This is a genomic window from Glaciecola petra (assembly GCF_031846345.1).
In the GTDB taxonomy this organism is placed as follows: Bacteria; Pseudomonadota; Gammaproteobacteria; order Enterobacterales; family Alteromonadaceae; genus Glaciecola; species Glaciecola petra.
Genome location: NZ_JAVRHX010000003.1, coordinates 57,672 through 115,342, shown reverse-complemented (window position 1 = coordinate 115,342; position 57,671 = coordinate 57,672). Strand labels below are relative to the sequence as shown.

Sequence of the window (57,671 nt, the reverse complement as noted above, 5' to 3'; positions counted from 1 at the left end):
CGATGATTCATCATTTGCCCGTAAGGCGATAGCTAGGTCGTTGCCGGACGAGTGGGACGTAGAAATCTGTTTTGCGGAGCACGGCAAGCAGGCCATTGAAAAAATAGAACAAGGTTTGGCACACGTTTTATTTTTGGACCTTAACATGCCGGTCATGGACGGATACGAAACCATGAAAGTTATTCGTCAACGCGATTTACCTACTATGGTCATCGTCGTCTCTGGTGATGTACAAGAAGAAGCCCGCAAGCGTGTTATAGAGATGGGTGCTTTAGACTTTATCGAAAAGCCAATAGACAACGCCAAACTCTTCGCAATATTGCATAAATTTGGCATCTACGATGGCCAAAGTTCAAGTGATCAACGTCAATGCTCAATAAAAACGGGTAATAGCCTTGAAGATAAATTAGATGTTTTCAGAGAAATGTCGAACGTTGCGATGGGACAAGCCGGCAACAGTCTCGCTAAACTTTTGAATATATTTGTTGAGCTTCCAGTCCCCAATGTCAGTATTATCCACAGCAACGAAATTGCCATGGCTATTGCCGAGATAGATAAAAATGATGCTGTTTCTGGGGTTTCTAAAGGCTTTACCAGCAAGAACCTACGTGGTGAAGCGGTTATTTTATTTAACGATACTCATGCCAAAAGTTTGAGCGCACTTTTACATCCAGATGAGTCATCTTCTCAGGTACAAAATACAAACGATATAAAACAAGATCATTTAGAACTAGAAGCACTGATGGATGTATCTAACATCATTGTAGGTGCATGTTTACGTGGCATAGCCAAACAACTAGATGTTGATGTTACCCACACTACCCCTAGCATATTAGGGTTGCATTGCGAACTCTCAGAGCTAGTCGAAGAAAACGTGTCGCGATGGGAAGAATTAATTTTGGTAGAGATTGCTTACTCAATGCCATCAGTCAATATCAATTTTGAACTATTGCTGCTATTGCCGGTTGACAGCTTAGATCTAGCTTTTGAGCGCTTCTTAAGCGTTAGGGAGCAATAAGATGCCAATGTCGAATAAAATAAGCGAATCGACAGAATGGGTTAATGCATTATTAGCTTCTCTTGAAATGGGAATAGTGATTGTGAACAACAACTATGAAGTTGAAGTTTGGAATCAGTTTATGGAAAACCACAGTAAGATAGATGCTCAAGAAATATCAGGACAATGCTTGTTCAAGGTTTTTCCCGACATTGAAGAAAATTGGTTAAAAAATAAATGTAAACCTGTTTTTGCCCTTGCGACTCCGGTATTTATGATATGGGAACAACGCAAGTATCTATTTCAGTTTGAAGCAAGTCGTCCTGTAACTTCTGACGCCGACTTTATGTACCAAAATATTACGATTACCCCATTATTAAACGAAAGTGGTGAAGTCGATAAATTGTGCTTTTTGGTCTACGACGCAACCGATCAGGCGCTCAATAAATTACGTGTTGACAGGTTAAACAAGCAACTAAAAACCATTAGCAGAGTTGATGGTCTGACGGGCTTATATAATCGACGATATTGGCAAGAACGTTTTGATCTCGAGTATAAATTAAGTGTCAGAAGTAAGTCTTGTAATACTTTGATGATGCTTGATATTGATCACTTTAAAAAAGTTAACGACACTTATGGGCATCAAGCAGGTGATGCGGTGATCAGGCATATCGCAGATACAATTAAAGCGGCTACTCGAGAAACCGATGTTTGTGGTCGCTATGGTGGAGAAGAATTCGCTATTCTATTGCCTGATACTGAGGCAAAAAATGCAGTCACTGTGGCTGAGCGTATTCGTAAATTGGTGCAAGCTACTGAAGTAGACTATGAAGGGCAAATCATAAAATATACGTGTAGTTTAGGGATAGCACAAAACACCAACGAATATACTAAACCAAGCCAATGGATCGAAATAGCTGATCAAGCTTTATACAAAGCGAAAGAGACGGGTCGAAACAAAGTAGTAGTATTGTAGGTGTTTGAGTATCGAACTATGGCCGCATGCCTACAACATCAAATGGACAAGCTCGGTTAGTTTTTAAATAGTGTAAACATAAATCAATTTCATCTTTTAAAATATCATCTTCTTTTAATGATTTAGCACTTACGTATTGTGTTTGATGCAACAAGTGCCAAAATATCCTTTCTTTATGGGTATAGAGTTGATTTTGTTTGTGTTCAAGTTCAGCCCATTCTTCAAAAGTATCCCACATAAAATTCTCTAATTCAGTGTAAGGCAGTTCATCATGCCAAAAAGCCTGAATATAATAGGTGAGCTGCGAACACTTCTTATCAATGAAAGATTGAACAAGCAAAGTTTAATGGCCAAAATTAATAGGTACCCTGAGTATAGTAGTATTTAAAAATTAAATAGCCGCAAAGCTAGTGTTTACAGTAACTGCATGAATTCAATGAAAAAAAACTTAACAAAAAAGTTAAAAAAAACCTACCATCCCATGAAAGTGGTCCAACCTACGATTTCTTTGGCGACATACTGCTCTGGTAGGCTTTGCAAGCCAGCGCCCAATAAGGTGCGTTGTCGATACATTTTTACCAAGTTTACTCGTGCGGAGTTTTGTCGTTGTTGAGCGTATTTTCTGGCAAGCGCGCTGTCGGACGGACTTAATAAATCAAGCATTGGCATTTGTAATTTAGGAATAAACATGGGAACTTGTTTATGCACTTCATAATCTAACCAATAAGGATTAATTGTTACTAAGCCATCGATTTGAAAAGTATTTTCTTGCTCCATTATAGTCGACATCCCTACAACAGCACTTTGCCCTTCAAGCAACATCAATCGAAACCCCATTTGACTTGCGGGAGCTTTAAGTGCTTCTGCAACGATAGTGTTTAGAAAAACGCCATAACTTTGCAGGTCATATGCCAGCTCTTGCGTTTGCCAAATTGAAGCATGAATGCCGGTTTGTGGAGCAGGAATATTTTCTTCTGCGGTAGTGGAGGTTTCATTATTATCATTATCGGAATCAGATGATTCACTTGCGTTTGTTTCATTGTTAGAAATCGACACTAAATACTCGCTTGTGGGCGTTATCAAAATCGCATTCCACCCCCAATTGGCAAGTTCTTTAGCTAACTTGGCCATATTGGCAACACTGCCCGTTTGAGTCTGATTGTCGCTGACCAAAACAATCGTGCCCTTAGTTGCGACTTGCAATGACTCGAAAGTTAGAAGTGGCACTTCCAAGGTTTTTTCACCCACGGTAATATTTAGCGTTTGAAGTTTTGCATCTTTTAAGAAATGACTCATCTCTTCAGTAAGTTGGGGCGAGTCAGTATTTGCTCTAACCGAATTGGTCAAGCTTATTGCAGTTATGCAGAACAAAAGTAGTGTAAAAGCCTTTTTAAAATAGGAAGTTATCGCGATATTTGGCTTAACGCTTTTATGTACCAAACGAGTAATTTGTAAAGTTGAACAAATCCTCTGTAGAAAAATTCTCGCAAACTTTATGAGACGCTGAAAATCCGTAAACAAACTATAAGACCTAAGCTTAAATGGTGTTACTCCTTATCGGCTATTTTGCCTCAAACTTATCATGATTTAGCATACATTTTTGTCCCATTAATAAAAGTACATGCTCTTCTTTTTTAAAGTCTACCTAACAGTCTAAAACGTAAATGGACTTGAAAACTCCATGGCCGAATGCTTCGTTGGATGCTCAAAGGCAATATGCGCTGCATGCAAGCATAGGCGCTCACTAGCGGCAAGAGCGGCCGGATGCGCATATAAGCGGTCTCCTAAAATAGGATGGCCAATGGCATGCATATGCACCCTTAACTGATGTGAGCGCCCGGTTACTGGTGTGAGTTTCATTAAACTTGAGTCTTGTTTGCTGGATACGCATTGCCAGTGCGTTAATGCGCGTTTACCGTTTACAAGATCTACCATTTGTTTCGGTCTGTTGGGCCAGTCACAAATCAAAGGAAGTTTGACCGAACCTTCAGAAGAAACTGGCTTTCCATACACTCGGGCATAATAAGTTTTGCTAATTTGCCTTAGTTCAAACTGCTTCGAAATATGACGGTGGCTTTCTTTGTTGAGGGCCATTAGCATTAGACCTGAGGTAGCCATGTCCAGTCTATGTACAATAGTGGCGCTCGGCCACACCCGTTGAACGCGTCGTTCGAGCGAATCTTTATGCTCTATAGCCTTACCGGGCACACTCAATAAGCCAGCTGCTTTGTTAAACACCAACACATCATCGTCACCATAAAGCAGTTCAAATGCTGGGTTAATCTCAGGCGCATAGTTCAATAAAACCATTTTTCACCCAACCTACTTAGGATTGTTAATAACGACTCTGACGCTATCAAGTTGTGGTTCAGCGGCTTTAATTATCTCGAATAATTGGGCTTTTTGCTCATTTAAATAATCTATTTCTTCTTGGCGAATAGATGGATTAAGTTGTTTTAAAGTACTTAGCCTATCAATTTCTTCGTCAAGCTCATATTGCATATTGATTAATGAAGCGTCTTTCACTCGGTTTAAATCTTCTTGAGCCAATGCTAAGGCCGCTTCTATGGTTTTCGATATAGGCTCAGCCAATGCGCTTACTAACTGTTTCGCTACTTTTGGTTTGACTTTAAATATTGGTGCAAACTCGGTTTCCTCGGCAGCAAATTTGGCATTTAAACAGACTTTAACAGGAGTTGCTGGCAGGTACCTAAATAGCTGCAGCGCCGGAGGCGCAATTGGGTTTAAAACGGCGATTATTTCAATCCAATACGCTCCAACGGGAGCATCATCACGATTAACAAAACATAAACTACTTTTGCCAATAACATCGAGTAATACGACGTCTAAACACTGGGTTACTAAATGGCTATCGGGATTAAGAAAAGTCAAATGCTCTAACTGTGTAGCAGCTTCTCTTTTATAGGTAACTTCAAGACCATCATCGCCAATTGAGTTAATTGGGAACAAGGTGTTTTCAGATTGTTTAAGGATAAAACTATGAGCGTCTTTTTCTTCTTGGGTAATACCTAATGAGTCGAATAATCGCGTCATAAAGCGCATCATTTCAACTGGATTTTCAGCAATTACAACCTGCTCAAGCGCCGTTTCGCTCTCTTCATCACCTTTTGCATTTAGCTCTAGAAGTTTGTCGCGACCCTGCTCAACTTGGTCTTTTAGTGAAAGGGTCAATGCATGTGCTTGAGCAATAAGATCTTGCCAGTTTTCTTTGTCTAAAGGACTGGCCAATGCATGCTTAAGGTCATCACCCAAACGTTTAAAAACATCTGATCCAACTGCACATGTAGACGCAAAAGCGTCTAATCCATCGTTATACCATGCAAACAGTACTTCTTGTGCAGTGTCTTCAAAGTATGGCAAATGAATATTAATATTATGTTTTTGGCCAATTCTATCAAGACGCCCAATACGCTGTTCGAGCAAATCAGGGTTCAACGGCAAATCAAATAGCACAAGGTGCCGCGAGAACTGAAAATTACGGCCTTCGCTGCCTATTTCGCTGCACAACATGACTTGAGCGCCGAGTTCATGATCAGCGAAAAAATGCGCCGCTTTGTCGCGTTCAACAATGCTCATGCCTTCATGAAACACGGTATGCCGAATACTCGTTTTGGTACGCATAAATTCAGCAAGTTGCAAAGCCGTGCTAGCAAACGCACATATCACTAACACTTTTTCGGTTTTATTGGCTTCTAAAAACTCAATCAAAAAGTTAACGCGCGGATCATAGGCAGGCCAATTATCGTCACTTATTAAATTACGTTCAGGATGCAAAGCGTGGCCAATATCATCCTGCTCTAGCAAGCTAAGGGCAAATTCTTTTGGTATACGCAGTGGCACAGGATGAGCAATCCGCTCAGGGAACCCTTGAATAGCTGACCGTCTGTTTCTGAATAAAAGTCGTCCCGTTCCATGTTGATCAACTAACTGTTTTAGTAAGCGTTTACGATCGCTTTCAAGATTTAAATCAAAATCTTCCAGACTGATATTTGGTATCACTTGCCGCAGTAATTCACGCTCAACACTGCTTAAGTCTTTATTTTCGATAAGTGGATTGACTGCGTTGGCTAGTTCGCTGTAATGCTGTTCTTGTTCCACAAAATCTTGATAATCGTAAAATCGTGCGGGGTCGAGTAGGCGCAAACGCGCAAAGTGGCCGTGATGACCTAATTGGTCAGGGGTAGCAGTTAATAAAAGCACTGATTTTGCAATATTAGCAAGTTGTTCAATTGCGCTATAGGCTTCAGAAACATCTTCTTCTGACCACTCTAGATGATGTGCTTCATCAACGACTAAAATATCCCATGGCGTTTCAATGGCATCGGCAAGTACTTTGTGCTGACTGATGAAACTTTGACTGCATAGAATCAGTTGCTCTTGGTCAAAAGGGTTTTCACCGCTTTCCTTTACCGCTTCGATGCGTTCATCGTCAAATACCGAAAACGCAAGATTGACGCGTCGCAACATCTCAACTAACCATTGATGTACTAAAGAGTCTGGGACGACTATGAGTACACGGTGTGCCCGGCCAGTGATTAATTGCATGTGAATGATAAGCGCAGCTTCAATTGTTTTACCCAAGCCCACTTCGTCGGCCAATAAAACGCGCGGTGCGTAGCGGTGGCCTACTTGGTTAGCAATATGCATTTGGTGAGGAATTAGGTCAACTCTGGCGCCGACTAAACCTACAACGCCTGAGCTAGAAAACTCATTTTGTTTTTGCCAGCACGCAAAGCGAGTATCAAACCAGTTGGGATCGTCAAACTGACCATGTAACAAACGTTTTTCAGGCTGATTTAATTTGACATGAGGGTCAAGCGCGACTTCTACAACCGAAGCTTCCTTGTTGTTATCAGTGCGCACACCAATGTAGGTTAATAAATCGTCTTGCTCTACGATTTTATTGATTGTGATTTCAAAACCGTCAATGTGTTTGACTTTCTCTCCCTCACTCAACACCAAACGAGTCACGTGTGCATTATTTTTTGCGTATGTTCTTTCCTCACCCACCGCAGGGAAAAGAATTTTCACGCTGCGGGCATCAGAAGCCATCACTACACCTAGCCCAAGGCTAGACTCACTATTACTTATAAAACGTTGTCCAACAGAAAAAGAAGTTGCTTCGCTCATTAATTAAATATGTCTTATGTGTTGTGTGGGCGCAATTGTAAACTGTGCATCGGTCGATGTCAGCTTTTTATCAAATACTCATAAAAAAGCGTGAACTCTTTGAGATTCTGGATTAAGGTATCATTTAACCCTTATCCAAATGGAGCTTTTGATGCCAAAAGAGCAGGTTGATACCAACACACCAGCTAACACCAAAGTTTTTGTCCTCGATACAAATATTCTCCTTCACGAACCGCTTGCGTTTACCTCTTTTAAAGAGCATGACGTAGTCGTCCCAATGACTGTTTTAGAAGAACTTGATTATATAAAAGATAGTAAAAAAGATGTCGCTAGGGATGCTCGCGTCAGTATACGAGCTATGGAAGATTTACTGCGGGATGCATCGCCTGAGCAAATGCTCAAAGGCGTTAGCATGAAGGGAATAGGTTCTGGAGATACAGCGCCTTCTGGGCGCTTATCAATTTTTGCTGATTTGTCGATGGACCAACAAGCACAAGTGTTTACTAGCAACGAAAACGACAATCGTATTATTAATGCCGCACTATATTTACAACAAGATTTGTCGCCGATTCAAGTTGTTTTGGTCACCAAAGATATCAATATGCGCTTAAAGGCAAAAGGTGCAGGTATGGCGTTAGTAGAGGATTACTTTACTGACCAGCTTATTACTGATGTGAAGTACTTAACTAAAGGCTACTATGTTTTTGGTGGGAGCTTTTGGCAACAAGTAGAAGCAGTTAACAGCATAACTGAAGGCAGAGACACTGTTCATACCATTGATAAATCCTTAGTGCCCGACCCATATATTAACGAGTTTATAGTCGATGAAAATAAAGAGTTCGCTGGCTTAATAGAAGCTTTTGATGAGAAAACTTTGGACGTACTTGATTTAGGTTACGAACGTTTAATGTCTCGCAGAGCGTGGGGTATTACGCCTAAAAATATTGGTCAAGCAATGGCTTTGCATACCTTACTCGACCCTCACATTGATTTGTGTATTTTGACCGGCCCCGCTGGTAGTGGAAAGACCCTCTTAGCTATGGCTGCAGCCCTTGAGATGGTTATTGAAAAAAACATGTACGATAAAATTATTGTTACACGTAGTACGCCTGAAATAGCCGAATCTATTGGTTTTTTACCTGGCACTGAAGAAGAAAAAATGGCGCCATGGTTAGCGGCAATTACCGATTCGCTTGAGGTACTGCATAAGCATGATGAAAACGTGAAAGGCTCAATGAATTATATTATGGAGAAAGCCAATATACAGTTTAAATCGGTTAATTTTATGCGCGGACGTAGCTTACAAAATGCCATAGTCATTCTCGACGAATCGCAAAATTTAACGGCTTCACAGCTAAAAACCATTATTACTCGATGCGGTGAAGGCACTAAACTCATTTGTGCTGGTAATTTATCGCAAATTGATAGCAATTATTTAAATGCATTAACGTCGGGGCTAACTTATTTAGTTGAGAAATTTAAAAACTTTTCGGGTAGTGCAACTTTGAGTTTAGATGGCGTGGTACGCAGCAGATTAGCGGAGTTTGCAGAGAAAGAATTATAAAGCCTTAGTGTTTTGAGCATATTAGCCAATCCATGTGTTTGGGCTACTTTTTGGCTATAGACAATAGCCGTAGGGAGCTTGCGGCGTCTAATTCTGGGATTGGTTAATTTCCTACAAGCACAATACTCATCAATATAGTTGCCGCTTTTATCTGCGGTATCGAAATTCATGTCCCTTTTTTTCTCTACCTCTTGATCTATATTTCAGATGTTATACTATAACAAAAAATATGTAATAACATAACGTATTCACGTACCACTTTTATCGCAAAATTCATTATAAGAGAATAGAATAAACTACCATGAAATTATCAAACCTTGCCCTTTGTATATCCATAGCCTGTGCAAGCAGCGCGACTTTTGATGTTGATGCCAATACAATTAAAGGTAAAGTCACGGACGAAAACGGAAAGTTACTGACCACTGGTTCGGTACAAATAATGGGCACTAACAAACGCAGTCAAATAAACAGCAAGGGTGAATTCGAATTTTTGGATGTAAAGCCGGGTAGTGTCGAGTTACACGTTTCTTCCAGTAACCATATTCATTCAAGTGAACAAGTAGATGTTGTCGAAGATGGTTTGGTTAATTTAAATATCTCTGTCGATTCTTCGAGTATAGAGGTATTTGATGTGACGGCGAGTGCTTTTCATGCAAGCAATATAGAATCGGCTGCGCCTGTTAGTATTCTAGCTGGTGAAAAACTCAGACAACAGCAAGCTTCAACCTTGGGCGAAACCTTAAAAAATCAAGTTGGTGTGCATTCATCTTTTTATGGTGGCGTAGTGAGCTCTCCCATTATTCGCGGTCTTGATGGCCCACGAGTATTAATTACCCAAAACGGCATGGACGGCGGGGACGCATCTCGCATTGGACCTGATCATTTAGTTACTAACGAAACATCAAGCGCAGAACAAATTGAAGTATTAAGAGGCCCTGCAACTTTATTTTACGGCAGTGGGGCAATCGGAGGTGTGGTTAACGTGGTTGACACTCGTATTCCTGATAATACGGATCAAGAAGGTGAATTTAGTGTATCGCACAATACTAACAACAGCGAAGATGGTTTTAATGGTCGCTTTAAAACAGGTACTGACAATATAGCTTTGCAAGTACAGGCATTTTATCGCGACGCCGACGATTATCAAATCCCGGGGTTTGCAGAAAGTCCTGATGCACATTCAGACGAAGGGCATGATGACGAACACGAAGATGAGCATGACGATGAGCATGAAGAAGGTAGCTTTGGTGTTGTAGAAAATACCGCCGCTCGCACGCAAGGCGCAGCAGTAGGGGCAAGTTACTTATTTGATGCCGGCCATATTGGTTTCTCTATGGAGCATATGTCGAGCTTATATGGTATTCCTGGTCATGGCCACGGAGAAGAACATGAAGAAGAGCATGACGAAGAGCACGATGATGAGCATGAAGGAGAGGAAGAAGAAATTGTAATGGCTGACCTGCGCCAAAACAGGTATCAGTTGGCAGGCGCGTTTCAATTAAACACTGCCGCTATTTCGGCTATTAATTTTGGTTTATCGTATACCGACTATGAGCATACAGAGCTTGAAAATAATGAACCAGGGACAAATTTTTCAAGTGAATCATTTGAAACACGAATGGAAATATTACACCAGCCCATTGCAGGTTGGCGCGGTGGTGTGAGTTTGCATACTAAAATGACAGATTTTGCTGCGGTAGGCGAAGAAGCCTTTACACCGCCTTCAGATACAAAATCATTTGGGCTTGGTATCATTGAAGAAAAACATTTTGGCGATGTATTGGTGCAACTTGGCGCGCGCATAGAGCGGGTGCAAATAGACGTGCCGCGAATATTTGAGCCTGAAATCGAATTTTTACTTGATGAACATCATGATGATGATCACGAAGACGAGCACGATGATGAGCATGGTGACGAGCACGATGACGATCACGGCGAACATTCAGGTGAGCATTTTGAAGATGCTGTTGGTTTTGATTTTACGCCCGTTTCATTGTCGGCCGGCCTTGTGTGGGATATCGCCAAAGGCTACAACTTAGCGGCGTCATTTGTGCATGCTAAACGGGCTCCATCAAGTGCTGAGTTGTTTTCTTTTGGTCCTCACATTGGCACACAGACATATGAAATAGGCTCACTTTATCATATTGAACAGGTGGCAATGTCTGAAGAAGCGCCTATCGTCGAATTTGAACCAAATCGACCAGAACTTGAAACATCGAATAACCTAGACATTTCATGGCGAAAATTTGGTGGTGATTTCGGTGCTGTCATCAACGTGTTCTATAATCAAGTCGACAATTATTACTATTTAGCAGATACAGGTCTCTACGCAGAATTTTCACATGAACACGAAGATGAACATGATGATGATCATGACGAAATTCATGAAGATGAGCATGATGAGCATGAGGACGAACATGGCGAAGAAGGCCTTCCTGTCTTCGCTTATGTAGCAGCGGACACAGATTTGTACGGTGCTGAAGTTCAATTTACATGGCAGGCAATGGAAGGCTTGACCTTTACTGCTCAAGGTGATTATATTCGCGCTAAGGTGAGTAACGGAAATGAAAATTTACCTAGGATTCCACCCATCAAAGCTATTATTGGTGCTGATTACAAGACTCACAATTTTACCGTTTCAGGCCAAATAACGCGAATGTTTGAACAAGACAGGGTGGCTGCGTTTGAAACCACAACCGACGCTTACACATTAGTCGATATCAATGCTTCATACTTCACTAAAGTAAAAGGTATCGAAACAGAGCTGTTTTTGAAAGGTCGAAACTTAAGCGATGAAGAAGCACGAGTGCACACTTCATTCCTCAAAAATTTAGCACCTTTACCAGGTAGGGCTGTTGAAATTGGCGTAAGAATGTCATTTTAAGGAAGGCATGAGAAACACTATTACTGAAACCGTGACCGATGTGCATCATTGGAACAACACTTTATTTAGTTTTAAAACCACACGCGGTCAAAGTTTCACGTTCGAGAATGGTCAATTTGTAATGATCGGCCTAGAGGTTGAAGGTCGACCTCTGCTCAGAGCATATAGTGTGGCAAGTGCTAACTATGCTGAAGAACTAGAGTTTTTTAGCATCAAAGTACCCGACGGTGCTTTGACATCGCGTTTACAGAAAATTGTACCTGGCGACAGTATTATAATGACCACTAGGCCAACTGGAACGCTTGTGCCAGGCTATCTGAACCCCGGTAAACATTTGTATTTACTATCGACTGGTACCGGCCTCGCTCCTTTTATGAGTATCATTAAAGACCCTGACATATACGAAGCTTTTGAGAAAGTAGTATTGGTCCACTGTGTTAGAGAAGTGTCTGAGTTGGCATACCGAAAAGAAATTCAACAAGAACTGCCAAACAATCTTTATTTTGGCGATTTAGTCAAAGACAAACTTGTTTATTTCCCTAGCGTAACCCGAGAAGACTTTGATTTTGAGCAAGCTCATGACTGCAGTGTCAAAGAAGACCATCAACAAAGAATAACTGATTTAATGACTAGTGGCCGCTTAACAAAGTCAATTGGCATGCCTTCAATCAACCCACAAGATGACCGTTTTATGCTGTGTGGCAATAACGATATGCTGCAAGATACTATGGACATATTAAATGCTGTAGGCTTCAGTAAAGCTAATTCGCGCAACCGAGGCGACTACGTTATTGAACAAGCATTTATAGAAAAGTAAAAAGCATCTGTACTTTTACCTTCATTCATTTATAAGCGATAGCGATGATTGATTTATACGGAGCAAGCACAAGCTTGATTACACTGGGTGACGTTAATTGTTGTGAATTCTTTTTTCCATGATATTTGACATTAAATGACTTTTTTCCTGTTACTGTGTGAACGTTATTCGTGTACACTCCATAGTCAGTTTTTTTGCTAAGGACTGCGAGTGTTATCGCAAGTCAATTTTTGATTAAACGCATTTGCAAGCAACCGATATTAGTATTAACTCTTATAATAATTCCGCTTATTTAAAAGGATTAAAAGTGCATCAACAACTTACTCAAATCATCATATTCATTTTATCCATTGTCGTCTTGTCTGCTTGCACTAAGCCCGAAACTACGACAAACGATACCGTTAACACTGCAAATGCTGCCGATGTCATTTATGTAAATGCCAATGTCATTACGTTAGACGATAAAAATACTCAGGCAGAAGCCATGGCAATAAAAGACGGTGAAATTGTTTTTATTGGGACAAATGAAGACATGGCCAGTTTAAAAGGACCAGATACACAAATTAACGATTTGAATGGCAGTACTTTGTTACCAGGCTTTATAGATGCTCACGGGCATTTTTTGCAAACGGGTGTACTGGCAATGTCTGCAAATTTATTACCGCCACCCGATAACGGTGTTGATTCTATTGATAAACTAATTGATGCATTAAAAGCCGAAGAAAACAGCGATATTACTAAATCAGTAGGCTGGATATTAGGAATGGGTTATGACGACGCTCAACTTAGTGAGCAAAGGCATCCTACTAAAGAAGATCTTGATCGCGTTTCTACTGAAATACCGGTCCTTGCTATCCATCAGTCTTCTCATTTAGGCGCTATAAACTCAAAAGCGATTGAAGTATTAGGCATAACCAATGCACAAGAAGATCCCGATGGTGGCAAATTTAGAAGGGATGCAGATGGCAATATAAATGGCGTAGTTGAAGAAACAGCTTTTTTCTATGTCGGTACGCTTGCTCTTAGTAAAATTTCTGAAGAATTAAATTTACAAGCTCTACAGGCGTCTGAAAAAGCGTTTTTTAAATCAGGCTTCACAACTTCTCAAGAGGGACGAGCTAGCATAAACGAAGTTGCTTTGCTAAACATTGCGAGTGAACAAAACTTGCTAGATATAGATGTATCAATATTCCCTGACCCAACCTTTTTTGAAGATGAAAATGTGTTTATAGACGATGTAATGTCTCAGCATGGTCAAGATTATAAAAACGGTATAAAAGTTGGCGGCATAAAGCTATCGCTTGACGGTTCTCCGCAGGTGAAAACTGCATGGTTAACCAAGCCTTATCATGTGCCACTAGAGGGCCAAGATGAAGACTACAAGGGATATCCACAAGTACCTGATGAAGTACTACAAAAATGGGTTGATATGAGCCATGAGAACAATTGGCAAGTGCTAGCTCATGTAAATGGCGACGCAGCTATTGATAAGTATATTGAGATAATTGCGAATGCAAAACAAAAATTCCCCCAAGTTGATGTTCGCCCAGTAGCAATACACGCTCAAACAGCGCGAGAAGATCAACTCGATAAAATGGCAGAACTCGATATTATCGCGTCATTGATGTCGGTACACACCTTTTATTGGGGCGACTGGCATTTTGAATCGGTATTGGGTCCTGAGCGGGCAAGTCGTATTTCGCCTGCGAAGTCAGCCTTAGAGAAAGGGGTAGTGGTGACGTCTCACAACGATGCGCCAGTGACCTTACCAAACTCTCAAATGATTTTGTATTCTATGGTGAATAGATTAAGCCGGTCAAAACGCTTATTAGGTGGGGATGAACGCGTAAGTGTTGAACAAGCCCTCCGCGCGATCACCTCAAGTGCCGCTTATCAAATCTATGAGCAAGATACTAAAGGTACCTTAGAAGTGGGTAAAAAAGCCGACATGGTGATTCTTGATAGTAATCCCTTTGAAATTGAGCCTGAGGCTCTATTAGATCTCAAGGTGTTAGAGACTATAAAAGGCGGTAAGGTAGTCTATTCAGCGACTAAATAAGGTCAAATTGCGCTTGCAAACCATATCCTGCGTGTTTACTTTTACATGTAAGTGCTTGCAGCGCATTTAAATGCACTCCACTCGGTTTCTATTTTCTGAATGATGGCGTTTATTTCTGTTTGTAAGTCTTGCGGTAAATGCGCATCGTGTTGCACGGGTTCGAGGAGTTTTTCAAGACGCGAGGCTTCAATCGATACCAGGTTTGCGCCTACATTCACTGCACTGCCCTTTAAAGTATGAGCGGTTCTACAAGCATCAACTATATCAGCTGCTTCTATTTGCTCTCGTAACTCTCTAAGCAAATCAGGTCGCTGACGTTCAAAAATAGTTAATGCTCGGCTAAACAATTGCGTATTGCGCCCCAAACGCTCAAATGCATCGGCTAAAAAGTCATTTATATTCTTGCTGCTTGGCTGTTCTTGGTCAATGTTAGATTGGGAAACTTTATTTTCTGCACACGGCACAAAATCATTGGAAGCTATGTTTTTTTGCGCGATATATTTGCTGACAGTAGAAAATAGAACTTTAGGTTCAATGGGTTTGGTAATATGCGCATTCATGCCTGCCTTAAGACTTTGGTCATAGTCATCTTTAAAACTGTGAGCTGTCATCGCAATGATGGGAACATGAGTATATGGTGTTTTAGAATTGCGAATTTGTTTTGATGCGGTTAAACCGTCCATGACTGGCATTTGAATATCCATCAACACTAACTTGTATTCATCTGGGGCAGCAGTTTCTAATATATCAATCGCTTCTTTTCCGTTGTTAGCAATTGTCACTTGTAAATTTACCAGTGATAAAAGTTCTCGCGCTACTTCTTGATTGGTAAGATTATCTTCTACTAGTAAAATTTTCTCACCATCAAATTGATAGGCTTTAAACATATTTTCAGTTTGTGCGTGTTGTGTATTGCAATAGACAACATCGGAAAATGCGCTTGTTAATTCAGCCTTTTTGACAGGGCTACTGATCAAAACCAAATTATTGTATTTGGAATATTCTTTGTCCCCTGCGCTTAACAAGACAAAGCGTATTTTTGGGTATTTCTCAACAAGCGAAATAAGTAAGTGTTCGTCTTCTAGGGTTTTTTCATTGATAATTACAACATCAGTCTTAAAACTCTCGAGGTATAATGTCAACATCGATACATCGTTAAAGGTCTCAATCTCGCTGGCTTGCCAATATGTTAAACAATTACTAAGATATTCAAGCAGCATCGCATGACTTTCTATTACAATAAAACGCTTATCACTAAGTCGTAATTGTGGAAATTGCTCAGTGCTCGATGCAACTTGCGGTGATTCTATTGCTTCAATATCAACAGTAAAAGTAGAGCCTTTGCCTATTTCCGACAGTAAGCTAATATTGCCATTCATCAATTTCGCAAGCTGTTGACTAATTGCTAAACCTAAACCAGTACCCCCATATTTTCTTGTGGTACTTTCATCCTCTTGAGAGAATGGTGAAAAAATATTCTCCTGCATCTCTTTTGCAATGCCTATGCCTGTATCTTTTATTGCAATTGTTAGTCGGCCGTTGTGATGCTGAGCAGATACTACGATTTCTCCTGATTGAGTGAACTTAATAGAATTTGATAGCAGGTTCGTCACTATTTGTTTAAGTCGTGTGGGGTCACCTATTAAGGCAGTGTCTAAAGCTGGCGGGAAAAGAGATACCAAGGACAGATTTTTGTTATCACATTGATACTCAAATGTGTTGAGTGTTGTTTCCAGTATTTCGAGCGGATTATATTCGATGGACTCTAGTTCAACGTTGTCGGTCTCTAACTTGGAAATGTCCAGAATACTATTGATTATTTTAAGCAATAAAGTGCCCGATTGTGAGGCCGTATTCAGGCGCTTTTTGTCACGGTCGCTTAAGTTACTTTGGGATAAAATACTTAACATCCCCAACACGCCATTAATGGGTGTCCGTAACTCATGGCTCATGTTTGCTAAAAAAGCACTTTTTGTACGCGAAAGCCGTTCAGCTTCTTCTTTTGCCAGTGTTAAATCTTTTGTTCTTTCAGTTACTTGTTGTTCGAGCGAAGTCGCCAATGTTTTTAGCTCTTCATTCATTAAATAGAGTTCTCTACTTTTTTCTTCCAGTAGATCCTCAGCTTCTTTTCGAGCAGTCTTAGCGCGATTGTAGCGAGTTTTAAGTCTTTCTATTTGATCGCTCATATCGTGATTTTCTTATTTTTTGAGTCTAAAAATAACTTTATGCATGAGCTCAGTTGATTGATCTTCCTTATCTATCGTTACATTTTCTTTGTAATATTTTGCGGTGCCTTCAATCAATCCTTCAGCTAAATCTGCAAAGCCGCGCTTTGATTCGTAGATCAGATTAAGAGTTTGTGCATCAGGTTCTTCAAATGAAAATTTCGGAAGTTCTGCGTCTGGATATAGTTTATATACTTCTACATGAATATGATTATCGATGCGTTTCAGAAACGAAAACGTGTCTGTACACTCATCAAAGAAACTACTGAATTTAGTCGAAAACACCTGTGCTAAATGCAAACCAAATGTTTTTACTAAATCTGGGATGGCGATATTGGTCGCGTTGCTCAATGATGAAACCAACATCACAAGCTCTTCGTGGTCATAAGTACCAACCGATGTATAAGCACCACCTGTCGCTAGGTTTGAAGCATTTTCATCGATGATGTCATCAAGCATATCTTCACCAAATGCCTCTTCAACCATATTATTAAATTCGTCAAATACTATGCCTTTCATGTTTGCTCCAAATTTTTGCTTTGTACGGCTGTTTATAAATATTTTTTTAGTTTATCGCTTAATTTTGATTCAGAAATCGGTTTTACCAAGTAATTAGTCACACCCGTCTTTATCGCTTTGACGATGTGTGCTTTATTGCGATTTGACGAAATCAAAAAAAATGGTATGTGTTTAAGCGTTGGATCTTTGCGAATGATTTCCAATAATTGCAATCCACTCATATTAGGCATGTTCCAATCGCACAGTACCAATATAATCTTATTGTCTTGCGCAATTTGCTCTTTGATGACTGTTAACGCTCGCATTCCATCAATCGCCTGCACGACATTCTTAAATCCTATTTCGGTAAGGAGGCGCGAGTGTATTTCTCGGCTGATCAGATCATCTTCAACCACCAAAACAACATCTCCTTTTTTTTTAGGGTCTGTCATTTAGTGTTCCATCGGTTTTTGTGAAATGATTCATATTTGGATTTATTGCTTAATTTAGGTTAATAATACCAGCGCTTATTAGTACTTATATGTCGGCATAGCACTGATGAACTTTATTATAATAATGAATACCTCTCGCTTGACAGTTAAGCATTGGCTTCTTTAGTATGAGGGCATGACGGCATGTTTATTTTCTCCTCCTTGTCAGTCATACTGAATAATCGTGGTTTTTTGAGCACAATTAATTATTACGTGTTGCACAAAATGCTATCTTTGCGCTTGTTGTCCGTAATTACTGCTTGAGTGTTAAAAAGAAAGTAAGTAAAAGAAAAGGAATGTGAAGGTTAAACAACGGCCTTACATTTTTCGGCAGACATTAAGGAGACAGCACATGGCCTCAACGGAACTCATTTTATTTGCAATTAATACCGCGGTTAAACTAAATGGAGCTGCTCGTAAGCATTTTATCGCAAGTACACAAGCACGCAGTATTACCTTTCCTATCCCTAAAATGGACCCAAATCCAAATATTACGTCTGCACTTAATTTTTTCAAAGATGCTGAAATGGGGCGGGTATATTTAGACAATGCTGAGTTTTTAAAACGAGCAATTAAACCTCACATTGATCAATCACATGCGGCGCTCAGACGCGCGTTAAACGAGGAAGAACGCCAAAGATGTATTGATTATTACCGTAATTATATGGCTTTGTATTTGGCTAGAGAAGAAAACTCATTAGCATTAGGAAGTGATGTTTTATCTGAGTCAGAACTTCAGTCTATGCTGACAATTTCGCAATGGCAAGACGGCGATTCGCCTCACCCTAGTTTATTAATGCGTATTGCTGGTAATTTGGTTGATGTGGCGGTTGATTATTTTCTGCAAATGCCCGAAGCTTTTAATCGCGAAGGCAAGAATGGCAAAATTATTCAGGCTGTTTTAACGGGGCTAGATACTATTGACTTTACCGATGGCATAGAGCCTGAAAATATTGGTGACTTGCCTCAGCGACTCTTGCTGGTGAGTTTAGAAGGGGTGTCTGAAAACGCATCTTTATTTAATACTGAGCCTCGATTTCAAGAATTAGTATCGATAACAACAGCCGCTTTAGCGAAAGATATTGATGCTAAAATAAAGGCTGTTAGAGCTGCCCCAGGGCAAAGTGCCACCGAAACCCTTGCCGCAAAAGAAAAACTTATTCAGTGGGGAGAGTTTGTCTTCAAAAGTGTGTTGGCAAGTGCCGGCTCTGCTATGATTATGCAGCCACAAAAATTTTTAAAACAGTCTAATCAAGCTCATCAAGATTTAACCACCACTGTGGCAGGTGCTTTGTTACAAACTATTTTAGAAGATAACGAAAAAGGTTTAATACAGGCGGCTTTTAACGAACATACCTTAGAAGAACTCATGTTGGCAAGTTTGCAAGTATTTGGACGGCATCCGGCTTTAGTTGTATCAGAGAATACTAAACATAAAGAAGCGATAATCGGATTGGTGCAGTCTATTGCTACCGATTTGGGCGAAAAAGCTGCCTTGTTTGGAGAAGATACACTAGCTGAGATTGTACGATTGGTGTTAGAAAATAGCCGCACCCATATTGAGTTATTTTGGCCAGATATTGCCAATGACCCCAAAAAGCATAAGCTAATTAATATTGCTAAAGATGTTGTAGGTCATTTAGCACAAGTGGCCGTAGGCAATGCAAAATGGACCCCCCAGTTTACTCGAGACGATCTCGACGAGCTCTTGGGTTTTGTGTTTACAGAAGTGGTTGATTACCCTAATTGGGTGATGGATAAAGCGGGTGAGATTAATCCAAACTTATCCACTGCACTACAAGCAATGATCGGCAGTTTACGGCAATCTGATCAAGGTTTTACTAGCTCAGCAGATGCAATTGCACTGCTTAAAGTAGGTCTTAGAGCCGTTATCGATGATCAAGATTTTGTAAAAGAAATACAAGCAGGCAAATACCCAATTGCGGAAATATTTGACCTATTAAGCACAGACATGGGTGGCCTCGCCAATGGTCTCGAAGAAAAACTAAAAGGCCAATGGCAAAATTTACGCATTGAAGCAAAAGAAAGGATATTGTCTGCTTTGCTCGAAGCGGCTGCCGCAAAAGGCTTAACCTTAGAGAATATAAATAATTTAAAAACTACCTTTAAATCTCTAATTGCAGAAAACCAAACTCTTAATGTAGATGTCTTACTTGATCTACTATTACAAAGAGTATTGAACGCTGAGAATGCTTAATAAGCATGCATTTTGACCAATAAAAAAGGAAATATTATGTTTATGCCACAGCTTGGTAACCAACACACATTGCGTTTAAAGCGCATATCGTGGTTTTTAGTGGCGATTTGCGCCAGTATAGTGCTGAGTGCATGTTCAGTTACACAGACTGTTTCTCAAGTAAGCGATACGCGAGCGATTCAAGATGATTTTGATGCTGCATCACGTTTACAAACCAACATGTTTGCCATAGATAGAGCGAATGAAGCAATAAGCTCTCAAACAAATACAGCGCAAATAATGCAGGCTAATCGCGGTTTAATGCTTTATCAGCGAGTTATAAATGGTGTAAACAGCTTAGAGTCACAAAAAGCTGAACTGATACAAAACGGATTGTGGGCAAATTTACAAACTTTAAAGGCGATGTCTCAATGGCAAATAGGTAATAAAGAAGATGCACTTATTACAGCTAATTTAGCTATTAAGGAAGCACAAGACCTACAAGGTCGCGATATGGTTTTACTAAACGCCATACCAAGCTTGGTAGCAAATGATGAAGCGTTCGAAATGCTCGAAGACTTAAAAATCTCTGGTAACAAAGACGAAAATGCTTTTAAGATTTGGCAAAGAGCGACTGCGTTGTACGAAAAAGCCGAAAATGAATTATCGGTTATTATTGATAACGTTGCGCATCCTCAGCTTCAATTTTACTTGCAATTATCACGCTTAATGGTGGTCAAAAATTGGGAAGAAAGCTTTGATTTGGATCTTTGTATAACAGACAGCTGCGAAGATATCAGAATGGCAAAAAATGAACAAAGCAAAGTCTATTTTGAAGACTTATTGCTTAGTCGATACAAAGCGACAGGCAGTTGTGATGCGGTTATGAATAGTTCTTTTTATCAGTTTTGGAGCCTAAAAATTGGAACATTTAATTCTTCCAAAGGAACATTTAAAAAAGTATGCCCCTAAAGGGAATGTGGCATAAACTTATATAAAAATCATGTGCTTAACTTGTTGCTTGTGATGCCCAGGCCAAATCTTATGGCGGTGTTTTAACAACAAGTAATTTATCGGCGTCTTTAGGTTACACCTTTTGCTACCATCTTCATGTAGTTTTTAACTTCATCGCATTTACCTTCTTATTTTTGTCATAAAAATATTTTAAGGTTAGTAAAACGATTAGAGTTCTTAATACTATGTCATTAAAAATCACTTTCTTTTCAAGTAAGATAAAAAAGCTCGTGTTCCTGCTAGCTTGCGTCACCACTCTACTAAGTTGTGCTAATACAACAAATCCAGTTCCTACAAAAACAACAACACTACAACAGCCTTATTTTGCAGATATTCAAGTGATTCGAGAAGAAACTGCTAATTCTAGCCAGCTTGTTAAGGGGAGGGTGTTCCATGATGAAAACGGGAATGGCGTTTTCGACATTGGTGAACCCGGGATTGCAGATGTCGCGGTATCAAATGGCATACATGTCGCGTTGAGCGATAAAGATGGTCGCTACAGCTTAGCGGAACGAGAAGACATGAGTGTATTTGTGGTGCAACCTACTGGTTGGAGAGTGCCCACCAATCAAGATTATGTGCCTCAGTTTGCTTATCAGCATAAACCCAAAGGCTCTCCAAAAGCCTTGCGTTTCGGTGGTTTAGCGCCCACAGGCTCACTTCCGTCAGAGATTAACTTTCCGCTTAAACCCGTGCATTCGAATGATTTTAATTGCGCAATTTTGGGCGACACACAGACTTATGCGAATCAAGATATCAGTTTTTTTAGAGATTCGACGGTCGACGACCTTTTGGATCGCGGACATCAACTCGATTGTATTATCGCAGTGGGAGATGTTATGGGTGACGACTTAGGTTTGATCCCACGGATGGCTGATATTTTAGGTACGCTAAAGGCACCTCAATGGTGGACACATGGTAATCACGATTTTGATTTTGATGCTGACTTCGACAAAGACAGTGCTGACAGTTGGCGAAATCTATGGGGACCAGCTTATTACGCCTTTGAACAAGGCAATGTGCTGTTTATTGTATTGGATAATGTAATTTATCCTTGTGGGCCAGATGACGCTCGACTGCCTGGTAGAGAGTATTGTGTTGACGATGAAAATAAACGCTACAATGGGCGTATTAGCGATGAACAAATGCAGTTTGTTGAAGCTTTAATTAAGGTCGCAGATGAGCAAAAAACCATTGTATTTGCTCACCATATTCCGTTTGTTACTTTTTATGACCAACAATTTGCTGCACATCAAACCGATAATGTTAACGATCTATACGCTTTAGTTGAAGGGAGACAAGTATTGTCCCTAGCCGGTCACACGCATACGATTGAAAATCTCTCGCCCGGTGATTCGTTTAAAGGTTGGAAAGAGGTAGTGGGCGTTAATGCCTTACCGTTTAGACATATCATTGCTGGTGCTGGTTCGGGAGCATGGTATCAGGGAGATTTTGATATACATGGCACACCAATGTCATTACAGCGATTAGGTGCACCTAAGGGTTGGTTAGAATTAACATTTGATGCAAAGGGCAACTATAAAGAGCGTTATTACGGTGCAAATCAGGGGCGTGAAAGAGCCGCATGGTTGTCAATTTCTACCCCAGGTTTTCGAACTTGGTTTGAACAAATACAACAGTGGCGCCATAGTGAACGAAGTACTCGCGAAGAGGTTCCACCATTATCTATTAATGATCTGCCTGATGTTAAGATTTTAACCAGCGAAGATTTGAAGAATGGCAGTTTTATTACGGCTAATATTTGGGCAGGTTCAAGTGATACGCAAGTGAGTATTAGCATAAATGGTGCTACCTCACATAAAATGACGCGAACGCAAGAAGCAAAAGGCGAAGAGGCAAGAGTTGGCGCTATGTATGCTGATCCTTTTGCGGCACAACGCCAGTTGTCTGTATCAAGATGGGCGCTTGAAAGTCGTTCTGGTCAAGATGCAAATCAAGGATTTCAATTGTTTAAGGGCTATCAATATGGTCCAGATGTACCACAGCCACAGGGCGCTGTGGCTGACCGCAATATGCATTTATGGAAATATGAATTGCCAAAACAGCTCCCCTTCGGTGCACATGTTGCTGAAGTCAACTTTGTTGATCGACATGGCCGGATGTATACAGACCGAATTGCTTTTGAAGTGCGGCAAGAACGTCCTCAAATGCGTTTTAGACGCGAGGTTTGGCAAGCCTTTGAAAATGGTGCACCTGTTAGGTAGGACAAATTGTAGCGCTTATTTTATTGATGTGCCCATTTCAAAACACTCTTGAGTGCTGTATAACTGCGGCATGAAAATTCCTAAGCGTTTAATCCCTTTAGTTGAAGACGGCCTGGTTGATGAAGTACTTTACCAATTAATGAGTGGTAAAGAGGCGACTGTGTATGCAGTAAAAAGCCAAGGTGAAATACGTTGTGCAAAAGTATACAAAGAAGCAATGAAACGTAGCTTTAAAAAAGCCGTGCAATATCAAGAAGGTAGAAAAGTTAGAAATAGTCGACGCGCCAGAGCAATGGAAAAAGGCTCGAGCTTTGGTCGCAAACAGCAAGAAGATGCATGGCAGAATGCTGAGGTTGATGCGCTTTTTAAGTTGTCCGCCGCAGGTGTGCGCGTACCACAGCCATTTGGGTGTTACGATGGCGTATTACTTATGGAACTTGTGACCGACACCGAGGGCAATGTTGCTCCGCGATTAAATGACGTATCGATGAGCGAAGAACAAGCGCTAGAAGATCATGCTCAAGTAATGATGTATGTAATGCTAATGCTGTGTGCCGGTATTGTGCATGGTGATTTATCAGAGTTTAATGTATTGGTAGATGACTACGGCCCGGTGATCATAGACTTACCTCAAGCCGTTGACGCGGCGGCAAACAACAATGCGTTTAGCATGCTACAACGCGACGTGCGCAATATGACCGATTATTATTCGGAGTTTGCCCCCGCACTACAACAAACTCATTATGCTGAAGAAATGTGGGCACTATATCAAGTGGGCGAATTAACGCCAGATTCAGAATTAAGCGGTTATTTTGAATTCGATAATAGCGAGGCCGATGTCGATACCGTGTTAGAAGAAATCAAAGCCGCTTTTGCTGAAGAACAAGAACGCTTACAGCGCATTAGTGATGCAAACAGTGACCCAAATAGTGACTCAATTAGCGAGTCAGACAACAGCCCAAACCGCTAGCCAGACAGAGTATCAAATAGCGGCTAGCGACATTGCCTCTTTTACCAGCCTGATATCGACGGCAAGGTTTTAATAACCTTATCACCATCAACTAAATAAAAATGGTTGTACTGCGCTGCAGTCGCGCATGCGTGATTAGGCAAAATTCGAATAAGGTCGCCAATACTAAAAAGTGCGAAAGGAAAGTCAGTAGATTTGCCCCGTTGTGTATTGGCTTTACGCATACTAATAATACCGTGCTCTTGATTCGCGCTTGTCATTAACATATTAGCAATGAGAGCTCCGTTTTTGTCGCAAATAAGCCCATAACCTTGATCTATTTTGTGTCCCGCAGTGCCTCTGTCTCTTGACATTGCCATCCATCCTGCGTCACAAAGTGCCATCTGCTTTTCTTTCTGAAAGCCAATAATACTTCCCATCACACTTATTGCGATGTCGTCAATCTTACATACACCTAAACCCGACATCACTAAGTCAAAGAGTACGTATACACCGGCTCGGACTTCAGTAATGCCGCTCAGATCGTCAATCGCAAAAGCAGTAGGTGTAGAGCCGATAGAAACCGTTTTACAGGCTATTCCTTCAGCTCTAATACGCTCTGCCGCAAGTAAAGATAAATCACGTTCTTGGCGAGCTAACGCTAATTGAGATGATTTTTCAAAACACTCATAAGAGCCGCCTGCATGTGTCATCACACCTTGCAGTTGAGTATAGCTTTGATGATGTAAAGCATAGGCTATATCTAATAAAGTTTGGCTATGCGGGTTTACTCCGGCCCGATGTTTGTCGACATCTAGCTCAATTAAGACATTAAAAACTACTTGCTGGGTATCTGCATATTCACCCAATAATTTTGCTAGTTCTAAACTATCTAATATAACTGTAATTTTGCAGCCTTGTTCCATCAAGCTTTGCACCGCAGCAAACTTATTTGGCACAATTCCAACCGCATATAAAATATCCGTGTAACCGGCAGCAAAAAAATGCTTCGCCTCTTTTAAGGTTGATACAGTGATTCCCTGGGTGTTGCCAGCATCCACAATTAGTTGAGTAATGTCGACCGACTTATGTGTTTTTACGTGAGGCCTAATAACGCATCCAAGCGCACCAATATGTTCAGATAAATAGCTAATATTTTGTTTAAGTTTACTTTGTTCAATTAGCAAACAAGGGGTATGTAGGTCCTTCAGCTTAGTTGCTTGCATGTTGCATTTTTCTCCATTTAAAAACAGCCGCCGCCTTATTTAGTTTATCAACTTGGGACAATAAACGTAACACCCCTCCAAAAGCGTTAATAAAGCGTTAATAATAAAGCGCAGGGATTGTTATTTATTTTAATAAACGTAAGTTTACTGAGTAGCGTCCTATTTGGCTTCAATTCAACGTTTAGCCTGAAGATTAAAACATAAAAAACGAAAGGAATATTGATGAATAAAATAATTGGAATTTTGTTGACCGCAATGATTATTGTGAGCAACCATGTTAACGCCAGCGTAATTACAACCTTGAACGGTGATGATTCGGTACTGGTATCCATTACTGGTTTTAATGCGGGTTCTTTAGGTTTGGTAGATATTGATTTTGGTGGCAGCTCTTTTAATAGTGCTTTTGGCACCGATGCGGCCCCCGCGGGTTATCTGTTTACCAACAGTAGCACCGAGGCACGTGCAATTATGGATAGTCTATCTGCCTTGCTTAATGATTATAACTCGTTAGCGGCTACCCCTATTTCACAGATTTTTGATTCAGTAGTAAGCACGGCATCTACTACTATACTCCGATCGCGATTCAATGTAGGTTTTAATGTGAATTCGTTCGCAATGGGTCACCAGCGTTCTTTTTTTAATGGCGGTTGGAATTTTAACGCCAGCACTTCTTCTTTGGGAAGAAACGTCGGTGAACCTAGTTTTGCGCGAATGTCTGCAGCAAATACGGTTTCTACTCCCACTATATTATTCCTACTAACGATTGGATTTTCGCTTATTTGTTGGCGCGGTAGAAGGTCAAAATAAGTATTACTGTGTTTGCGAATTAATCTGTCTGCATAGTTCTTTTATTAAATGGCTCTTTGCTGAATAACACTGTGGTACTTTGTCTCACTACCACAGTGCTCATTGCGCGCACTTACAAAGTAAACCCCTCTGATTTACTTAAACGATCGGTAGTACTTAAAACAATAGAGCGGTATAGTAAAAGTTAAGTACGATTTTTATCGTTGCTGCCAAAGCAAACTATAGCAGCAGCTAAACTGATCGAACTAAAAACAATAAATATAAAAAGGCATATCCATGATTGGTCTCAAAAACAGTCTGCTCTGCGCAAGTCTATTAATGACGCTTTTGCTTTCGCTTAAGGCTCACGCACAGTGGACTAATCATTATCAAAAGCTTGATGACTTTGGGCATCATGTTTATTTAGAGCAACACGAACTGCCTATATTGGCGCAAGGCATCACTGACCCGGCACCTGCACCAAATGGTAAACATATCGCATTCTCCTCTAAAGGTTGGTTATGGCTTTTAGATATAGAAAGTGGAGTCGCGACGCAACTCACCAATGCCAATGGTACTGATGCGCGTCCACGATGGTCTCCTGATGCTAAGCATATTGCCTTTGTACGTGATTTTGGTAACGATACCGCTGTTGTAATTAAAGATTTAAAGAGCGGGCAAGAAACACTAATCAATACCAGTGCAATAGAGCTTGATCCTGAGTTTTCAGCAGATGGCTCAAGTATTTACTACAGCAGTGGTGTGTCTGGCTCGATGGATTTGTATCAACAAAAAATTGCGAATTTAAGCAGTGAACACAAAGATGATAAGGCCGGGCTCAAATTAACTGACTTGCGCCAAGTTGAGCGCAATATTAGGCGAGTTGCTAACAAAAATGCCATTGTATACTTGCACGGTGCAGGGGCTCATAGAGTACTTAGGCAGCACGATTTTACCGACGGAACGGATACCGTTGTCCAAGCACAAACACTTACCTACCATTTAACTAGCGACACTCACCCAAAGCAAGGTTTACTCGTATATAGCGCGCCTATCGATAACGACTATCACTTATTTACCATGGATTTAAACGATACTCGTGTATCTCAACGATTGACAGATAATGGTAGCTTTGCGCTCACACCGGCTTTTAGTGCCGATGGGAATTCGATCTATTTTGTAGAATTAGACGATAATCGCCAATTTCATCTTATGAAAATAAATACGCATGGCGGCAAAGCGTCAAAAGTTGAAGTGAAACAATGGAAATACAAAAAAGCGCTCGGCACCCTTAGTGTTTCTATTGAAAATGAACAAGGACAAACGGTAGCGGCTAGGGTTTCTATCATATCTGAGGATGGTCATCCCGTTTCTACCGCAAATAGCGCGACATTTGATGACCCGCAAACAGGCCGTAGTTATTTTTATATCGACGGGAAAGAAACATTCACATTGCCGGTGGGCAAGTATTCAATTGAGGCAGTGCGCGGCCCAATGACTATGCTTGTTTCAGCTAATGTGGAACTCACAAACGCTAAAACCACTAGTGCCAAGCTTGTCTTAAACACTTTATGGGATAGTATGGCAGCAGGATATACATCTGCTGATTTTCATGTGCATTTAAATGGCGACGGTCATCATAGAGCGACACATAAAGACGCCTTGTTATTGATGAAAGGTGAAGACTTAAACTATTTAGCGCCTATGTCTTGGAACCGTTGGGAACGTAAAATTGATAAAGCTATGGTTGGTAAACGCAGTATTAGTGGGAATCAAACGCTTGTCCAAGGGCAGGAAGTACGTTCACATTTTCATGGTCATGTAGGTTTATTAAACGTGAAAGAACCCTATTCACCTTGGTTTTTTGGTCCGTCTAATCCGGCTTTGGGCGACACTAATTTAAGCAATGCTAATGTGTTTGCTTATGCTAATAGTGTGGGCGCTTTTGGTACCTATGTGCACCCCATTGCAAGCGACGGCGACCCATTTACTGAAGAGGGTGTTAACAGTATTCCCCTTGAGTTACTTGCCGATGGCATATTGCAAAAGAGCATGGGCTTAGAAATAGTTTGCGCGTGGACAAGCTCTTTAGGTACTGCTGAAGTTTGGTATCGCTTGTTAAATATTGGCAGGCCGGTTGCCGGAATTTCGGGTACCGATGGTTGGGTTGATTTTCATCGGACACCAGCAATGGGTACTGCACGTGCTTATGTCAGAGCGTTAGAAGGTAGCGCGGCTGAAGACCCTGTTGTGGAGGGTGCTATCGCTGGTCGAAGCTTTTTATCTACTGGCCCAGCATTAATGTTTGCTTTAGACAATGGCGCAAAGCCCGGTGATGTAACAACAAGCGGAAAACAAAGCTATACGCTAAGCTTGGCGAGCACCAATAAACTAGAAGTGGTCGAGATTATTGTTAATGGCCAAGTTGTGCAAACCCTCGAGGCAATCGGCGCTGGAGAAACAAAGTCTTACACAGGTGAACTCAGCTTACCTTCAGGCGGCTGGGTAGCGGCTCGTGCTTATGCGGCTGAAAAACGTGACGATAGTTGGCCAACTATGCACGCAAGACCTTTTGCACATTCTTCGCCTATTTGGATAGGGCATATTGGCAGCACCGAAAGTTTAGCTAGCAAAGCGGCCGCAAAAGATCTTTTGCTTGGACTTAACGGAGCGATTGCAAGAGCAAAAGAAGCATATGGTGAGCGACCTATGCCTAAGCTTTATAAGCGTTTTGATGACGCCAAAAAAGCGCTTGAAACTTTATAGTTGTCAGGATAAATAGCACTGGTTGGAAAAGAGTTGACGATCGCCTCATGTGACGAGGTTTCCAGACACAGCCTTTTGCATTCTGTTGAACAAATTTTGCGGAGATAGCTGATTTTCTCAACAGGCATGTTAACGCCCTTTCCGGACATTCAGCCAGTCGCAAGCTAGGCTTTTTTTGCCACACTTGTCGGTGCACAATTCAGGGATGAAGGAATGTGTTGGCAAAGCAACAAAGTGAAACATACAAGCGCCATCGACCAGAAACAACGCTACTCTATCAATTGGTTGAACGTTACTACCCAGATTTTACCGCAAACTTAGCCGACCAAGGTAAGTATTTACCCAAGTATGTTGAACGTGAGTTTGAAGAGTTCTTGCGTTGTGGACGACTAGAGCACGGTTTTTTACGCGTGATGTGCGGTGACTATAAACATGAGAAGTTGGTTGCATTTAGCTGTAAGCGACGTGGATTTTGCCCTAACTGCGGTGCAAGAAGCATGGCAGAAAGTGCAGCGCTGCTTGTAGATGACGTATTACTTGGTTATCCAATTCGTCAGTGGGTCTTAAGCTTACCCATTCCATTCCGGCTGCTGCTAGCAAGGTACCCAAGTGAACTGAGCAATACCCAGAGAGCGGGCACGTGAGCACCAAGTAACAATGATATGGAAGCGCTCGTTCATACCATTAGCCATCGTATTGCGGCCTATTTGGAGAAGCGAGGATTAATTAAACGTGATATGGATAACACGTTTCTCGATTTACCCATGTTTTCTTTTTCCCGCTTGATTTCATTGGCAAACTAGCCGATATTGTTCCACCTTATACCCTTCAGGCTCACTAATTATTATTGAGTTTGACTGTTTAGAAGATGCGCAAGCATGGGCAAATGCTGGCCCGTACTGCATACAAGGTGTTTGGCAAAGGCCTGAAGTTAGAGCATTTAAACGTGTAATATTTTAGTTTTATTAGGAAAAAAGAAAATTGCTCAATAAAAGCTTCTGAAGCAAATGTTCAATTTTATCGTCAAAGAATTTAACACTTTATTAATAAAAAAATAAAAAGACAACTTAACTTTATGATAATAAGCACTATTTTCAGTTGGCGCGCTATTTGCTTATGAGCTATTGAGAGTCTATTTTAATGCAATATGAGGTTTTATAATGAAAGCGAAGATACTAATTTTATTAATGAGTTTTGTTGTGATGAGTTCTGCCGCAAACGCAGCTATTATCTTTGGCAATAATGGGACAAACACAACCGTAACCTTAACTAACGACATAACTTTTTTGGCGACAGGTTCATCTGACAATTTTACGCGATTTATTTTTGAAGATGCTTTTTCAACAGAACAAACCGTGCAAATTGGTGGTACTATCAGCAACACAATTGGTGTCAGTATTAATGGTGTAGCATTCACAAATCCATCTACCGGCAGTGTATGGGGTGGTCTTAGCTTTGATTTAAACGAGTGGGATACTAACGACTTTGGGATGTCATTTTCCGAAAGCTTTAATTTTAATGCTGGCGACACTGTTGTATTGACCTCTGGCACAGCTGTTTTAAACGCATCAGCGAGTTTTATGCCTGACCTAATGCCATTGAGCGTGGTACTTGTTAGTAACAGTGCATTTGCATTGTCTGAACGTGTAATACTTACTCCCGTTGAAGCAAGCGCACCGGCAACACTTGCAACGTTTATGTTAGGTGCATTTGTACTGTTCAAGCGTCGCGCAAAGTAAACTAAGGTTGTAATTGACTTTAAAAGAAAACGCTCAAATGAGCGTTTTTTTTAGTCCGTCGATTTTACTAAGCCGAATCACCATGTCATACACCCCAGAAGCTTAAGATGGATGTTTTAAAATCAGTGCGTTGAAATGGGTGATTTCTGCCCCCTAAGGAGCCCATCAGCAACGATGAACTCAATACCTTCTTGATGCTATAAGTGATCATTCATGATGCCACTAATGGTCAGCTAAGCGTTGCATAACTAAGATACTGAATCTTGCCTTCGCATCAGAAGTAAAAGCAGTGAAACTTGGAAAAAGTGCAACTTAAGAAATACTAATAAAATCAATTACTCTCCCAATTGTTACATGAAACATGGGGGTCATTAGAATACAAACAGCCAAAATAAAAGTTAATTATTTTATTTATTATTCAATGATTTAGAGTTGCATGTCATGTTGAAGTCGTGTAAATAATTGTTATGTCGTGTTGATGACGTTCAGATCAACAATCATTTTTTGTAGATTTAATGCTCAATAAACACAGGAGTAATATTATTATGAATACTAATCAAAATAATACAGTTGAATCATCGTTGAACTCAAATTTAATAGACTATAGGGAATTGTCTATTGATGGTAACTGGGTTCATTTAGTTGATAGTGATAAACAAATTGACGTGTATGTATCTAACTTTTTTTGGCGACAGGGTGTGTTTGTTAACGGTATAAAAATATCTCAAAAGACTGCATATGGCACTCATAAATTTAACCATTCTGGTGCATCTTATGTGCTGAGGTTTAAATATACTAGTTGGTCTGATGGCGAATGTCGCCTTTTGAAAGATGGAGAGCTAGTGGATTCTAATGCTTATGCACTATATGACGATGAATCTAAACGTGACTTTATCAAACTTGTTGCAGTACATTCAATATTTTCATTAGGCCTTGGCCTATCCATATTCATTGGACTCAGTAGTCTCTCAAAAGTATTTTTTAGCTAGCTGCATTAGATTATGAACATTAACAAAACGTTGGTTAAAGAAACTCGGGTTAAGAAGGGCTGGACTCAGGAACAGTTGGCCGAAATTATTGGTGTTAGCTCGCGCACGGTGCAGCGAATTGAGAGTAAAGGTATGACATCAATGGACACCATTTCAGCATTGAGTGCAGTATTTGAAGTTGCTCGTGAAAATCTAATTGTTGACGACCCAGAGATATCGAAAAAATCAATGAATGGCTCATTGCTTATGCTACTGCTCTTTGTCTCTGGGATAGCCGTTGGTGCTGGGGCTTCTTTTCTAATATTTAATGCATAGGGCTCAGATCAAGCACTCGGGATGGAGGGGTCAGAGCATCAAGCACTCTGACCCCTCTATCTTATTGATCCCTTACATCGTTACAAACTCTTCACCAGAAGTTGGGTGTATTGCCACGCAAGCATCGAAGTCTGCTTTAGTTGCACCCATCTTCATAGCAACGCCAAAGCCTTGCAGAATTTCGTCCATACCAAATCCAATGCCGTGTAAACCAACCACTTTTTGTTCTGGGCCGGCGCAAATGAGTTTCATTTTTGTCATTTGTCGGTGTTGAGTAACCGCGGTGTACATCGCTGCGAAGCTAGAGTTATAAATGGTTAATTCGTCGCCGTACTTTTCTTTGGCTTCGTTTTCAGTGAGGCCAATGGTGCCTATAGTCGGGTGGCTAAACACAACGGTCGGTATTAAATCATAATCCATGTGTGCTTCTGTTTGACCATTGAATAGACGTTCCGACAATAGACGACCTGCTTTTACCGCAACAGGTGTTAAATCGACTTTGCCAATGTTGTCGCCAACTGCATAGATATTTGCGGCAGTTGTATTTTGGAATTTATCGACTTTTATGTAGCCGCGCTGGTCGAGTTCAACGTCTGTATTTTCAATATTGATTTTGTCGTTGGCAGGCTCTCGGCCTATTGCCCAAATTAAGCAGTCGGCTTCAATTGTACGATCGCCATTTACATGCACTAATAAACTGCCGTCAGCTTGTTTTTCTATCTTTTCGACAGTGGTATGCGCGTGCAAATTAATCCCTTCTTCTTGCATGATTTCGGTTAGGGTGTCTGACAAGACATCATCAAAATTACGCAAAGGTTTTTCTCTGCGCACTAGTAAATGTGTTTCACTTCCCAAGGAATGTAAGACGCCTGCTAGTTCAACCGCTATATAGCCTGCACCCACTACCACAACACGTTTAGGTTGTTCATTTAGCGCAAAAAAACCGTCTGAATCAATGCCTAACTCAGCGCCTGGTAAGGGTGGTTTGATAGGTCGCCCGCCGGTAGCAATAGTAATATGATCAGCAGTATATTTTGTGCCGTTTACTTCCACGGTGTTGTTATCTACAAAAGTCGCAAAGCCTTCAATGAGCGTCACGCCATTGTTGCCTAGTACACGATCGTAAGAGTCATGAATGCGGCTAATATATGCTTCACGGCTTTCCACGAGCTTTTTCCATGAAAAGTCATTTACACTCACATCAAAGCCATAATCGGCTGAATATTTATGAATAGCTTCCGCTACCTGAGCACCAAACCACATCGCCTTTTTAGGTACACAACCTACATTAACACAAGTACCACCAATGGCTTTAGCTTCAATAATGGCCGCTTTTTTACCATGCCTGGATGCTCTGTTAGCCGAGGCAATGCCGCCACTTCCGCCGCCTATACAAATGTAGTCAAAGTGTGTGTTTGTCATGAGATTATACTTTCCATTTTTTGGTTATGTATTAACTATGACGACTAGACCGATTAATTCAAGTTTTCATTGCAAAACTTTCTTGATTAAATATTGAGGCGAAGTATAAATTTCTATTGTTTTTTAGCAAAATTACCCCACTCTTATATCATTAATATAGCTTATACGAATTTGTCGTAACAACTTGAGTAGCCGTCCATTATGAATATCAAACAAATTTCTCCCACCCAAGCCCTAAGCGATTTATCAAATAATCCTGTTTTCAGTGCAATCGACACCAGTGAAATTGTCTCACAAGTTGAGCAAGCGATAGGGGCATGCAAACAAGCCATTGAGGACGCTGTTGCAAACGCAGAGCTTAGTTATGAAAATGTTGTGTTGCGATTAGAAGAGGCAGATGATCAATTAGGTAAGTTGTTTTCACCGATTAGCCATATGAATTCTGTAGTTAGTAGTGATGACCTACGGGAAGCGCACGATGCTTGTTTGCCACTCTTGTCGGAGTATTCAACTTTTGTAGGGCAGCATGAAGGCTTATATAAACTTTATCAAACATTACAAGATTCAGAGGCCTTTACTGTTTTAAGTGAAGCGCAGCAAAAAGTAATCACCAATGGTGTGCGAGACTTTACTTTATCGGGTGTCGCGTTAGATGAAGATAAGAAAGAAACATACGCCAAGCTCAAATCACGACTGTCAGATTTATCATCACAGTTTTCAAATAACTTGATGGATGCAACCTTAGCCTTTACTAAACACGTGAGTGACAAAGAGAGTTTAAGTGGTTTACCCGAAAGTGCGTTAGAAGCAGCGGCGCAAGCAGCTCATCAAAAAGACTTACAAGGTTACCTGTTCACTCTCGATATACCGAGTTATTTGCCAGTGATGATGTACGCTGACAACCGCCATTTACGTGAAGAAATGTACCGCGCTTATGTGACAAGGGCGTCTGATGAAGACATAACTGAGGGCAAATTCGACAACGCAGGCATTATTGATGAAACCCTTGCCTTACGAACTGAACTTGCGCAACTGCTGGGTTTCGAGAATTATGCGGATTATTCTTTGGCGACAAAAATGGCTGAAAATCAAGGCCAAGTAACCGCCTTTCTAAATGATTTAGCGAAGCGCTCAAAGCCACAGGCGCAAAAAGAGAAAGACGAAATAATCGCGTTCGCTGAAAGCGAATATGGCGTGCCGGCGCTAGAAGCATGGGATTATCCTTATTATGGCGAAAAATTGAAGCAGCGCACTTATGCTGTGTCAGACGAAGAGTTACGACCTTACTTCCCTGAAGACAAAGTACTATCGGGTTTGTTCGAAGTGGTATCACGCTTATATGGCTTGCAAGTTGTGCAAGTTACCGATGTGGATACTTGGCATAAAGACGCCCGCTATTTTGAAATACACGACGCTGCTGGTGAGTTGCGAGGTGCTTTCTACCTAGACTTATATGCAAGAGTGAAAAAACGCGGTGGCGCTTGGATGGATGAGTGTCGAGTGCGTCGCACTAAAGCAGACGGTACTTTGCAATCGCCAGTGGCCTATTTAACTTGCAACTTCTCAGGGCCAGTGGGTGACAAACCAGCGCTATTTACACACGACGAAGTCATTACCTTATTCCATGAGTTTGGTCATGGTATTCATCATATGCTCACCAAAATAGATGTAGCTGGTGTATCGGGAATAAATGGTGTGGCGTGGGATGCAGTAGAGTTACCTAGCCAGTTTTTAGAAAACTGGTGTTGGCAACCAGAAGCCTTAGCTTTCATTTCAGGGCACTATGAAACTGGCGAGTCGCTACCCCAAGACTTGCTCGATAAAATGTTAGCCGCGCGCAACTTCCAATCGGCCATGCAAATGGTACGTCAACTAGAATTTTCTTTATTCGACTTTACTTTGCATCAGCAAACTACTGCAGAAAAATCGGTACAAGCGGTCTTAGATAATGTACGCGAAAAAGTATCTGTGACTATTCCGCCTTCGTTTAACAAATTCCAAAATAGCTTTGGCCACATTTTTGCGGGCGGTTATGCTGCAGGTTATTACAGCTATAAGTGGGCAGAAGTATTGTCGTCGGACGCTTTCTCAAAGTTTGAAGAAGAGGGAATTTTTAATGCTGATGTGGGTCAAGCTTTCCTCACAAACGTGCTTGAAATGGGCGGGTCAAAAGAACCTATGGAGCTTTTCAAAGCGTTTCGGGGCAGAGAGCCGAGCACCGATGCTTTGCTCAGGCACTCTGGGATAAACTAGCGTAAACACAAAATTAGTTTATTGAGAGGAAAAGCAATGGCGGCTGAAAAATTTTCACGAATATACACAAGGGCAGCAAAACGAAAAGGCTCTGACAATGCTCTTGAAGCTAAAGTGGGGCAGCCCTTGTCGCCGGCCGAGGTAAAAAAGATTGGAGACGATCGATTTTTAGCGGAGTTTACTAAAAAAGTATTTCAATCTGGCTTTGTTTGGCGTGTGGTAAGGCAAAAGTGGCCAAACTTTGAGAAGGAATTTTTCGATTTTGACATAGAAAAAATGTTGTTAATACCTGACGAAATGCTAGAGAAAAAGGCCACCAACCCCGAGATTATTCGCAACCTTACCAAAGTACGCACTATTCGCGAGAATGCGCTGATGATAAAAAGTATTCAGCAGGAACATGGCAGCTTTGCTAAGTTTGTTGCTGACTGGGAAACAAATAATGTTATTGGTTTGTGGGATTTTTTGAAGAAAAATGGTGCGCGCTTGGGTGGTAATACTGGTCCTTATGCCTTGCGGTTTTTGGGTGTTGATACTTTTTTAATTAGCCGCGATGTAGAAGGATACTTTGTTGCACGCGATTTAATCGAAGGTTCGAGTCGCTCAAAGCGCAGCCTTACCGCCATACAAAACCAATTTAATCAATGGCAGCAAGAATCTGGCCGCTCTTTGCAAGAAATCAGCCAAATCCTTTCAATGAGTGTGGGTGACAACCACCTGTAAATTAGATAAGGCGTTATTGTATTTGTGTAAACGCCAAACCTGTTAGTTGCGACGCCTTTGCGCTACACTAATAACAATTGACCTGCAGCGCTTTTGTCAACGACTTGAGCGCCTTGGGCCGCTAACAGTACTTAAGAATAAACATGACAATTACCCAAGATAAAAATCAAGCATCAACAAATGCCCCCGCTGAGGCAAAAACCACTGATTTTGGCTTTACGCAAGTAGATAAAGATCAGAAACAAGACATGGTAGCTGAAGTTTTTCACTCAGTTGCGGCGAAATACGACATCATGAACGACCTTATGTCCTTTGGCATTCATCGAGTATGGAAACGATTTACCATTGATTGTAGCGGCGTGCGAGCGGGTCAAAAAGTGCTAGATTTAGCTGGCGGTACAGGAGATTTAGCGGCTAAGTTCTCAAAAATAGTCGGCCCAACAGGGCAGGTAATACTAGCCGATATCAATCATTCTATGCTGAATGTAGGAAAAGAAAAACTTATCAATAAAGGCATTATGGGTAACTTGCATTATGTTCAAGCTAACGCCGAAGCCTTGCCTTTTCCTGATAATCATTTTGATTTGATCACTATTGCTTTTGGCTTACGAAATGTTACCGACAAATCAAAGGCCTTAGCATCGATGTTTAGAGTGTTAAAGCCAGGAGGCCGTTTATTGGTGTTGGAATTTTCGAAACCTGAAACCGAAGCGTTAAGCAAGATATACGATGCCTATTCGTTCCATATTTTACCGCAAATGGGCAAGTTAGTTGCCAATGATGCCGACAGTTATCGCTACTTGGCTGAGTCTATCCGTATGCATCCCGATCAAGAAACGCTCGAGGGAATGATGCAAGAAGTTGGTTTCGAACAGACTTCTTATCATAATTTAACCGGCGGTATTGTAGCTTTGCATAGAGGGTTTAAGTTTTAATGCCAACCAAACAGATTTTTACTGCTGCTATTGAAGCGGCTATAAATCAAGCTTTGCGTTGGGCTAATAACAGTGACGAAGTGTTAGCACCATTGTATGGCAAAACCTGTATTATCCATATTCAAGAGTGGAACCTAGCCTTAAGCTTTAACTTTGCCAAAGACGAAGTGAATATAGTTACGGATGAAGAGGGCCTGTTTAACACCATGCCAGATGAATTGTCCGACGATGAATGTTGGGTGAGTTTGTCGCTATTTGCTCTAGAAAAAATCAAGCAGAACAACCAAATAACCACGCTTATTAAATCTGGGCAACTAGATTTTGCGGGTGACTTATCAATTTTACAAAGCCTAGGGTCTATGTTTGATAAGCTAGAACTCGATATGGAAGAGGTTTTGTCAAAGTATATTGGCGATGTTGCAGCTTATCAGGTAAATCAGACTGGAAAAAAAGTATTTGAACAAGCGAATCAGCAATTATCTTTATTATTACAAAGTTTTAGCGATGCAGCTTTAGATGAAAAACCTTTAGGTGTTAGAAAGATAATGGCGATTAATTTTAGCGATGAAGTCAATCAACTTAAACACGACGTAGATGCGTTAGAGGCCAGAATATCCTGTTTGGAAAAGCAGCGAAAAACGAGGCTACCAAAACCATGAAAATAAGACGGACAGCAAGAATTGGTAGTGTACTGCTTACTTATGGGCTAGACGAACTTATCCCTAAACGTTTTCGTCCTTGGTATATGAAAGTCCTGAGGAGATGTGTGTTCTGGTGGCCAAATAAGCATAAAAAAGAAAGCAAAGCACAACGTTTACGATTAGCGCTGCAATCTCTTGGCCCAGTGTTTATTAAATTTGGGCAAATGCTGTCTACTAGACGCGATCTTTTGCCCAGTGACATGATTGATGAGCTCAGTCTATTACAAGACAAAGTGGTACCGTTTGACTCTGACGAAGCTCAAACCATTATTAAAAAGGCGTTGGGACTTACTAGCCTGGATGAGTTGTTTTCTAATTTTGATGAGAGTCCATTAGCATCCGCATCGGTTGCACAGGTGCACAGTGCAGTGCTTAAAGAAGATGGTAAAGACGTAGTGGTTAAGGTGTTAAGGCCTAACATCAAGCGAACAATTGAAGCTGATGTTGACTTGCTTATTGGTGTAGCCAGTATTATTCAAAAATGGTTGCCTGATGGTAAAAGATTACGTCCGGTTGAGGTGGTAAAGGAATATCGCAGAACCATCTTAGATGAACTCGATTTGCTTAGAGAAAGTGCCAATGGCATTCAAATAAAACGTAATTTTGAAGAATCTGATGCGCTTTATGTCCCCGCGTTTTATAGTGACCATTGCCGAACTAACGTCATTGTAATGGAGCGTATTTACGGCATTCCTGTGTCTGATATGAAGGCTTTGAAAGCACAAAACACTAACTTAAAGTTGTTGGCAGAACGTGGTGTTGAGGTCTTTTTTACACAAGTTTTTCGCGATAGTTTTTTCCACGCCGATATGCATCCCGGGAATATATTTGTGTCGCGTAAACACCCAGAAAATCCAAAATATATTGGCATTGATTATGGCATTGTGGGGACACTAAATAAGCAGGATAAACGATATTTAGCCGAAAATTTCATTGCCTTTTTTAATCGCGACTATCGGAAGGTGGCTGAATTACATGTTGATTCAGGATGGGTGCCGGCTGACACTGACATTAACGATTTTGAAATGGCCGTTCGCACCGTTTGTGAGCCGATATTCCAAAAACCCTTAGAGGACATTTCATTTGGCAACGTATTGCTGCAGTTGTTCAACACAGCTAGACGATTCAATATGCAGGTTCAACCTCAGTTAGTATTGTTACAGAAAACATTGTTATACGTAGAAGGTTTGGGTAGAACACTATATCCACAATTAGACTTGTGGCAAACGGCAAAACCATTTTTGGAAAATTGGATGCAAGAGCAAATTGGGCCTAAAGCAATGTTTAATAAAGTAAAAGACGCGCTACCATTTTGGTCAGAAAAGCTACCTGAAATACCTGATTTACTTTACGACACCTTAAAGCAGCTCAAACAAATGCCGTTTCAACAAGAACAGCAGCATCGAGAATTATTGGAGATGCAAGCAAATATTCAATATGCACGCATGTACGGTAAGGTAGCAATTACTTTCTCTATCGCTGCGGCGGTGCTCTATGTGTTTGGACCGCATTGGTTTTTAGCGTCGGGCAGCGCAATTATTGCTGCAGTGTCGTGGTATTTATCGTTTAAACGCTTGCGTTAACGACGCTTATTCCTTCTGATAAATCTGTTTGCATCGTCAGAGTAAGTTTCCAACCTGCTTTGTGCTGCAGCCAGCACTCGTGGACAAGCTCAGTATGAATGAGAGGATATTTATTTTTTATGTCTGCCGGTAGTACTAAGTACCAGTGATCTTTTTCTACCTGCAGCTTGACTTCAGGAATGGCGTCATCTTTTCTGCGGCCAACAAGAATAATACTGAGCCTGAGTACCCGAAGGCACGATATGAGCATAATTTGTAAATCTTGGCTATAGTTCGCCAACGTGGATACATCTATTGGTAATCGTTGCATGCTGACAAGGTCTCTCACCATCATACGTTGTAAGCTTGTATAACCTGTTATTTCTACATGATTCAGTAAGTATGCACCGTGCTCATGATAGGATTTATACCCTATATGTAAGCCAATTTCGTGTAAAGCAGCTGCTGTAGAGGCTATGCCCTGAGTGTCATAATCACAAACCGTTGTTTGCTCACACATTTGAATACAAAGCTTTCTTACAATTAAACTAGCACGCTTGCTTTGTGTAGGGTCTATGTGAAATTTTGATATAAGCTGATTTATGCCTTGTTGACGTCGGTCAGATTTTTGATAATTGTCGAGCATGCCATAAATAATTCCTTCGCGTAGCGCACCTCCGGCAATTTGCATGTTCTTTATTTCTAAGGTTTCAAATATGGCAATAAGAATCGCTAAACCACTCGGAAAAATAGCCTGGCGGCTGGCAGGCAATCCATCAATTGTAAGATGAGCAACATGGGATTGGCTTATGCATGTGTCGCGCAACTGATAAAGATATTTGAGTTTTATTGCATCGTTAATACCTTGCTTCACCAGTATTTGAGTAACAGCCTGTGGCGTACCAGAGGCGCCGAGGCATTGCTCCCAGTCAAAACATAAGAATGGGTTAATAAAGGGTTTTAAAGCGAGTTTAGCCGCTTGATACGCATTATTGAAGTTGTCTTCGCTCAACTCACCATCTGGAAAGTAGTTTTCCATATACGTCACACAACCCATGTTGATACTAGTAAGGTGAACAGCTTGTAGATCTCGCCCTATAATAATTTCGGTGCTGGCGCCGCCAATATCAATAACAAGAGTATTTCCCCGGTTAGCTGAAGTATAAGCCACCCCAAGAAATATTTGGCGAGCTTCTTCTTCACCACTAATAACTTGTAGTTTATGTTTTAAAATTTCTTCCGCGGGGGCAATAAATTCATTGGCGTTGGTGGCTAAGCGTAAAGTCGCCGTAGCCACAATTTTCAGGTTGTTAGATGGAATGTCTTGCAGTTTTTCGGCAAAACTTCGGATACAGGTAAGTCCACGGTCAATCGCTTCTTGTGACAACAGATTGTCATCATCAAGCCCAGCCGCCAGTCTGACTTTATGCTTATTTTTGCTCACAATCTGCACACTGCCTGCGAGCACCCTCACAATAACCATATGAAAACTGTTTGAACCAAGATCTACTGCAGCATAATACTCGTCTTGTAGACTTGTGTTGCTTAACTCGCCGCGGTTACTAACATCAGCAAACATCTAACTTACCTCCTTCCTAGTTGCCGCCAGAAAGTCTACTTTTTTGCTCCACTTTTAGGGGGTCTCCCACCTCTTCGATTATCTCGAGCCCCGCCAGAACGCTGCCCTGAACGTTGACCAGATCGTTGCCCAGATTTGCTATTTCGAGGTCTGTTTGAACGATGATGTACTTTAGGTGGTTTAACATCGTCTAACAAATATAGTGGATTATAATCGGTAACAGGTATGTCATGACCAATATAGGTTTCAATAGCCGTTAGGTTTTGCGCATAGCGTTCACAAGCGAAACTAATTGCAGCGCCTAATTCACCAGCTCGACCTGTCCGTCCAATGCGATGAACGTAGTCTTCGGCATCGTCGGGTAAATCATAGTTAAACACATGTGTGACTTTATCAATGTGTAAACCTCGCGCAGCAACATCGGTTGCCACTAAAATGTCTAGTTGACCTGATGTAAAGTCCTCTAGTATTGACAGCCTTTTCTTTTGCTGCACGTCGCCGCTTAGCAGGCCAACGCGATGTCCGTCGGCTTGTAACCAAGCACTTACTTTTTCGCAATCATGCTTGGTATTTGCAAAAACAATGGCTTTATCAGGCCACTCTTCTTCAACTAGTGTTAGCAATAAAAGCGCTTTATCTTCGTTGCTTGGGTAAAATAGTTCTTCGCTGATACCTGCGCCTGTTTTTGTTTCGGGTGCAATTTGAACATGAACTGGATTATTCATATGTTCATAGGCAAGTTCTTGAACTCTAAAGCTCAATGTTGCCGAAAACAGCATACTCAATCGTTTAGTTGGCTCTGGCATGCGTTTAAATAAATAGCGGATATCTTTTATGAAGCCTAAATCGAACATGCGGTCAGCTTCATCTAGCACAGCAACTTGGATATTTTTAAGGGTAAAAACGTCTTGTTTATAATAATCAAGAATACGTCCGGTGGTCCCAATTAAAATATCTACACCTTTTTCAAGTTGTTGCCGTTGACTTTCATAACCTTCGCCACCATATATGGCAGCAACAGTGAGTCCTGTGTGTTTGCTCAGGAGTTCTGCGTCATTATAAATTTGTACTGCAAGTTCCCTTGTAGGTGCCATAATAATGGCTCGAGGACCTTTTACGTCCTCTAAAGGATTAGACAATAAGTAGTGAAAAGCCGCTACCAAAAAGGAAATAGTTTTCCCTGTTCCGGTTTGGGCTTGACCTGCAATGTCGATACCTTCAAGTAATTGAGGTAAGCTCATAGACTGAATAGGGGTACACTGTTTGAAACCAGCTTCATCTAGTCCGGCTAGAACTTGTGGATGGATCGAAAGGGTTGAAAATAACGTATCGGTTAAATGTGTTTGTGGCATAGCTTATAGCTTATCAATGCTTGCATTAAAAACGACTTCTATATAACACTATTAGGAAACGCTGAAACAGGTTCAGCAACAATCCTAAACTGGAGAAAAGAATGAGCGACAAAATTATCGCATTATCAGACGACAAATTCGAAGCCGATGTAATCAATGCATCAGGTCCTGTGTTAGTTGATTTTTGGGCAGAATGGTGCGGCCCCTGTAAAATGATCGCCCCAATTCTAAATGAAATTTCAAGCGAATACGACGGCAGGTTAACAATTGGCAAGCTAAATGTCGAAGAAAATAACGAAACACCGGCAAAATATGGCATTCGTAGCATACCTACATTGTTATTATTTAAAGACGGTACCTTAGCTGCGACAAAGGTTGGCGCCTTATCTAAGGCACAATTAAAAGAGTTTTTAGACGATAATATTTAATTGTTGGATAGAAAATAAAAAGCCGAAATTGTTTCGGCTTTTTATTAACATTAAATTAATATTATTGAAAAACTGGACGATAATATAATTAAGTGTTACTTTTACAACACTCACCAGCGGTAAACATCCATCTTCGTGAATGTCATACGTAGAAAAAAGGCAGTCTTACTCAATTTTAACGAATTGTGAAGCCACTACGGATTCGATAACAAATCTTTTTAGTTTTCAAGATGACCCACGATGCTGATGCATACCACTTTGATACATGTTCCAAATTGAGTAAAAAATCAATTTCAAATTTAAACAAACCATTCTTAATACAGACCCACCAATATGAATTTAACTGATCTTAAAAGTAAACCTATAAGCGAACTGGTAGCTTTAGCCGAGTCTATGGGCTTAGAAAACTTAGCCAGAGCACGTAAACAAGACATCATTTTCTCAATACTTAAATCTCACGCCAAAGGCGGAGAAGATATTTTCGGAGACGGTGTATTAGAAATCCTCCAAGATGGATTTGGGTTTTTAAGGTCGGGAGATTCTTCGTACTTAGCAGGGCCTGACGATATTTATGTTTCGCCTAGTCAAATAAGACGCTTCAATTTACGCACAGGCGACACAATAGCCGGAAAAATAAGACCACCAAAAGATAGCGAACGCTATTTTGCCTTATTGAAAATCAGAGAAGTTAACTTTGATAAACCTGAAAATTCGCGTAATAAAATTTTATTTGAAAACTTAACCCCTCTGCATGCAAATGATCGTTTGCGTATGGAGCGCGGTAATGGCAGTACAGAAGATATTACTGCACGCGTATTAGACTTGGCATCTCCTATAGGTTGCGGACAACGTGGTTTGATTGTAGCGCCACCTAAAGCAGGTAAAACACTCTTATTGCAAAATATAGCGCAATCTATTGCAGCTAACCATCCAGAATGTTTACTGATTGTTTTACTAATCGATGAACGCCCAGAAGAAGTAACCGAAATGCAACGCTTGGTGCAAGGAGAAGTTGTTGCGTCGACCTTTGATGAGCCAGCAAGTCGCCACGTACAAGTAGCTGAAATGGTTATCGAAAAGGCTAAACGTTTGGTCGAGCATAAAAAAGACGTGGTTATTTTGCTAGACTCTATTACCCGTTTAGCTCGCGCATACAATACTGTTATTCCATCATCTGGTAAAGTGTTAACAGGTGGTGTAGATGCCAATGCATTGCATAAACCTAAGCGCTTCTTCGGTGCTGCAAGAAACGTTGAAGAGGGCGGTAGTTTAACGATTATTGCTACAGCACTTATTGATACGGGTTCTAAAATGGACGAGGTTATTTACGAAGAATTTAAAGGGACAGGTAATATGGAACTGCACCTTAATCGTAAAATTGCTGAAAAACGTGTATTCCCAGCTATTGATATCAATCGTTCTGGCACACGCCGCGAAGAGTTACTCACTTCAAAAGATGAACTGCAAAAAATGTGGATATTGCGTAAAATTGTCCATGAAATGTCAGAAATCGATTCAATGGAGTTTATGATCAGTCGCTTGTCGATGACCAAAACCAATGACGAATTCTTCGATTCGATGAAGCGTCAAAAGGGTTAATCGAACTGGGCATTACGGTAAATCATAAACCGCGATGCCGCTATTAGTAAGAGAGCCCATGATGAGTTTTCCATCGTGTTCTACTGCGCTTGTGATTAGTGTGTATTTGGCGGGAGTTTGTAAGTTATTTACGACCTCGCCTTGAGTATTAACGCTAATGACAAAACCATAACCGTCTGTTGGAGCAAACATTTTGGTGGGGAATGCTCCTATAATTCTGCGTACAACAGGCCACTCAGAGAGTGATTCTATTCGCCAATCTCGCATGGTCACTAAACCTACCCAAAACTTATCTTTGCCATTGTAGCTAATATTGTCGGGCATAGCGGGTAAACTATCAATAAACACCTCTGTTTCGCCAGATTTCGAGCCTTTTAGGTAATGTTTGAGCAATCTTGCTCTGCCCGTTTCGGCAATAATCATATATTCGTCGTTAGGCCCCAAAGCGAGACCATTGGCAAAAAATAAATTATCTACTACTAAACTTACTTGTTTCGTATCGGCAGAGTATTTAAGGATCCTGCCGGTTGAGCTTGCTTCAATAAAATCTAGAAGGTGCGTTTCGAGCTTGAATCGAGTGCTTGCATCAGAAAAATAAATATCACCGCTTTTAGCTATATCGACATAATCGACTAAGAGCATGTCTTGGCCTTCAAATTGGCTTGCTAATACTGTGATATTTCCGTTTGGCGAGAGTTTTATTAACCCTTTGAGAGCATCTGCGATTATCAGATTGCCGCGCTTATCGAATTTTAAACCGAGGGGGCGGCCGTTTGTGTTAGCGATGATTTCGGCACTGGTTATATCATTTTGCTTTCTATCCGAAAGGCTCATATCCATACGACTTATATCAATACGGACTATGTCACCGTTGGCTAAACCAGTGTATACCTTGCCGTCGGGGCTAACCACGACGTCTTCTGGGGCCTTTATAGATTGCCGATATAAAACATGGGCATTGTTTAACAGGGTATTTTGAGTAAAGTCACCATTTAAATCCTGCATAGGATCGGTTTGCCAATTAATAGGCCGTACTGGTGATATCAAATAAAGTAATATCACCAGTACCATTATGAGGCTAATTGTGTGAATCGCTAGCTTTTTAACGATGATTAGCGACCATTAGGCAATATATCATCGGCGGCTTGTTCTACCGGTCCAAATGGCAAGCTATTGAATTCAGGAATAGGGTCAGTTTTCATTTTTTCTTCAAGGTATGCGATGGCGGCTGCCAGCTGTGCATCTTGCCCTTTGAACGTAGCGTGGGGTAAATTAGTGACCTCAATATCAGGTGAAATACCTCGCCCTTCGGTTAACCAACGTCCGTCCATGGAATAAACCGGAAATTGGGCTACTCTTGCTATGCCACGGTCGCTTACCTGATTGCCACCGCTTAACCAAACACCCGCGCCCGCGGTTTGTTTGCCAATTACGGTCCCTAAATCAAGTGCTTTTATACCCGCGGTAAACGTTTCGCCATCGGAGTAGGTAAATTGGTCAGCTAATACGACCAAGTGACCCCGGAAAGCACCTTGCATATTGGTGCCTTTATCACCATTTGGATACTGCCAAAATGACCATGCTCTGCGTAATAATTTTTCTATTATAACGCTATCAATATTACCGCCTCGATTGCGTCTCACATCTATGATTAAGCCTGGTTTTTTATATTGAGCGTAAAATTCACGAGCAAAGTTAGCAAGATCGTTACCCCCCATTGCATATAAATGCAGATAGCCAATATCTTGATTAGTCTCTTCTACTTTTGAAGCATTTCTCACTACCCAATCTTGATATCTATATCGCAAATCTCTAAAAGCGTTGGCTGGCACAACCACTGTTTGGAGCTTTTCCTTGCCTCTCACTAAATCGAGCAGCACTTGTTGCCCACTTTGATTTAAAAGTGCTGTATACAGGTGGCTTAAGGTCGTTATTTTTTGTCCATTTATGGCAGCTATAATATCGCCATTTTGAGCGTTTACGCCTGGTTGAGCAAGAGGCGAAGCTTGGCTTAATAATTCGGGGTCGCTGGCGTAAATTCGATTTATTTGAACGCCGGCCTTTGTGCTAGAAAAACTAGCTCCTAAGGTACTCGCATTTGGTGCATTCGGGTCGTCATTGATTTCGCCTCCCCTTACTTGGGAATGCAAAGCATTGAGTTCACCCATCATTTGTTCAAAAATATCATTAAGCTCTGAACGCTCATTAACGCGTGCCAAAAGGGGCATATATTTTTGTTTGGTGGCTGACCAATCAATGCCACGCATGTTGGCATCAAATAAGCCGTCTCTATGCATTAACCAAGCGTCTCTAAATATTTGTTGCCACTCTATTTTCGGATCTATAGTAAGTTGCCATGCGCTAGTTTTTACTTTTAGATTAGACGCATCTTTTGGAAAGCTAGGTTTTGCTGGTACTACCGTAAATGAAGTGCCAGCGCGTCTACCTTTTTGTACCAGCAGCGTTTTGCTGTCGCTCGACAATTGTATATCAGTGACACCCTTGGTCAGGCTTTTTAGGTCGATGTCATTTTTAAACGCTAATGCATAGAGTTCTTCATCTGCTAGCAAATAAAGTGTCGACTCACTCGCTAACAAACGCACATAATTACCAGCAGGAATATCGACTTGCCATAAATCATCGAAATTTTTCTCGAGGTTTATTTCAATCTCTTCTTTATTGTCTTTCTCGTTGTTATCTTTTTCGGATGATTCTTCATCATTATTTGTAGTTAACTCAGTGTTAGGTGCAAAAGGGAATTTAGCGTCATCTTGTAAGGCAACGGCAAAAAGCTGAGTGCGTTTATCAAAAGCGGGCCCCATATTGCGATCTCCCCAAGGGTATCCTGGGTTTGCTGTAAATGATCGCTCGGATAAAAAATACAACCATTGCATGTCGTGGCTAAAGGCCGGTGAGTACGAGCGATATTTATCAGAGGTAAGTAATTTTGTTTGGTTTTTCGCTATATCAACAAGTGCAATTTGAGAGCGGTCTACGTTGACTGCAGAATAATTGAAACTTAGATAGCGGCTGTCGCTTGAAAAAACCAATCCACTAACACCCCACGACAAGTTATCAATGACTAAGGTGCTTGCTAAGCTGTCTAGATCTAAAAGCCAAAGTTTACCTGACTGTTCACTATAGGCTAATTGTTTGCCGTTGGGCGATAGCCACAAACCTCTTTTCAACCCAGTACTGCCTTTTGTCAGTTGTTTTGCACTAGATTTTCCGCTGGCGTCAAACTGCCATATTTCATAATCACCGCTAATATCGCTGACGGCATAGACATACTTTTGGTCTTTACTTAAAATCGCATTGCGGGCTCTAGCGCTTGCGTCACTTTCAACATTCACAATACGAGACTCGTCAGTACCTGCAATAGCAATTCTTCCACGAGCAGTGATCACGGTTTTGTTGTTGCTATTTCCCACGCTTACATGCTCAAAATAGTTTAAAGGATTTTTAAGGTAACGCGTTCGGCTGTCTACAAAGTCAGACTGCAAAGTAATATTTGGCATTATTGTTGTGCCATTATTTACATCGTAAATTTTGATGTCAGCACCATGCTGAAAGGCAATACGGTTATTGTGTATACTAGCTTTACGCACCGGCCAATCTTTGTATTTAGTGTGTTGTATTAATTCATCACCCTCAATAGTCATCGACCAAATGTTATCTATTCCGCTTTCGTTACTAACAAAAAACACACGACCCTTATAAAACATAGGTGTATGAGCTGAGCCTTCAAAGTTTTCTGTAAGCGGTCGGGCTTCATTTTTTTCTTTTAAATTAAATGCCCATAATTCGCCTGCTGCACCGCCTTTGTAATGGTTAGCGTTATCAGTAGATACTTGTAAACCATGTTGAACAAATAGTAGAGTATTACTTGATGTGTCTACACTGCCTTCAATGGCGTCTGAAAGGGGTAAAATGTTTTGCACCAGTGTATTGACATCGACAGTTCTTAACTCCCAACTGTTGTGCATGCCCAATTCTGTCATGGTACTAAAAAGTAGGGTGTCTGAATCAAGCCAGCTATGAAGCTTAGTTCTGGCATTTTCAAATGTCACGCGCTTGGCAATACCGCCGGATGTTGGCATTACATATACTGCAGGCATATTATGATAGCTTGCTATGAAAGCAATTTTGCTGCCGTTTGTCGAAAAACGCGCTCCTAATTCAATATTGGGGTGACTGGTAAGACGTTTTGCCGCTTGATTGGAATTAATGGTTGTCATCCATAAATCACCTTGAGAGGTGAATATGAGTTTTTCACCATGAATGTTTGGCGCTCTGAAATACGCACTTTCTTTAGAGTTGCTTGCAAACCCAATAAACAGCAAAAAAGTGATAAAAAAACAATAAAAGAAAAACCGGTTCATATTAGGCCTCAGTATATATAGTGGAGCGGAGAATATTTCACTAATCATAAACTAACATAATCTAAAAAAATTGAATAACAAGTTTGTTAATGCTTTGCTATTCTCTTACTAAATGGGAAATAATTAAGCATACTATGACTTTACATGTTAATACTAAGATAACTAAACTATTACCAATATTGGCGGGGCTTTTGGGGCTGACAAGCGCAGTACTCATGGTGTTAGGACAGTGGGAGATAAGCGGCCCATTTGTTATTGCTTTTTTCTTAGCCTTGGTACTCTTTTTAAGAAGTACAACGCACTTTTCAGGATTTGCATTTACCTTTGTTATTTTTGCAGCAGTTGCCGCATCTTTGTATTATCCGAATATATTTATTGGTGTAGGGGAGTTTGAGTTTAAAGGTTTAATAGTCCCTTTACTTATGATCATTATGTTTGGTATGGGCACATCCATGAGCCTGCAAGATTTTGTGCAAGTAGCCAAAATGCCAAAAGGGGTATTTATTGGGTTGGCACTCCAATTTACGATTATGCCAATCGTCGGATTTGGTCTGGCTGTAAGTTCAGGACTTCCGCCAGAAATTGCTGCTGGCATTATTTTGGTCGGTTGTTCGCCAAGTGGTTTAGCGTCAAATGTTATGGCTTATATTTCGGGTGCTAATTTGGCCTTGTCACTTTCATTAACGGCTGTATCTACCATGTTGGCACCTTTTTTAACACCTTTGTATATGTCGGTTTTAGCTGACCAATTTGTTCCGATTGATGCAATGGCTATGTTTTTAAGTATTAGTAAAATTGTGTTGCTCCCCATTATAGCAGGCTTAATTTTTAATCGTTTATTGCATGGTAAATTCCCAATTATTGATGCGCTTATGCCCAAAGTATCAATGATTGGTATTGCAGTGATTATTACTATAATTACTGCTGCAGGCAGAGATAGCCTGTTGAGTATTGGTCTAATTTTAGTGGCTGTAGTGTTACTCCATAACCTTTGTGGGTATTTATTAGGTTATTGGGGGGCCAAACTGGCGCGTATGGATGACGCGTCATGTCGTACCATTGCCTTTGAGGTTGGCATGCAAAATTCAGGTTTAGCTTCAGGTATAGCACTTGAGATGGGCAAAGTAGCGAGTATGGGGCTTGCACCTGCAGTATTTGGACCTATGATGAATATAACGGGTTCGTCCTTGGCGGCATGGTGGAGAGGAAAACCCGATGAATCAGACAAACTAGTTGATAAAGAATCTGCTTAGAGCGCTTTTGTTGTAGTGTTTTAATTGTAGAAAACATATCTTACTTTCGATTTATTGAGCTTTTGTTGTAATAAACAGCAATCAATGTCAAAACACACTATAGTTAAGATATGCTACTAAAACACAAAATAAATATATTTATTGCGATAACGGCCTTTTTTTCGGCCTTTGTCGCATTTTCTGCTGCCATATGGGTGCTAGATAACTATTTAGCCGCGCGAGATAAAGAACAACGCCAAGCAGCGATTGTCACTATCAAACAAGATATTGAAGTATTTGACCGTATTCTCGCCGTAGTCGAAGAAAAATGGGCTGATGAGCTTCAAATATCTCTCCGCAATTTGGCAAAAGATCTATTTGCAGCAGCCCCAAACAAGATAGACATATCTAATGAATTGTTAAGGCAATTACGTACTAAACATCAATTGTCTGATGTCCACCTGATTAACACAGACTTGGTGGTATTCGATAGCACGTACCTGCCTGAAATTGGCATAGATATGAAAGGCTATAGCGATAATTATACAGCCAATTTGGAAAGACTGATGAATAACGGTGAGTTTTTTACCCATCGTGTCTCGTTGTCGACAGAGACAGGGGATCTTAAAAAATATGCCTATTACAGCCATCCTGGTTCTAACATCATTGTGAATGGCGACTTAGATATCAAAAGCCGATTTGATAAGGGTAAAAACGATGAAATTGCTGATTATTTGTTTGGAGACTACATACAAAAATTAGCAGGTAAATATAAAACTATCAATGAAGTGGATGTCTTTATTGTCAGCCAAGTGGATCAATGGTCTTTGTTTAAGCAAGGCACAAAGATAGACGAAAAAATCGCGCGAAATTTATACAATGGCATAGACGTGGAAATACCGCACAACGCATATATTGCTCCCATTCTAATGCAGTCATACGATGAAGTAGGTTTAAAAGCATTTCTACTGATAGAGTTTAATAATTCTTTGTTAGAAAATACAAAGTCTAATTTGCTTTGGATCATGCTTTTAGTTGCGCTTTGGGTCATGGTTTTTGTTTATGCGTGTCTAAGGTCTGGAGGTAAAGCATTAATAGTGGACCGTTTTGCTAGCCTACTCGAACAAATAAAAGCGAATGGTGATGTTCAGAATGTAGCAATTAAGATATCTGGGAATGATGAGCTTAATCAGCTTGCCCTCAGCATTAATGACATGATGAAACGCATTAAAAAAGAACAGGCCAAAAACAAAAAACTCGTTGATATATCTTTGCAAGATAGCCTTACTACTTTAGCAAATAGGCGTTGGTTTGATCAAAAAATAACATTAGAGTGGAGCAGTGCAAAGCTCACTAATAGCGATTTTTCAGTCTTAATGATTGATGTCGATTTTTTCAAAAAATACAATGATTTATATGGCCATTCATCGGGTGACCGGTGTTTACGCAAAATCGCTACAATATTAAAAACAGTTATGTCTCGGCCAACCGATTTTATTGCCCGATACGGTGGTGAAGAGTTTATTTGTATTTTACCCAACACCGACCCGGCAGGAGCGCGAAAGATAGCTGACGAGATTCTCAAGGCGGTATCTGATGCAAAGATTATTCATGAAAACTCGACTGTACATTCCACTGTTACAGTGAGTATTGGCTGCTTCAGTACTACCGGCGATGCTAAATTAGGCGTTGGCAACATTATCGAAGAAGTCGACAAACTCTTGTACTTGTCAAAAAATCGTGGTCGTAATTGTGTGAGTCAAAACACTCACTAAGGGGAAAAGCCCTTCTAAAGAAAAGCTCAGATAATTAAGCATAAAAAGTCGTCTTGAAAAATTTAGCCTTACCGTATAGATTGGCTTAATCTTCTTATCTGATCTATATTTATAGGCCGTTTGGGCAGGTTTATCTGATGCCTATGAAATTGTCTTAGGTCTAAAAACAACAAAAAGGACAGGTCTATGCGTTTAATATTTATTTTTTTGATGGCTATTAGTTTTACCTCATTTGCCAATGATCCCATCGCGCAAAAAGCCGCTGATATAGAGTCTCAGGTGATTAAATGGCGTCATCATTTACATCAATATCCTGAATTATCCAACAGAGAGTTTGAAACTGCGAAATATATTGAAAAACATATGCGCGCGCTCGGGTTGGAAGTACAAACAGGTATAGCCATTACTGGTGTTGTTGCCGTGCTAGATTCGGGAAAGCCTGGGCCTACAGTTGCATTAAGAGCGGATATGGATGGTTTACCCGTTAAAGAAGTCAATGATTTACCCTATAAGTCAACCCAAACGGGTGAACTTGAGGGAAACACGGTTCCTGTTATGCATGCTTGTGGTCACGATACGCATGTGGCCATGTTAATGGGTGCTGCTACAATATTAACCGAAATGAAAGATGAATTAAGGGGTAAGGTCAAGTTTATTTTTCAACCAGCTGAAGAAGGTGCTCCTGCAGGTGAAAAAGGTGGCGCGGAAATAATGGTTAAAGAAGGCGTGTTGAAAAATCCGGACGTTGACGTAATTTTTGGTTTGCATATAAGTGCCAATACAGACGTTGGCAGCGTACGATATAAACATGGTGGCATAATGGCAGCTGTGGATCCCTTCAAAATTGTTATTAAAGGTAAACAAGCGCATGGCGCATATCCATGGAAAAGCGTTGATCCAATCACTACAGCCGCGCAAATAATAATGGGCCTACAAACTGTTGTTAGTCGAGAAATAAAAGTGATAGATGATGCCGCCGTTGTTACTGTTGGGTCAATTCATGGCGGAAACCGGTCAAATATCATTCCATCGGAAGTTACTTTGGTTGGTACCATCAGAACACTTAATAAAGCAGCAAGAGAACATATGTACGAAGCTGTGCCGCGCAAAGCCAAGTTAATTGCCGAAAGTATGCGGGCCACGGCAGAGGTCACCTTGCCACTTGACTATAATTACCCTATCACTTTCAATGATCACGACTTAATGGATCAAATGTTACCGACTTTAGTGAGAACGGCGGGGCAAGACAAGGTGATTAATTCTAAAGCGGTAACTGGAGCAGAGGATTTTTCATTTTTTCAAGAGCAAGTGCCAGGCGTCTATCTATGGATAGGAGGCAAGCCACTTGATGTTCCAGAAGCTGAATCACCCGCGCACCATACGCCAGAGTTTTATGTTGACGATTCAGGCATGAAGCTAGGTGTGAAACTGTTAACAAATATGACTCTTGATTATATGGCAGCTAGTAACTGACCCTAGCGCTTTTTAGTCAATTCTCGTATAATCCCGCTTCTTTTTTTCTAGCGTGTAAACAATAGGCCTATTTTCTTGGGCTTGTTGTTGTCGTTGGTATTAATAACCGTAGGTAGTGTTATGACACAAGTGGCAATAGTAATGGGGTCGCAATCTGACTGGCCAACTATGCAAAAAGCAGCTCTTATGCTTAAAGAACTAGGTGTAGAGTATAAAGCACAAGTTGTTTCTGCGCATAGAACACCTAATTTATTGGTTGAATTTGCAGAGGGCGCATCGGAAAATGGCATTCAAGTCATTATTGCTGGTGCTGGTGGAGCCGCTCATTTACCGGGCATGATAGCCGCGCATACGCATTTGCCAGTATTGGGCTGCCCGGTGCGCTCTAGCCAATTGAGTGGTCTAGATTCTTTATTATCGATTGTGCAAATGCCAAAGGGTGTCGCTGTGGGAACCTTAGCGATAGGTGAAGCAGGCGCAGCAAATGCTGGCCTCATGGCTGCGCAAATTGTAGCTCTTCAAAACACTAATGTACGAGATAACATCGTCGCTTTTAGAGCAAAGCAAACCGAAACCGTGCTAGCCAATCAACGTTTAGAATTGGACGAATAAATCAGTCATGAAAGTATTAGTATTAGGGGCAGGCCAGTTAGCTCAAATGATGTATTTAGCGTCAGCGCCTCTTGGTGTTGAAGTGATGGCGGTAGACGTCAAAGACAACAAGATTGTTAATCCATTGAGTAAATCCCCCTATGCTATCGATCTGGAATTTGCCATTTCTGATGCCAATGCCATTACAGCCGAGTTTGAACACATTCCTGAGAAACTGTTAGCCTTGGTAAATGATAGCGGTAAATTTTTTCCGAATGTGAATTCAATTCTGGCGGGTGCTGATCGCGTTCGCGAAAAGCAATTGTTGGATGCATGTAAGGTTGCCAACTGCCAATACAGAATAATTTCTAAACTAGATGATTTACAAAATATTACGGCTGACCTTGGGGAGCGGATAATCTTTAAAGCCAGTCGAGATGGCTATGATGGCTATGGCCAGTGGCGCATGAAGTCTGAGCAAGACCTTGAGAGTTTAAGCCAGATTTTTGAACAGTTAGACCTACAAGGTGTGCCTTTGGTTGCTGAGAGAATGGCTGACTTCACACGTGAAATATCGGTCATTGGAGCGCGTGATAACAACGGAAATATTGCGTGTTTCGACATTGCAGAAAATTTACATCATGAAGGTCAGCTTCATTTGTCCATTGCCCCAGCGACAAAGTTATTAAGTGATACAATTGAGCAAGCGCAGTCGATATTTACTACGATAGCTGAAGCTCTTGACTACACAGGTATTTTAGCAGTTGAGTTATTTGAAATGCCAAATGGTTCATTATTAGTGAACGAAATTGCACCAAGAGTTCATAATTCAGGGCACTGGACCCAGCAAGGTAGCGATACTTGTCAATTTGAACAACATATCAGGGCAGTTTTGGGTTTTCCTTTGGGTAGTGTTCAAAGACAGAAAGTAACTGCTATGGTTAATATTATCGGTTGCACCAGCTTCAGTAGAGACTTAATAAGTATTCCTGGTTGTCATTTGCATTGGTATGGCAAGTCATTACGAGAAAAAAGGAAGATGGGCCATATCAATGTTGTTGCTGATTCTTATCAAGATTTGGCCAGCAAACTAGCACAACTCAGCCAATATTTACCAAGTGAGTATTTTCCCTTGTTGGCTACCCAAGCTGAGAAACTAGAATTGCTAGAAGAAAATTGAAGGACGAAAAATGAAAACTATTTTAGTGTTTTTTATGAGTTTTTTAGTATGTAGTACTTTTGCCGCAGAGCACCATGCAAGCAAAATGGCAGATCAAGTCAAGATTGATAATGCCTGGGCTAGAGCGACATTTGCTTTAGCTAAAAGCGGGGCAGCATACATGACCATAAATAACATATCAGCAAAAGAACTGCGTTTGGTTTCGGTAAGCGTGTCGGAGTCAGTCGCGAATGATGCTCAATTACATCACACTATCATGAAAGACGATGTAATGAGTATGCAGGAGTTGGATGATGGCGTGGTGGTTGATGCTTCTTCTGGCGTTGAGTTTTTACCCGGTGGTAAACATATTATGCTTTTAGGGCTCACGGGTCCTTTGCTTGCCGGAGAGTCATTGGTGCTAACATTCACCTTTGAAGATGAGAGTATTCTCAATCACACTTTTGCCATTAAAGACGCTACTAATGCACCTAAAAGCATGTCGCATTGAGCATTTAAGAGACTTTTGTTAAGGGACTCAATACACCATTCAAGTATGCACTGATGCTTTAAACGGTAAAGTGTTGCGTTTGTCCGCTAAGTAATAATAGACTGTTGTCAAGGATAGCTGAATAAGTCGACAACATGAGTGAGCTAAGTGAAAAGCAAAAGATGCTGGCAGGTGAGGAGTATTTTCCAAGCAATAAAGTGTTGCAGCAAGAACGCTTTCTTGCCAAAACTCGCTGTCATGCATTCAATACTGCTGACCCTAAAAATCAAAAAACAGCACTAAAAGCTCTCCGGTCTTTATTTGGTTCAGCTAGTTACTTCTGGCTTGAACCAAGCTTTAATTGCGACTACGGCTACAACATTCATTTAGGAAAAAATTTTTATACAAACTATGGAGTGGTGATTTTAGACGCCGCTCCTGTCTGCATTGGCGATGATGTATTACTCGCCCCTCATGTTCTTATTTCAACCGCGACTCATCCGCTTGACCCACTTAAACGAAAAAAAGGCATAGAAACCGCTCACCCGATTACTATTGGTAACGGGGTGTGGGTTGGAATGGGCGCAAAAATTTTACCCGGAGTTACAATTGGCGATAATGCGATAATTGGCGCTGGGGCGGTGGTTAACAAAGATGTATTGGCTAATACTGTTGTAGCAGGAGTTCCTGCAAAACTGATTAAACACATCTAATTCTAACTCAATAAGGATAATGTTATGCCTTCTTTTAAAAGGCCCGGTGTTTATATTCAAGAAGTTAACACAATACAAAGTATAGCTCAGGTAGAGACAGCGATTCCGGCCTTTGTTGGTTATACAGAAAAGCATAATAATAACGGTAGAGATGTGCTAAATAGAGCAATCAGAATAAGTTCCTTTTATGAGTTTGAACAAATTTTTGGGGGCACGCCAGAGCATATCTTTAACCTGTCAAGCGCAGGAGCCACAAGCGTTCGCCTTGCTAAACGTCGCTTTAGTTTAGACTTTGTTTCACCTGTATACCGTTTGTTTGCCAGTATGAAACTATTTTATGCAAATGGAGGTAAAGACTGTTATGTTGTTTCAGTTGGCGCTTATCAACATCAAAAAATTGCACAAAACTTAGTTAAAAAATCATTTCGAAGGGCAAAAATTAGTAGCAACGTTTCGATACCAGCCAGTCAGGGTATAAACCAAAACGCCTTAGAGTCAGGTATTGCCATATTGGAAACGCAAGCGGATGTGACCATGCTTGTAATTCCAGATGCGATTTCGCTGGACGAAGCAGATTGCTTTTCTCTGCAACGCAATATGTTGCATCATTGTGGTCATATTACCAAAAACCGAGTCGCGATTTTTGATGTTTTCGAGGGGTACAGCAATAATAATTCCCTTGAACGTTTCCGTAACGCTATTGAGAATGGGCCTGGTGCAGAGTTTTGTGCGGTTTATCATCCTTGGCTAAAAACGACAGTTTTCGATACCAGCGAAATATCTTTTCAAAACTTAACTCAACATTCGAGAGAAATTCTAGGAAAATCGCTTAGTTCAACGCTTGGGTCTGGAAGAGCCATGAAAAGGGTGGATATAGCCGCACTTACTGCAGCTATTTCAGGGCCGTTAACTAAGCAACTTATTAAGCCCAAGATATCGGCAGACCAAGCACACAGAATACTCTTGAGTATTAGTAAAGACTACGCTCAATTAATATCGGCTATGTGCGAGAATGTGAACCTTTTACCACCTTCTTCAGCTATTGCTGGTGTTTACACGCGCGTCGACGAAACCAGAGGAGTATGGAAGGCGCCTGCAAATACCAGGTTAAATTTAGTGAAAGCGCCAGCCTTTGTAATTGATGATAATGAACAAGCGGATTTAAACGCCCCTGCAAATGGAAAATCGATTAATGCGATACGCTCGTTTATTGGCAAGGGAATATTAGTTTGGGGAGCCAGAACATATCAAGGTAATAGTAATGATTGGCGGTATATAAGCGTGAGGCGAATGCTAATCATGATAGAGCAATCATTATTAGCAGGCTTGCGGCAATTTGTTTTTGAGCCTAATAATGCTAATACATGGTCAACCATGATCAATATGATAGAAAACTTTTTACATCAACTTTATCAACAGGGTGCGTTTGCCGGC

General features: G+C 40.9%; 45 protein-coding genes and 1 pseudogene (2 of these 46 cut by a window edge). 33 read left to right on the top strand and 13 right to left on the bottom strand.

Going from position 1 to position 57,671, the window contains the following annotated elements:
* Together RM552_RS11250 and RM552_RS11245 are read left to right on the top strand one after the other, a co-directional pair.
* Positions 1 to 1,018, top strand: partial view of a response regulator gene (locus tag RM552_RS11250; RefSeq protein ID WP_311368939.1) — the 3' portion only. Its footprint begins 23 nt before the window's first position; 1,018 of the gene's 1,041 nt are visible here — the last part of the coding sequence; its start codon lies beyond the left edge, outside the window; the stop codon is at positions 1,016 to 1,018.
* A gap of 1 nt (position 1,019) precedes the next feature.
* On the top strand, positions 1,020 to 1,973 hold the full coding sequence (locus RM552_RS11245; protein ID WP_311368938.1) for a GGDEF domain-containing protein: 954 nt from the start codon (positions 1,020 to 1,022) through the stop codon (positions 1,971 to 1,973).
* A gap of 16 nt (positions 1,974 to 1,989) precedes the next feature.
* Here RM552_RS11245 and RM552_RS11240 read toward each other — a convergent pair whose 3' ends face one another.
* The 4 genes from RM552_RS11240 to rapA form a co-directional block, all read right to left on the bottom strand.
* Positions 1,990 to 2,313: a hypothetical protein gene (locus RM552_RS11240; protein ID WP_311368937.1), complete on the bottom strand. Its 324-nt coding sequence runs from the start codon at positions 2,311 to 2,313 to the stop codon at positions 1,990 to 1,992.
* A gap of 131 nt (positions 2,314 to 2,444) precedes the next feature.
* On the bottom strand, positions 2,445 to 3,320 hold the full coding sequence (locus RM552_RS11235) for a DUF3530 family protein (protein WP_311368936.1): 876 nt from the start codon (positions 3,318 to 3,320) through the stop codon (positions 2,445 to 2,447).
* A 306-nt stretch (positions 3,321 to 3,626) separates the two neighbouring features.
* Entirely contained in the window at positions 3,627 to 4,283 is a 657-nt protein-coding gene (locus tag RM552_RS11230; protein WP_311368935.1) for a pseudouridine synthase, read from the bottom strand.
* A 12-nt stretch (positions 4,284 to 4,295) separates the two neighbouring features.
* A complete protein-coding gene (gene rapA / locus RM552_RS11225; protein ID WP_311368934.1) occupies positions 4,296 to 7,124 on the bottom strand; it encodes an RNA polymerase-associated protein RapA in 2,829 nt (942 codons plus the stop codon).
* Positions 7,125 to 7,275: 151 nt separating this feature from the next.
* Between rapA and RM552_RS11220 the strand changes: the two genes are divergently transcribed.
* From RM552_RS11220 to RM552_RS11205, 4 genes are all read left to right on the top strand, one after another.
* Positions 7,276 to 8,688, top strand: a complete 1,413-nt coding sequence (locus RM552_RS11220; protein WP_311368933.1) for a PhoH family protein — start codon at positions 7,276 to 7,278, stop codon at positions 8,686 to 8,688.
* A gap of 301 nt (positions 8,689 to 8,989) precedes the next feature.
* Positions 8,990 to 11,572 carry a TonB-dependent receptor gene (locus RM552_RS11215; protein ID WP_311368932.1) on the top strand — a complete coding sequence of 861 codons (2,583 nt, stop codon included), beginning with the start codon at positions 8,990 to 8,992 and terminating at the stop codon, positions 11,570 to 11,572.
* Positions 11,573 to 11,579: 7 nt separating this feature from the next.
* Complete coding sequence (locus tag RM552_RS11210; protein WP_311368931.1) at positions 11,580 to 12,389, top strand: ferredoxin--NADP reductase; 810 nt, start codon at positions 11,580 to 11,582, stop codon at positions 12,387 to 12,389.
* Between the two features lie 307 nt (positions 12,390 to 12,696).
* Positions 12,697 to 14,448 carry an amidohydrolase gene (locus RM552_RS11205; RefSeq protein ID WP_311368930.1) on the top strand — a complete coding sequence of 584 codons (1,752 nt, stop codon included), beginning with the start codon at positions 12,697 to 12,699 and terminating at the stop codon, positions 14,446 to 14,448.
* A gap of 41 nt (positions 14,449 to 14,489) precedes the next feature.
* Here the strand turns inward: RM552_RS11205 and RM552_RS11200 are convergent, their stop codons facing one another.
* Genes RM552_RS11200 through RM552_RS11190 form a run of 3 tightly spaced genes read right to left on the bottom strand, consistent with a single transcriptional unit; the run spans position 14,490 to position 17,623 of the window.
* The gene (locus tag RM552_RS11200; RefSeq protein ID WP_311368929.1) at positions 14,490 to 16,634 is read right to left on the bottom strand and encodes a hybrid sensor histidine kinase/response regulator; all 2,145 of its coding nucleotides are present in this window, start codon (positions 16,632 to 16,634) and stop codon (positions 14,490 to 14,492) included.
* A 12-nt stretch (positions 16,635 to 16,646) separates the two neighbouring features.
* Positions 16,647 to 17,192, bottom strand: a complete 546-nt coding sequence (locus RM552_RS11195; protein ID WP_311368928.1) for a heme NO-binding domain-containing protein — start codon at positions 17,190 to 17,192, stop codon at positions 16,647 to 16,649.
* 32 nt (positions 17,193 to 17,224) lie between these two features.
* Positions 17,225 to 17,623, bottom strand: a complete 399-nt coding sequence (locus RM552_RS11190; RefSeq protein ID WP_311368927.1) for a response regulator — start codon at positions 17,621 to 17,623, stop codon at positions 17,225 to 17,227.
* A gap of 391 nt (positions 17,624 to 18,014) precedes the next feature.
* Here RM552_RS11190 and RM552_RS11185 point away from each other — a divergent pair, with 391 nt between their 5' ends.
* The 4 genes from RM552_RS11185 to RM552_RS11170 all read left to right on the top strand — a co-directional run bounded on the left by RM552_RS11185 (position 18,015) and on the right by RM552_RS11170 (position 24,068).
* Entirely contained in the window at positions 18,015 to 19,880 is a 1,866-nt protein-coding gene (locus RM552_RS11185; protein ID WP_311368926.1) for a hypothetical protein, read from the top strand.
* A 36-nt stretch (positions 19,881 to 19,916) separates the two neighbouring features.
* Positions 19,917 to 20,831, top strand: a complete 915-nt coding sequence (locus RM552_RS11180) for a hypothetical protein (RefSeq protein ID WP_311368925.1) — start codon at positions 19,917 to 19,919, stop codon at positions 20,829 to 20,831.
* Between the two features lie 272 nt (positions 20,832 to 21,103).
* Positions 21,104 to 23,098, top strand: a complete 1,995-nt coding sequence (locus RM552_RS11175) for a calcineurin-like phosphoesterase C-terminal domain-containing protein (protein WP_311368924.1) — start codon at positions 21,104 to 21,106, stop codon at positions 23,096 to 23,098.
* A 70-nt stretch (positions 23,099 to 23,168) separates the two neighbouring features.
* Positions 23,169 to 24,068 (top strand): PA4780 family RIO1-like protein kinase, encoded by a 900-nt coding sequence (locus RM552_RS11170; RefSeq protein ID WP_311368923.1) that lies wholly within the window; start codon positions 23,169 to 23,171, stop codon positions 24,066 to 24,068.
* A gap of 41 nt (positions 24,069 to 24,109) precedes the next feature.
* Here RM552_RS11170 and RM552_RS11165 read toward each other — a convergent pair whose 3' ends face one another.
* The gene (locus tag RM552_RS11165) at positions 24,110 to 25,273 is read right to left on the bottom strand and encodes an alanine racemase (RefSeq protein ID WP_311368922.1); all 1,164 of its coding nucleotides are present in this window, start codon (positions 25,271 to 25,273) and stop codon (positions 24,110 to 24,112) included.
* 222 nt (positions 25,274 to 25,495) lie between these two features.
* Between RM552_RS11165 and RM552_RS11160 the strand changes: the two genes are divergently transcribed.
* The 8 genes and pseudogenes from RM552_RS11160 to RM552_RS11135 all read left to right on the top strand — a co-directional run bounded on the left by RM552_RS11160 (position 25,496) and on the right by RM552_RS11135 (position 31,868).
* A complete protein-coding gene (locus tag RM552_RS11160; RefSeq protein ID WP_311368921.1) occupies positions 25,496 to 26,080 on the top strand; it encodes a hypothetical protein in 585 nt (194 codons plus the stop codon).
* Positions 26,081 to 26,356: 276 nt separating this feature from the next.
* Complete coding sequence (locus RM552_RS11155; RefSeq protein ID WP_311368920.1) at positions 26,357 to 28,825, top strand: CehA/McbA family metallohydrolase; 2,469 nt, start codon at positions 26,357 to 26,359, stop codon at positions 28,823 to 28,825.
* Positions 28,826 to 29,040: 215 nt separating this feature from the next.
* Positions 29,041 to 29,400, top strand: a pseudogene (locus RM552_RS11150) (transposase zinc-binding domain-containing protein); the annotation flags it as partial.
* Positions 29,401 to 29,487: 87 nt separating this feature from the next.
* Positions 29,488 to 29,628, top strand: a complete 141-nt coding sequence (locus tag RM552_RS17760) for a hypothetical protein (RefSeq protein WP_432277213.1) — start codon at positions 29,488 to 29,490, stop codon at positions 29,626 to 29,628.
* Positions 29,629 to 29,665: 37 nt separating this feature from the next.
* Positions 29,666 to 29,785 (top strand): YciI family protein, encoded by a 120-nt coding sequence (locus RM552_RS17755; protein WP_432277219.1) that lies wholly within the window; start codon positions 29,666 to 29,668, stop codon positions 29,783 to 29,785.
* Positions 29,786 to 29,985: 200 nt separating this feature from the next.
* Positions 29,986 to 30,564, top strand: a complete 579-nt coding sequence (locus RM552_RS11145; protein WP_311368919.1) for a hypothetical protein — start codon at positions 29,986 to 29,988, stop codon at positions 30,562 to 30,564.
* Positions 30,565 to 31,109: 545 nt separating this feature from the next.
* Positions 31,110 to 31,553, top strand: a complete 444-nt coding sequence (locus tag RM552_RS11140; RefSeq protein WP_311368918.1) for a hypothetical protein — start codon at positions 31,110 to 31,112, stop codon at positions 31,551 to 31,553.
* Positions 31,554 to 31,565: 12 nt separating this feature from the next.
* The gene (locus RM552_RS11135; protein WP_311368917.1) at positions 31,566 to 31,868 is read left to right on the top strand and encodes a helix-turn-helix transcriptional regulator; all 303 of its coding nucleotides are present in this window, start codon (positions 31,566 to 31,568) and stop codon (positions 31,866 to 31,868) included.
* A 72-nt stretch (positions 31,869 to 31,940) separates the two neighbouring features.
* Here RM552_RS11135 and gorA read toward each other — a convergent pair whose 3' ends face one another.
* A complete protein-coding gene (gorA, locus tag RM552_RS11130) occupies positions 31,941 to 33,290 on the bottom strand; it encodes a glutathione-disulfide reductase (protein WP_311368916.1) in 1,350 nt (449 codons plus the stop codon).
* A 201-nt stretch (positions 33,291 to 33,491) separates the two neighbouring features.
* Between gorA and prlC the strand changes: the two genes are divergently transcribed.
* From prlC to ubiB, 5 genes are all read left to right on the top strand, one after another.
* Positions 33,492 to 35,543, top strand: a complete 2,052-nt coding sequence (prlC, locus tag RM552_RS11125; RefSeq protein ID WP_311368915.1) for an oligopeptidase A — start codon at positions 33,492 to 33,494, stop codon at positions 35,541 to 35,543.
* A gap of 36 nt (positions 35,544 to 35,579) precedes the next feature.
* Positions 35,580 to 36,266, top strand: coding sequence for a DNA-3-methyladenine glycosylase I (locus RM552_RS11120; RefSeq protein ID WP_311368914.1), 687 nt, complete (start codon positions 35,580 to 35,582; stop codon positions 36,264 to 36,266).
* 143 nt (positions 36,267 to 36,409) lie between these two features.
* Positions 36,410 to 37,201: a bifunctional demethylmenaquinone methyltransferase/2-methoxy-6-polyprenyl-1,4-benzoquinol methylase UbiE gene (ubiE, locus tag RM552_RS11115; RefSeq protein ID WP_311368913.1), complete on the top strand. Its 792-nt coding sequence runs from the start codon at positions 36,410 to 36,412 to the stop codon at positions 37,199 to 37,201.
* Positions 37,201 to 37,860 (top strand): ubiquinone biosynthesis accessory factor UbiJ, encoded by a 660-nt coding sequence (locus RM552_RS11110; RefSeq protein ID WP_311368912.1) that lies wholly within the window; start codon positions 37,201 to 37,203, stop codon positions 37,858 to 37,860. Before ubiE ends, RM552_RS11110 begins: the two co-directional genes overlap by 1 nt.
* Positions 37,857 to 39,485 carry a ubiquinone biosynthesis regulatory protein kinase UbiB gene (gene ubiB, locus RM552_RS11105; protein WP_311368911.1) on the top strand — a complete coding sequence of 543 codons (1,629 nt, stop codon included), beginning with the start codon at positions 37,857 to 37,859 and terminating at the stop codon, positions 39,483 to 39,485. The genes RM552_RS11110 and ubiB overlap by 4 nt, the downstream gene beginning before the upstream one ends.
* Here the strand turns inward: ubiB and RM552_RS11100 are convergent.
* Both RM552_RS11100 and rhlB read right to left on the bottom strand, forming a co-directional pair.
* Complete coding sequence (locus tag RM552_RS11100) at positions 39,469 to 41,043, bottom strand: Ppx/GppA phosphatase family protein (protein ID WP_311368910.1); 1,575 nt, start codon at positions 41,041 to 41,043, stop codon at positions 39,469 to 39,471. The two genes, ubiB and RM552_RS11100, sit on opposite strands and share 17 nt — an antisense overlap.
* A gap of 35 nt (positions 41,044 to 41,078) precedes the next feature.
* Positions 41,079 to 42,395 (bottom strand): ATP-dependent RNA helicase RhlB, encoded by a 1,317-nt coding sequence (gene rhlB, locus RM552_RS11095; protein WP_311368909.1) that lies wholly within the window; start codon positions 42,393 to 42,395, stop codon positions 41,079 to 41,081.
* Positions 42,396 to 42,496: 101 nt separating this feature from the next.
* On the opposite strand from rhlB, the gene trxA reads away from it, so the two are divergent.
* Together trxA and rho are read left to right on the top strand one after the other, a co-directional pair.
* Positions 42,497 to 42,823: a thioredoxin TrxA gene (trxA, locus tag RM552_RS11090; RefSeq protein WP_311368908.1), complete on the top strand. Its 327-nt coding sequence runs from the start codon at positions 42,497 to 42,499 to the stop codon at positions 42,821 to 42,823.
* A gap of 333 nt (positions 42,824 to 43,156) precedes the next feature.
* Entirely contained in the window at positions 43,157 to 44,422 is a 1,266-nt protein-coding gene (gene rho / locus RM552_RS11085; RefSeq protein ID WP_311368907.1) for a transcription termination factor Rho, read from the top strand.
* A 12-nt stretch (positions 44,423 to 44,434) separates the two neighbouring features.
* On the opposite strand, the gene RM552_RS11080 is transcribed toward rho, so the two are convergent.
* Both RM552_RS11080 and RM552_RS11075 read right to left on the bottom strand, forming a co-directional pair.
* Positions 44,435 to 45,469: an SMP-30/gluconolactonase/LRE family protein gene (locus RM552_RS11080; RefSeq protein ID WP_311368906.1), complete on the bottom strand. Its 1,035-nt coding sequence runs from the start codon at positions 45,467 to 45,469 to the stop codon at positions 44,435 to 44,437.
* Between the two features lie 65 nt (positions 45,470 to 45,534).
* Positions 45,535 to 48,804, bottom strand: coding sequence for a S41 family peptidase (locus tag RM552_RS11075; protein ID WP_311368905.1), 3,270 nt, complete (start codon positions 48,802 to 48,804; stop codon positions 45,535 to 45,537).
* Between the two features lie 134 nt (positions 48,805 to 48,938).
* Here RM552_RS11075 and RM552_RS11070 point away from each other — a divergent pair, with 134 nt between their 5' ends.
* The 8 genes from RM552_RS11070 to RM552_RS11035 form a co-directional block, all read left to right on the top strand.
* On the top strand, positions 48,939 to 50,057 hold the full coding sequence (locus RM552_RS11070; protein ID WP_311368904.1) for a bile acid:sodium symporter family protein: 1,119 nt from the start codon (positions 48,939 to 48,941) through the stop codon (positions 50,055 to 50,057).
* A gap of 110 nt (positions 50,058 to 50,167) precedes the next feature.
* Positions 50,168 to 51,811 carry a diguanylate cyclase domain-containing protein gene (locus RM552_RS11065; RefSeq protein WP_311368903.1) on the top strand — a complete coding sequence of 548 codons (1,644 nt, stop codon included), beginning with the start codon at positions 50,168 to 50,170 and terminating at the stop codon, positions 51,809 to 51,811.
* Between the two features lie 210 nt (positions 51,812 to 52,021).
* Positions 52,022 to 53,284 (top strand): amidohydrolase, encoded by a 1,263-nt coding sequence (locus RM552_RS11060; protein ID WP_311369278.1) that lies wholly within the window; start codon positions 52,022 to 52,024, stop codon positions 53,282 to 53,284.
* A 120-nt stretch (positions 53,285 to 53,404) separates the two neighbouring features.
* A complete protein-coding gene (gene purE / locus RM552_RS11055; protein ID WP_311368902.1) occupies positions 53,405 to 53,896 on the top strand; it encodes a 5-(carboxyamino)imidazole ribonucleotide mutase in 492 nt (163 codons plus the stop codon).
* Between the two features lie 7 nt (positions 53,897 to 53,903).
* On the top strand, positions 53,904 to 55,055 hold the full coding sequence (locus RM552_RS11050) for a 5-(carboxyamino)imidazole ribonucleotide synthase (RefSeq protein WP_311368901.1): 1,152 nt from the start codon (positions 53,904 to 53,906) through the stop codon (positions 55,053 to 55,055).
* A gap of 10 nt (positions 55,056 to 55,065) precedes the next feature.
* The gene (locus RM552_RS11045) at positions 55,066 to 55,545 is read left to right on the top strand and encodes a copper chaperone PCu(A)C (protein WP_311368900.1); all 480 of its coding nucleotides are present in this window, start codon (positions 55,066 to 55,068) and stop codon (positions 55,543 to 55,545) included.
* A 134-nt stretch (positions 55,546 to 55,679) separates the two neighbouring features.
* Positions 55,680 to 56,237: a sugar O-acetyltransferase gene (locus tag RM552_RS11040; protein WP_311368899.1), complete on the top strand. Its 558-nt coding sequence runs from the start codon at positions 55,680 to 55,682 to the stop codon at positions 56,235 to 56,237.
* 24 nt (positions 56,238 to 56,261) lie between these two features.
* Positions 56,262 to 57,671 carry the 5' portion of a phage tail sheath family protein gene (locus RM552_RS11035; RefSeq protein WP_311368898.1) on the top strand. It continues 162 nt past the right edge of the window, so only the first 1,410 of its 1,572 coding nucleotides appear in the window; it begins with the start codon at positions 56,262 to 56,264; the stop codon falls past the right edge of the window.

Excerpts from the sequence above, each read along its gene's own strand:
- RM552_RS11245 (WP_311368938.1), top strand. The coding sequence starts at position 1,020 with ATGCCAATGTCGAATAAAATAAGCGAATCGACAGAATGGGTTAATGCA.
- RM552_RS11230 (WP_311368935.1), bottom strand. The coding sequence starts at position 4,283 with ATGGTTTTATTGAACTATGCGCCTGAGATTAACCCAGCATTTGAACTG.
- rapA (WP_311368934.1), bottom strand. The coding sequence starts at position 7,124 with ATGAGCGAAGCAACTTCTTTTTCTGTTGGACAACGTTTTATAAGTAAT.
- RM552_RS11220 (WP_311368933.1), top strand. The coding sequence starts at position 7,276 with ATGCCAAAAGAGCAGGTTGATACCAACACACCAGCTAACACCAAAGTT.
- RM552_RS11215 (WP_311368932.1), top strand. The coding sequence starts at position 8,990 with ATGAAATTATCAAACCTTGCCCTTTGTATATCCATAGCCTGTGCAAGC.
- RM552_RS11210 (WP_311368931.1), top strand. The coding sequence starts at position 11,580 with ATGAGAAACACTATTACTGAAACCGTGACCGATGTGCATCATTGGAAC.
- RM552_RS11200 (WP_311368929.1), bottom strand. The coding sequence starts at position 16,634 with ATGAGCGATCAAATAGAAAGACTTAAAACTCGCTACAATCGCGCTAAG.
- RM552_RS11195 (WP_311368928.1), bottom strand. The coding sequence starts at position 17,192 with ATGAAAGGCATAGTATTTGACGAATTTAATAATATGGTTGAAGAGGCA.
- RM552_RS11190 (WP_311368927.1), bottom strand. The coding sequence starts at position 17,623 with ATGACAGACCCTAAAAAAAAAGGAGATGTTGTTTTGGTGGTTGAAGAT.
- RM552_RS11185 (WP_311368926.1), top strand. The coding sequence starts at position 18,015 with ATGGCCTCAACGGAACTCATTTTATTTGCAATTAATACCGCGGTTAAA.
- RM552_RS11180 (WP_311368925.1), top strand. The coding sequence starts at position 19,917 with ATGTTTATGCCACAGCTTGGTAACCAACACACATTGCGTTTAAAGCGC.
- RM552_RS11170 (WP_311368923.1), top strand. The coding sequence starts at position 23,169 with ATGAAAATTCCTAAGCGTTTAATCCCTTTAGTTGAAGACGGCCTGGTT.
- RM552_RS11165 (WP_311368922.1), bottom strand. The coding sequence starts at position 25,273 with ATGCAAGCAACTAAGCTGAAGGACCTACATACCCCTTGTTTGCTAATT.
- RM552_RS11160 (WP_311368921.1), top strand. The coding sequence starts at position 25,496 with ATGAATAAAATAATTGGAATTTTGTTGACCGCAATGATTATTGTGAGC.
- RM552_RS11155 (WP_311368920.1), top strand. The coding sequence starts at position 26,357 with ATGATTGGTCTCAAAAACAGTCTGCTCTGCGCAAGTCTATTAATGACG.
- RM552_RS17760 (WP_432277213.1), top strand. The coding sequence starts at position 29,488 with ATGGAAGCGCTCGTTCATACCATTAGCCATCGTATTGCGGCCTATTTG.
- RM552_RS11145 (WP_311368919.1), top strand. The coding sequence starts at position 29,986 with ATGAAAGCGAAGATACTAATTTTATTAATGAGTTTTGTTGTGATGAGT.
- RM552_RS11140 (WP_311368918.1), top strand. The coding sequence starts at position 31,110 with ATGAATACTAATCAAAATAATACAGTTGAATCATCGTTGAACTCAAAT.
- RM552_RS11135 (WP_311368917.1), top strand. The coding sequence starts at position 31,566 with ATGAACATTAACAAAACGTTGGTTAAAGAAACTCGGGTTAAGAAGGGC.
- gorA (WP_311368916.1), bottom strand. The coding sequence starts at position 33,290 with ATGACAAACACACACTTTGACTACATTTGTATAGGCGGCGGAAGTGGC.
- prlC (WP_311368915.1), top strand. The coding sequence starts at position 33,492 with ATGAATATCAAACAAATTTCTCCCACCCAAGCCCTAAGCGATTTATCA.
- RM552_RS11120 (WP_311368914.1), top strand. The coding sequence starts at position 35,580 with ATGGCGGCTGAAAAATTTTCACGAATATACACAAGGGCAGCAAAACGA.
- ubiE (WP_311368913.1), top strand. The coding sequence starts at position 36,410 with ATGACAATTACCCAAGATAAAAATCAAGCATCAACAAATGCCCCCGCT.
- RM552_RS11110 (WP_311368912.1), top strand. The coding sequence starts at position 37,201 with ATGCCAACCAAACAGATTTTTACTGCTGCTATTGAAGCGGCTATAAAT.
- ubiB (WP_311368911.1), top strand. The coding sequence starts at position 37,857 with ATGAAAATAAGACGGACAGCAAGAATTGGTAGTGTACTGCTTACTTAT.
- RM552_RS11100 (WP_311368910.1), bottom strand. The coding sequence starts at position 41,043 with ATGTTTGCTGATGTTAGTAACCGCGGCGAGTTAAGCAACACAAGTCTA.
- rhlB (WP_311368909.1), bottom strand. The coding sequence starts at position 42,395 with ATGCCACAAACACATTTAACCGATACGTTATTTTCAACCCTTTCGATC.
- trxA (WP_311368908.1), top strand. The coding sequence starts at position 42,497 with ATGAGCGACAAAATTATCGCATTATCAGACGACAAATTCGAAGCCGAT.
- rho (WP_311368907.1), top strand. The coding sequence starts at position 43,157 with ATGAATTTAACTGATCTTAAAAGTAAACCTATAAGCGAACTGGTAGCT.
- RM552_RS11075 (WP_311368905.1), bottom strand. The coding sequence starts at position 48,804 with ATGAACCGGTTTTTCTTTTATTGTTTTTTTATCACTTTTTTGCTGTTT.
- RM552_RS11070 (WP_311368904.1), top strand. The coding sequence starts at position 48,939 with ATGACTTTACATGTTAATACTAAGATAACTAAACTATTACCAATATTG.
- RM552_RS11065 (WP_311368903.1), top strand. The coding sequence starts at position 50,168 with ATGCTACTAAAACACAAAATAAATATATTTATTGCGATAACGGCCTTT.
- RM552_RS11060 (WP_311369278.1), top strand. The coding sequence starts at position 52,022 with ATGGCTATTAGTTTTACCTCATTTGCCAATGATCCCATCGCGCAAAAA.
- purE (WP_311368902.1), top strand. The coding sequence starts at position 53,405 with ATGACACAAGTGGCAATAGTAATGGGGTCGCAATCTGACTGGCCAACT.
- RM552_RS11050 (WP_311368901.1), top strand. The coding sequence starts at position 53,904 with ATGAAAGTATTAGTATTAGGGGCAGGCCAGTTAGCTCAAATGATGTAT.
- RM552_RS11045 (WP_311368900.1), top strand. The coding sequence starts at position 55,066 with ATGAAAACTATTTTAGTGTTTTTTATGAGTTTTTTAGTATGTAGTACT.
- RM552_RS11040 (WP_311368899.1), top strand. The coding sequence starts at position 55,680 with ATGAGTGAGCTAAGTGAAAAGCAAAAGATGCTGGCAGGTGAGGAGTAT.